The organism is Streptomyces sp. NPDC047315, assembly GCF_040643215.1.
Taxonomy (GTDB): domain Bacteria; phylum Actinomycetota; class Actinomycetes; order Streptomycetales; family Streptomycetaceae; genus Streptomyces.
The window spans coordinates 1-57,671 of the sequence record NZ_JBEYTZ010000027.1; the positions used below are offsets into that span (position 1 = coordinate 1).

The 57,671-nt window shown below is 72.2% G+C and carries 50 protein-coding genes and 1 riboswitch (1 of these 51 running past the window's edge); of the genes, 17 read left to right on the forward strand and 33 right to left on the reverse strand.

Going from position 1 to position 57,671, the window contains the following annotated elements:
- Positions 1–104: PHP domain-containing protein (locus ABZ842_RS27770; RefSeq protein WP_361542608.1), on the reverse strand; the 104-nt coding region annotated here is incomplete at its 3' end.
- A 318-nt stretch (positions 105–422) separates the two neighbouring features.
- On the opposite strand from ABZ842_RS27770, the gene ABZ842_RS27775 reads away from it, so the two are divergent.
- The 4 genes from ABZ842_RS27775 to ABZ842_RS27790 all read left to right on the forward strand — a co-directional run bounded on the left by ABZ842_RS27775 (position 423) and on the right by ABZ842_RS27790 (position 5,347).
- Entirely contained in the window at positions 423–1,781 is a 1,359-nt protein-coding gene (locus tag ABZ842_RS27775; RefSeq protein ID WP_361542303.1) for a DUF2252 domain-containing protein, read from the forward strand.
- Between the two features lie 93 nt (positions 1,782–1,874).
- On the forward strand, positions 1,875–2,567 hold the full coding sequence (locus tag ABZ842_RS27780; protein WP_361542305.1) for a hypothetical protein: 693 nt from the start codon (positions 1,875–1,877) through the stop codon (positions 2,565–2,567).
- A gap of 151 nt (positions 2,568–2,718) precedes the next feature.
- The gene (locus ABZ842_RS27785) at positions 2,719–3,531 is read left to right on the forward strand and encodes a DsbA family protein (protein WP_361542308.1); all 813 of its coding nucleotides are present in this window, start codon (positions 2,719–2,721) and stop codon (positions 3,529–3,531) included.
- Positions 3,532–3,703: 172 nt separating this feature from the next.
- The gene (locus tag ABZ842_RS27790; protein WP_361542311.1) at positions 3,704–5,347 is read left to right on the forward strand and encodes an alkaline phosphatase D family protein; all 1,644 of its coding nucleotides are present in this window, start codon (positions 3,704–3,706) and stop codon (positions 5,345–5,347) included.
- A 45-nt stretch (positions 5,348–5,392) separates the two neighbouring features.
- On the opposite strand, the gene ABZ842_RS27795 is transcribed toward ABZ842_RS27790, so the two are convergent.
- Positions 5,393–5,962, reverse strand: coding sequence for a dienelactone hydrolase family protein (locus ABZ842_RS27795; protein WP_361542314.1), 570 nt, complete (start codon positions 5,960–5,962; stop codon positions 5,393–5,395).
- 23 nt (positions 5,963–5,985) lie between these two features.
- Between ABZ842_RS27795 and ABZ842_RS27800 the strand changes: the two genes are divergently transcribed.
- The gene (locus ABZ842_RS27800) at positions 5,986–7,119 is read left to right on the forward strand and encodes a mechanosensitive ion channel domain-containing protein (protein WP_361542317.1); all 1,134 of its coding nucleotides are present in this window, start codon (positions 5,986–5,988) and stop codon (positions 7,117–7,119) included.
- 49 nt (positions 7,120–7,168) lie between these two features.
- Here ABZ842_RS27800 and ABZ842_RS27805 read toward each other — a convergent pair whose 3' ends face one another.
- The 5 genes from ABZ842_RS27805 to ABZ842_RS27825 all read right to left on the reverse strand — a co-directional run bounded on the left by ABZ842_RS27805 (position 7,169) and on the right by ABZ842_RS27825 (position 12,430).
- Entirely contained in the window at positions 7,169–7,912 is a 744-nt protein-coding gene (locus tag ABZ842_RS27805; RefSeq protein WP_361542320.1) for an SDR family oxidoreductase, read from the reverse strand.
- 37 nt (positions 7,913–7,949) lie between these two features.
- Positions 7,950–9,536 carry a Na+/H+ antiporter gene (locus ABZ842_RS27810; RefSeq protein ID WP_361542323.1) on the reverse strand — a complete coding sequence of 529 codons (1,587 nt, stop codon included), beginning with the start codon at positions 9,534–9,536 and terminating at the stop codon, positions 7,950–7,952.
- A 292-nt stretch (positions 9,537–9,828) separates the two neighbouring features.
- Entirely contained in the window at positions 9,829–10,770 is a 942-nt protein-coding gene (locus ABZ842_RS27815; protein ID WP_361542326.1) for an RluA family pseudouridine synthase, read from the reverse strand.
- A gap of 67 nt (positions 10,771–10,837) precedes the next feature.
- The gene (gene lspA / locus ABZ842_RS27820) at positions 10,838–11,491 is read right to left on the reverse strand and encodes a signal peptidase II (protein ID WP_361542329.1); all 654 of its coding nucleotides are present in this window, start codon (positions 11,489–11,491) and stop codon (positions 10,838–10,840) included.
- Between the two features lie 57 nt (positions 11,492–11,548).
- Complete coding sequence (locus ABZ842_RS27825) at positions 11,549–12,430, reverse strand: TraR/DksA C4-type zinc finger protein (protein ID WP_361542332.1); 882 nt, start codon at positions 12,428–12,430, stop codon at positions 11,549–11,551.
- A gap of 628 nt (positions 12,431–13,058) precedes the next feature.
- On the opposite strand from ABZ842_RS27825, the gene ileS reads away from it, so the two are divergent.
- Complete coding sequence (gene ileS / locus ABZ842_RS27830) at positions 13,059–16,196, forward strand: isoleucine--tRNA ligase (RefSeq protein WP_361542335.1); 3,138 nt, start codon at positions 13,059–13,061, stop codon at positions 16,194–16,196.
- Between the two features lie 209 nt (positions 16,197–16,405).
- Here the strand turns inward: ileS and ABZ842_RS27835 are convergent, their stop codons facing one another.
- The 16 genes from ABZ842_RS27835 to rsmH form a co-directional block, all read right to left on the reverse strand.
- On the reverse strand, positions 16,406–17,488 hold the full coding sequence (locus ABZ842_RS27835) for a DivIVA domain-containing protein (RefSeq protein WP_361542338.1): 1,083 nt from the start codon (positions 17,486–17,488) through the stop codon (positions 16,406–16,408).
- 64 nt (positions 17,489–17,552) lie between these two features.
- Positions 17,553–17,843 carry a YggT family protein gene (locus ABZ842_RS27840; protein ID WP_361542341.1) on the reverse strand — a complete coding sequence of 97 codons (291 nt, stop codon included), beginning with the start codon at positions 17,841–17,843 and terminating at the stop codon, positions 17,553–17,555.
- 70 nt (positions 17,844–17,913) lie between these two features.
- Positions 17,914–18,531, reverse strand: a complete 618-nt coding sequence (sepF, locus tag ABZ842_RS27845; protein WP_361542344.1) for a cell division protein SepF — start codon at positions 18,529–18,531, stop codon at positions 17,914–17,916.
- A gap of 140 nt (positions 18,532–18,671) precedes the next feature.
- The gene (locus tag ABZ842_RS27850) at positions 18,672–19,394 is read right to left on the reverse strand and encodes a YggS family pyridoxal phosphate-dependent enzyme (protein WP_361542347.1); all 723 of its coding nucleotides are present in this window, start codon (positions 19,392–19,394) and stop codon (positions 18,672–18,674) included.
- Positions 19,391–20,155: a peptidoglycan editing factor PgeF gene (gene pgeF, locus ABZ842_RS27855; RefSeq protein WP_361542350.1), complete on the reverse strand. Its 765-nt coding sequence runs from the start codon at positions 20,153–20,155 to the stop codon at positions 19,391–19,393. The genes ABZ842_RS27850 and pgeF overlap by 4 nt, the downstream gene beginning before the upstream one ends.
- A complete protein-coding gene (gene ftsZ / locus ABZ842_RS27860) occupies positions 20,152–21,351 on the reverse strand; it encodes a cell division protein FtsZ (protein ID WP_361542353.1) in 1,200 nt (399 codons plus the stop codon). The genes pgeF and ftsZ overlap by 4 nt, the downstream gene beginning before the upstream one ends.
- A gap of 277 nt (positions 21,352–21,628) precedes the next feature.
- A complete protein-coding gene (locus ABZ842_RS27865; RefSeq protein ID WP_361542356.1) occupies positions 21,629–22,435 on the reverse strand; it encodes an FtsQ-type POTRA domain-containing protein in 807 nt (268 codons plus the stop codon).
- Between the two features lie 59 nt (positions 22,436–22,494).
- Complete coding sequence (gene murG, locus ABZ842_RS27870) at positions 22,495–23,583, reverse strand: undecaprenyldiphospho-muramoylpentapeptide beta-N-acetylglucosaminyltransferase (RefSeq protein ID WP_361542359.1); 1,089 nt, start codon at positions 23,581–23,583, stop codon at positions 22,495–22,497.
- A gap of 6 nt (positions 23,584–23,589) precedes the next feature.
- The gene (ftsW, locus tag ABZ842_RS27875; protein WP_361542610.1) at positions 23,590–25,008 is read right to left on the reverse strand and encodes a putative lipid II flippase FtsW; all 1,419 of its coding nucleotides are present in this window, start codon (positions 25,006–25,008) and stop codon (positions 23,590–23,592) included.
- Between the two features lie 97 nt (positions 25,009–25,105).
- Positions 25,106–26,590 carry a UDP-N-acetylmuramoyl-L-alanine--D-glutamate ligase gene (gene murD / locus ABZ842_RS27880; protein ID WP_361542362.1) on the reverse strand — a complete coding sequence of 495 codons (1,485 nt, stop codon included), beginning with the start codon at positions 26,588–26,590 and terminating at the stop codon, positions 25,106–25,108.
- Entirely contained in the window at positions 26,587–27,657 is a 1,071-nt protein-coding gene (gene mraY, locus ABZ842_RS27885) for a phospho-N-acetylmuramoyl-pentapeptide-transferase (RefSeq protein WP_361542365.1), read from the reverse strand. Before mraY ends, murD begins: the two co-directional genes overlap by 4 nt.
- Positions 27,654–29,084 (reverse strand): UDP-N-acetylmuramoyl-tripeptide--D-alanyl-D-alanine ligase, encoded by a 1,431-nt coding sequence (gene murF / locus ABZ842_RS27890; protein ID WP_361542368.1) that lies wholly within the window; start codon positions 29,082–29,084, stop codon positions 27,654–27,656. The genes mraY and murF overlap by 4 nt, the downstream gene beginning before the upstream one ends.
- Positions 29,085–29,088: 4 nt before the next feature.
- On the reverse strand, positions 29,089–30,831 hold the full coding sequence (locus ABZ842_RS27895; RefSeq protein WP_361542371.1) for a UDP-N-acetylmuramoyl-L-alanyl-D-glutamate--2,6-diaminopimelate ligase: 1,743 nt from the start codon (positions 30,829–30,831) through the stop codon (positions 29,089–29,091).
- 135 nt (positions 30,832–30,966) lie between these two features.
- The gene (locus tag ABZ842_RS27900; protein ID WP_361542374.1) at positions 30,967–32,961 is read right to left on the reverse strand and encodes a penicillin-binding protein 2; all 1,995 of its coding nucleotides are present in this window, start codon (positions 32,959–32,961) and stop codon (positions 30,967–30,969) included.
- Between the two features lie 4 nt (positions 32,962–32,965).
- Complete coding sequence (locus tag ABZ842_RS27905; protein WP_361542376.1) at positions 32,966–33,670, reverse strand: septum formation initiator family protein; 705 nt, start codon at positions 33,668–33,670, stop codon at positions 32,966–32,968.
- Between the two features lie 49 nt (positions 33,671–33,719).
- Positions 33,720–34,676 carry a 16S rRNA (cytosine(1402)-N(4))-methyltransferase RsmH gene (rsmH, locus tag ABZ842_RS27910; protein ID WP_361542379.1) on the reverse strand — a complete coding sequence of 319 codons (957 nt, stop codon included), beginning with the start codon at positions 34,674–34,676 and terminating at the stop codon, positions 33,720–33,722.
- Positions 34,677–35,097: 421 nt separating this feature from the next.
- Between rsmH and ABZ842_RS27915 the strand changes: the two genes are divergently transcribed.
- From ABZ842_RS27915 to ABZ842_RS27930, 4 genes are all read left to right on the forward strand, one after another.
- Entirely contained in the window at positions 35,098–35,640 is a 543-nt protein-coding gene (locus tag ABZ842_RS27915) for a carbonic anhydrase (RefSeq protein ID WP_361542381.1), read from the forward strand.
- Positions 35,641–35,893: 253 nt separating this feature from the next.
- The gene (locus tag ABZ842_RS27920; protein ID WP_361542384.1) at positions 35,894–36,937 is read left to right on the forward strand and encodes a MoxR family ATPase; all 1,044 of its coding nucleotides are present in this window, start codon (positions 35,894–35,896) and stop codon (positions 36,935–36,937) included.
- Positions 36,937–38,316 (forward strand): DUF58 domain-containing protein, encoded by a 1,380-nt coding sequence (locus ABZ842_RS27925; RefSeq protein WP_361542387.1) that lies wholly within the window; start codon positions 36,937–36,939, stop codon positions 38,314–38,316. Before ABZ842_RS27920 ends, ABZ842_RS27925 begins: the two co-directional genes overlap by 1 nt.
- On the forward strand, positions 38,313–40,736 hold the full coding sequence (locus ABZ842_RS27930; RefSeq protein WP_361542390.1) for a DUF3488 and transglutaminase-like domain-containing protein: 2,424 nt from the start codon (positions 38,313–38,315) through the stop codon (positions 40,734–40,736). The genes ABZ842_RS27925 and ABZ842_RS27930 overlap by 4 nt, the downstream gene beginning before the upstream one ends.
- 302 nt (positions 40,737–41,038) lie before the next feature.
- On the opposite strand, the gene ABZ842_RS27935 is transcribed toward ABZ842_RS27930, so the two are convergent.
- The 4 genes from ABZ842_RS27935 to ABZ842_RS27950 form a co-directional block, all read right to left on the reverse strand.
- Positions 41,039–41,455 (reverse strand): DUF3040 domain-containing protein, encoded by a 417-nt coding sequence (locus ABZ842_RS27935; protein WP_361542393.1) that lies wholly within the window; start codon positions 41,453–41,455, stop codon positions 41,039–41,041.
- Between the two features lie 255 nt (positions 41,456–41,710).
- Positions 41,711–42,493 (reverse strand): methyltransferase, encoded by a 783-nt coding sequence (locus ABZ842_RS27940; RefSeq protein WP_361542396.1) that lies wholly within the window; start codon positions 42,491–42,493, stop codon positions 41,711–41,713.
- Between the two features lie 239 nt (positions 42,494–42,732).
- Entirely contained in the window at positions 42,733–43,356 is a 624-nt protein-coding gene (locus tag ABZ842_RS27945; RefSeq protein ID WP_361542399.1) for an SAV_6107 family HEPN domain-containing protein, read from the reverse strand.
- A 177-nt stretch (positions 43,357–43,533) separates the two neighbouring features.
- On the reverse strand, positions 43,534–44,235 hold the full coding sequence (locus ABZ842_RS27950; protein WP_361542402.1) for a methyltransferase domain-containing protein: 702 nt from the start codon (positions 44,233–44,235) through the stop codon (positions 43,534–43,536).
- Between the two features lie 353 nt (positions 44,236–44,588).
- On the opposite strand from ABZ842_RS27950, the gene ABZ842_RS27955 reads away from it, so the two are divergent.
- The 4 genes from ABZ842_RS27955 (at position 44,589) to ABZ842_RS27970 (ending at position 50,155) form a co-directional block, all read left to right on the forward strand.
- Positions 44,589–45,461, forward strand: a complete 873-nt coding sequence (locus tag ABZ842_RS27955; protein ID WP_361542405.1) for an ATP-binding cassette domain-containing protein — start codon at positions 44,589–44,591, stop codon at positions 45,459–45,461.
- A complete protein-coding gene (locus ABZ842_RS27960) occupies positions 45,433–47,520 on the forward strand; it encodes a YhgE/Pip domain-containing protein (RefSeq protein WP_361542408.1) in 2,088 nt (695 codons plus the stop codon). Before ABZ842_RS27955 ends, ABZ842_RS27960 begins: the two co-directional genes overlap by 29 nt.
- A 95-nt stretch (positions 47,521–47,615) precedes the next feature.
- Positions 47,616–48,224: a TetR/AcrR family transcriptional regulator gene (locus tag ABZ842_RS27965; RefSeq protein ID WP_361542613.1), complete on the forward strand. Its 609-nt coding sequence runs from the start codon at positions 47,616–47,618 to the stop codon at positions 48,222–48,224.
- A gap of 413 nt (positions 48,225–48,637) precedes the next feature.
- Positions 48,638–50,155 carry an NAD(P)/FAD-dependent oxidoreductase gene (locus ABZ842_RS27970; RefSeq protein ID WP_361542411.1) on the forward strand — a complete coding sequence of 506 codons (1,518 nt, stop codon included), beginning with the start codon at positions 48,638–48,640 and terminating at the stop codon, positions 50,153–50,155.
- A 96-nt stretch (positions 50,156–50,251) separates the two neighbouring features.
- Here the strand turns inward: ABZ842_RS27970 and ABZ842_RS27975 are convergent, their stop codons facing one another.
- The 6 genes from ABZ842_RS27975 to ABZ842_RS28000 form a co-directional block, all read right to left on the reverse strand.
- Positions 50,252–51,295, reverse strand: a complete 1,044-nt coding sequence (locus ABZ842_RS27975) for a hypothetical protein (protein WP_361542414.1) — start codon at positions 51,293–51,295, stop codon at positions 50,252–50,254.
- Between the two features lie 39 nt (positions 51,296–51,334).
- Positions 51,335–52,252, reverse strand: coding sequence for a methylenetetrahydrofolate reductase [NAD(P)H] (metF, locus tag ABZ842_RS27980; RefSeq protein ID WP_361542417.1), 918 nt, complete (start codon positions 52,250–52,252; stop codon positions 51,335–51,337).
- Between the two features lie 27 nt (positions 52,253–52,279).
- On the reverse strand, positions 52,280–52,978 hold the full coding sequence (thiE, locus tag ABZ842_RS27985) for a thiamine phosphate synthase (protein ID WP_361542419.1): 699 nt from the start codon (positions 52,976–52,978) through the stop codon (positions 52,280–52,282).
- A gap of 214 nt (positions 52,979–53,192) precedes the next feature.
- Positions 53,193–53,558, reverse strand: a complete 366-nt coding sequence (locus tag ABZ842_RS27990; RefSeq protein ID WP_361542422.1) for an Rv2175c family DNA-binding protein — start codon at positions 53,556–53,558, stop codon at positions 53,193–53,195.
- A gap of 123 nt (positions 53,559–53,681) precedes the next feature.
- On the reverse strand, positions 53,682–54,950 hold the full coding sequence (locus ABZ842_RS27995) for an FAD-dependent oxidoreductase (RefSeq protein ID WP_361542425.1): 1,269 nt from the start codon (positions 54,948–54,950) through the stop codon (positions 53,682–53,684).
- Positions 54,951–55,342: 392 nt separating this feature from the next.
- On the reverse strand, positions 55,343–55,681 hold the full coding sequence (locus ABZ842_RS28000; RefSeq protein ID WP_361542428.1) for a hypothetical protein: 339 nt from the start codon (positions 55,679–55,681) through the stop codon (positions 55,343–55,345).
- Positions 55,682–55,792: 111 nt separating this feature from the next.
- A riboswitch (TPP riboswitch) is annotated at positions 55,793–55,905 on the forward strand.
- Here ABZ842_RS28000 and thiO point away from each other — a divergent pair.
- The 3 genes from thiO to ABZ842_RS28015 form a co-directional block, all read left to right on the forward strand.
- On the forward strand, positions 55,903–57,129 hold the full coding sequence (gene thiO / locus ABZ842_RS28005; protein ID WP_361542431.1) for a glycine oxidase ThiO: 1,227 nt from the start codon (positions 55,903–55,905) through the stop codon (positions 57,127–57,129). (Overlaps the previous riboswitch by 3 nt.)
- A complete protein-coding gene (gene thiS / locus ABZ842_RS28010) occupies positions 57,126–57,341 on the forward strand; it encodes a sulfur carrier protein ThiS (protein ID WP_361542434.1) in 216 nt (71 codons plus the stop codon). The genes thiO and thiS overlap by 4 nt, the downstream gene beginning before the upstream one ends.
- A gap of 5 nt (positions 57,342–57,346) precedes the next feature.
- Positions 57,347–57,671 carry the start of a thiazole synthase gene (locus tag ABZ842_RS28015; protein WP_361542437.1) on the forward strand. 470 nt of this gene lie beyond the right edge of the window, so 325 of the gene's 795 nt are visible here — the first part of the coding sequence; the start codon lies at positions 57,347–57,349; its stop codon lies beyond the right edge, outside the window.

Below are 57,671 nucleotides of genomic sequence, written 5' to 3' on the forward strand. Positions count from 1 at the left end.
CCCATCTCATTGCACGCGGCGAACATGTCCTTCAACCGCGCCGCACCATCCAGCAGCGAATACTGCGTGTGCACGTGCAGATGCGTGAAGGGCGGCTTTGTCACGGCTGGGGCCTCCAGAGGGGCGCGGGACGTCTGGGGTGACAGCGTCGAAGTCTACGACTTGCGACCGACAGTCGCGGGCCGCCCGCGCCCCTCGCGGAACCTCCGCCTCGCGCCCTCCCGGGACCTCGGCCCGTCCCCGCCCGGGACCTCGGCCCGCGCTCCTCGCGGGACCTCCGTCGGCCGCCCGAAGCCTTCGTCGAACGGGCACTCGGGCGCCGCCCCGGACGTTGGGGAGAGCGAGGCCCGTACGGCGGGCCCCCGCCCGGCCGCGGTGGCCGGGTCCTTTCGTTCCACCCTTGCAGCAGGAGGCACACAGCGATGCCGGTACCGCACCCCGCCGAGGTCACGGCCGACGAGCGCGGCGAGGAGATCCTCGCCGTCTTCGGGACCGCCTTCGGCGAGCTCCTGGCCGCCGATCCGGCCGCCTTCCGGGTCAAGTTCCGGAAGATGGCGGCCTCGGCGTTCGCCTTCTACCGGGGCACGGCCTGCCTGTTCTACGGAGACCTGGAGCGGGAGCACACCGACCGCGGCGACCGCGCCATCGGCACCGGGCCCTACCTGGACGAGCGGACCAGCCGCGTGTGGATCCACGGCGACCTCCACGCGGAGAACTTCGGCACGTACATGGACTCCAACGGCCGCCTGGTCTTCAACGTCAACGACTTCGACGAGGCGTACGTCGGCCCGTTCACCTGGGACCTGAAGCGGCTCGCCGCCTCGCTGGCCCTGATCGGCTACACCAAGGCCCTCAGCGACGAGCAGATCAGCGAGCTGGTGCGGATCTACGCCGCGGCCTACCGCGAGCGGATCCACGCCCTGGCGACCGGCGCCGCGGACGACGACGTGCCGCCCTTCACCCTGGACACCGCCCAGGGCCCGCTGCTCGACGCCCTGCGCGACGCCCGCTCGCTGACCCGCTTCTCGCTGCTCGACTCGATGACCGAGATCCGGGACTTCGAGCGGCGTTTCGCCGCCGGCGGCGGCTCGATCGAGCTGGACGCCGCCACCCGCTACAAGGTCCTCGCCGCCTTCGACGGCTATCTGGAGACCCTGCCGGAGTCCAGCCTCGCCCGCCCCGACTCGTACCGGGTCAAAGACGTCGTCGGTCGGCGCGGCATCGGCATCGGCTCGGCCGGCCTCCCGTCGTACAACATCCTCCTGGAGGGCAACAGCGACGCCCTGGAGAACGACGTCGTGATCTACATGAAGCAGGCGCAGACCCCGGCCGTCTCCCGCCACATCGAGGACGAGGCCGTACGGAAGTACTTCCAGCACGAGGGCCACCGCACCGTGATCTCCCAGCGCGCCCTCCAGGACCACGCCGACCCGTGGCTGGGCTGGACCGAGCTGGACGGCGCCGGCCAGCTCGTCGCGGAGGTCTCGCCCTACGCCGTGGACCTGGACTGGTCCGACATCGACGACCCGCAGGAGATCGCGGCCGTCGTCGCCGACCTCGGCCGCGCCACGGCCACGATGCACGGCGCCGCGGACGACGAGAGCGGCCACTCCCTGGTGCCGTTCTCCACCGAGCGGGCCATCGACGCGGCGATCGCCGCCGACGAGGACGGCTTCCCGGAGCTGCTGGTGGACTTCGCCCACGCCTACGGCAACCGCGCCCGGCGGGACCACCAGATCTTCGTGGACCTCTTCCGCAACGGACGCATACCGGGCCTCTGACGGCCCCGCCCTTCCGCCCCCGGGGCCCGCAGCCAGCGGCCCCCGGGCACCTCTCAGACTCCTCTCAGCAAGACATGGCACACTCGGCAGACGATGGACGTATCGGGAATGCAGCTCAGAGCGCTACGGGCAGCGATCTTCACGGCACTGGTCGTGACGCTGTCCACGGCGTCCCACGTGCTGCTCTCCCGGGCGCCGCTGCCCTGGTCCACCGTGGCCGCGCTGACCGCCGGCGTCTTCCTCCTCTCGTACGCCCTCTCGGGGCGCGAGCGCGGCTTCTGGCGGATCGCGGGGCTGCTGGTCCCGCTGCAGCTCGCCGCCGACACCGTCTTCAACGGCAGTCAGGACGTCTGTTACGGCCCCTCCGGCGGACCGATCACCGGATCGCTGCGGGCCCTCGGGTTCGACGTGCTGTGCGGGGGCGGTGTGGGCGCCCAGCTCCCCGGCGTCTCCGCCGCGGGCGACGGCGCCACGGCCCTGCTGCCGGCCACCGACCCCGCGCTGCCCTGGCTGCTGCTCGCCGCCCACGTCTCGGTGGGGCTCTTCGCCTCGCTCTGGCTGTGGCGCGGCGAGGAGGCGCTGGCCCGCCTGGTGCGGTCGGTGGGCGCGCTCGCCTTCCGTCCGCTGCTGCTGGCGGTGGCCGCCGCGGTGGCGGTGCACCGCCCGGTGCGGCGCCCGACGCGCCCCACCGCGCAGCACACCTCCTTCCGCACCCTCCTGCTGGTGCACGCGCTCGGCCGCCGGGGCCCGCCGCAGCCGGCGGCGTCCCTCGCCCTGGCCGCGTAGCACCCTCCGCCGCAGCACCCCCCTGTCAACTTCGGCCCGTCCGGGCCGCGGTCAGGGACGGCCGGTGCGCGGCGCCCGGGTGCCCGGCCTGACGTCGGCACGCCCCCGCCAGCCCCCCTTACCTCGTACGTCCCTTATGGAGTGATCCCGCATGAGTGCACGCAACAACAAGGCCAACAAGGCAGCGGCCCGCGAGCGGCTGCGGCTGGAGCGCGAGCGACAGGTCAAGAAGGACCGCGTCCGTCGTCAGCTGATCGTCGCCGGTTCGACGGTCGGTGTGCTCGCGCTCGCCGCCGGCGTCGGCTTCGCCGTGATGGAGGCCAACAAGCCGGACCACTGGGAGGCCGCGAAGGACGAGAAGAACGTCACCGCGCCCAAGAACACCAGCGGTGCGAACGGCACCACGGTCGTCATCGGGAAGCCGGAGGCGAAGAAGACGCTGGAGGTCTACGAGGACCCCCGGTGCCCCTCCTGCGCCGCGTTCGAGCAGAGCGTCGGCGAGACGATGAAGAAGGACGTCGCCGAGGGCAAGTACAAGGTGCAGTTCGTCGGCGCCACCTTCCTCGACAACTCGGACCAGGGCGAGGGCTCGAAGAACGCCATGAGCGCGCTGGGCGCGGCGCTGGACGTCAGCCCCGAGGCGTTCTCCGACTACAAGGCCGCGCTGTACTCGAAGGAGTTCCACCCCCAGGGCAGCGACAAGTTCGCCAAGGACTCCTACCTCCTTGAGGTCGCGGACACCGTGCCGGCCCTCAAGGGCAACGCCGCGTTCAAGAAGAACGTCGAGGACGGGACCTTCGACGCCTGGGCGATGAAGATGTCCGCGAAGTTCGACAAGAGCGGGATGGGCGGCACCCCGGCGCTGAAGATGGACGACAAGAAGGTCACCACCGAGGGCACGGACGACCCGCCGATGACGGCGGAGCAGTACCGTGCGGCGGTCGACAAGGCGCTGGCCGGCTGACGCCACCGCGCGCCGTCACCGCGCATAGCGCGCCGTCAGCGACACCGGCCCCGGGGCTTCCGAGCCCCGGGGCCTTCGCCCGCCCGCGCAGCGCCCCCGGTCGCGCCACGCCCCCGACGACGCTCGCCGATCTCGTTCCCATTCGCCTTACCGGCGAGTAGTGTGCTCGGCCGTGACCAGTCGATTCCCGTCAACTCCCAGCCGCCGCACGGTCGTCAAGGCCGCTGCCGTCACCGCCGTCGTCACCGCGCCGACCGTCGCGGCGGCCCCGGCCGCCGCCCGGGTCCACTTCTTCCAGCACGGCGTCGCCTCCGGCGATCCGCTCCCCGACGGCGTCCTGCTGTGGACCCGCGTCACGCCGACCGCCGACGCTCTGCCCGGCTCGGGCCTCGGCCCTGACACCCCGGTGGGGTGGGAGGTCGCCGAGGACCGGGAGTTCGTCCGGGTCACCGCCCGCGGCGAGACCACGGCCACGGCCGCCACCGACCACACCGTCAAAGTCGACGTCCGCGGGCTGCACCCGGGCACCGACTACCACTTCCGCTTCACCACCGGCGGCACCGCCTCACCGGTGGGCCGCACCCGCACCGCCCCGGCAGCGGACGCGGACGCCGCCGGCGCACGGCTCCGCTTCGGTGTGGTGTCGTGCGCCAACTGGGAGGCCGGTTACTTCTCCGCGTACCGCCACCTCGCCGCCCGCGGCGACCTGGACGCCGTGCTCCACCTCGGCGACTACATCTACGAGTACGCCACCGGGACGTACCCGAAGCCGGACGAGGTGGTGCGCAAGCACGCGCCGGAGCACGAGATCGTCACCCTGGCCGACTACCGGCTGCGCCACGCCACGTACAAGACGGACCCGGACCTGCGGGCGCTGCACGCCGCCCACCCCGTGATAGCGATCTGGGACGACCACGAGATCGCCAACGACGCCTGGGCGGGCGGGGCGGAGAACCACACTCCGGGCGTCGAGGGGGACTTCGGCGCCCGGGCCGCCGCCGCGCGTCGCGCGTACTTCGAGTGGATGCCGGTACGGGCGTCCACCGAGGGCACGGTCTACCGTCGGCTGCGCTTCGGCAAGCTGGCCGATCTGCACCTGCTGGACCTACGGACCTTCCGCTCCGAGCAGACGAAGGTCGGCAGCGGCGCGGTGGACGACCCGGACCGCACGATCACCGGCCGGGCGCAGCTCGACTGGCTCAAGGCGGGGTTGGCCGCGTCCGACGCGACGTGGAAGCTGGTCGGAACGTCGGTGATGATCTCCCCGGTCGCCTTCGGCGCGCTGCCGACGCATCTGATGGCCCCCGTCGCCAAGCTGTTGGGCCTGCCCGAAGGCGGCCTGGCGATCAGCGTGGACCAGTGGGACGGGTACACGGACGACCGCAAGGAGCTGCTGGAACACCTCGCGACGCGGTCCGTCAGGAACACCGTCTTCCTCACCGGCGACATCCACATGGCCTGGGCCAACGACGTCCCGAGGAAGGCCGCGACCTATCCGCTGTCGGGTTCGGTGGCCACGGAGTTCGTGGTGACGTCGGTGTCGTCCGACAACCTGAACGACCTGCTGAACGTGGCGCCGCACACGTTGTCCCTGGTCGCCGGCGCGGCCATCAAGGGCGCCAACCGCCATGTGAAGTGGCTGGACATGGACAGCCACGGCTTCGGCGTCCTCGACGTCACCGCGGAGCGCTCCCAGATGGACTACTACGTCCTGTCGGACCGTACGGCGCCGGACGCGACGGCCTCCTGGGCGCGCTCGTACCGCACGCTCAGCGGCACGCAGAAGGTCGAACGCGTCCGCGAACCGGCGCGGTAGCGCCGTGACGGCGGCGCGGTGACGGCGTCTGCGGCCCGCCTGTGGCTAGACGCTGTCGAGGAAGGCGAGGGCGACGCGCCAGGTCTGTTCCGCGGACTCCTCGTCGTAGTCCGGCAGGTCCGGGTCGGTGTAGACGTGGCCGGCGCCGGGGTAGCGGTACACCTCGACGTCCGCGCCCGCCCGCCCCATCCGCAAGTACCACGCGGTCAGCCAGTCGTGCGGCTCGAAGGGGTCGGGGTCGGCGATGTGGAGCTGTACGGGGAGCTCGTCGACGCTCGCGTCGTCGGCGATGTCGGACGTGCCGTGCAGGAGCAGCAGCCCGCGGGCCCGCTCGTCGCCGAGCGCCAGGTTCTGCGCCACGGACGCGCCGAGCGAGAACCCGGCGTACACCAGCCCGGAGTCGGAGTGCGGCGCGGACGCGGCGATGCCCCGGCGCAGTAGCTCCTCCTGGCCGAGCTCCTCCTTGAAGGCCATGCCCTCCTCGACCGTCTCGAAGGTCCTGCCTTCGAAGAGGTCCGGCGTCCACACCCGGTGACCTGCGGCTTCGAGGCGCTCTGCGGCCGAGTGCACGGCCGGTCGCAGACCGTATGTGGAATGAAAGAGCATGATGTTCATGCCGCCAGGTTACGTTCCCCTGCATGGAGAACACGCTGCGTCCCTTGCTCGTCTTCGGCGGCACGCTCCTGCTCACGCTGCTCGTGGGCTGGCTGGTCGACCGATTGCTGCGACGTGCCGACTCCCGGCACGCCGAGACCCCGCTGTGGGGCCTGTTGCGCCGCTGCCGTCCGCCGTTGCAGGTGGTGCTGGCGGCCGGGCTGCTCAGAGGCGCCTACCGGCAGACCGGAATCGGAGTGGTCGACGACCACGAGGAGGGGTTCGGTCAGCTGCTGACGCTGGTGCTGATCGGGGCGTCGGCCTGGCTGGTGGTGCGCATCGCACAGGCGGTGGTGGAGTCCACGTACAGCCGTTACGCCGCGGCGACCCGCGATCCTGCGCGGGTGCGCCGGGTGCGCACCCAGGTCACGCTGATCCAACGGGTGGTGATCGCCGTGGTGGGCGTGGTCGCGGTCGCGGCGATGCTGTTGACCTTCCCCGCGATGCGGACGGTCGGCACGTCCATGCTGGCCTCCGCCGGCGTCCTCGGCATCGTCGCGGGCGTCGCCGCACAGTCGACCCTCGGCAACCTCTTCGCCGGGCTCCAGATCGCCTTCGGCGACATGGTCCGGATCGGGGACACGGTGGTCGTGGAGGGCGAGTGGGGCACGGTCGAGGAGATCACCCTCACCTCGCTGACCGTGCGCACCTGGGACGAGCGGCGGATCACGATGCCGGTCTCGTACTTCACCGGCAAACCGTTCGAGAACTGGTCGCGCGGCGGCGCCCAGATGACCGGCTCGGTCTTCTTCCACCTGGACCACTCGGCGCCGGTGGAGCTGATGCGGCAGAAGCTGCGCGAGGTCGTCGAGGCGCATCCGGCGTGGGACCGGCGCGACTGGTCGCTGGCCGTCACCGACACCACGCCGTCGACGATCCAGGTCCGGGCGGTGGTCACGGCGAAGGACGCGGACGACATCTGGACGGTGCGGTGCGCGGTGCGGGAGCAGATGGTGACGTGGCTGCACGAGCACCATCCGTACTCGCTGCCGCGGATCGCGACGGCGCCCGCGGCGGCCCGCAAGGAGGGGCCCGACGAGATGCCCACCGAGGTGCCCGCCGAGGTGTCCGAGGTGCGGATTCCGGGCGCGAGCCGACCGAGCACGGGACGGGGCTGAGCGAGCACGGGACGGGGCTGAGCGAGCACGGGACGGGGCTGAGCCCTGCTCAGTGGCCGTGCTCCGCGCCCCCGTTGACCTGGATGACCTGGGCGGTGACGTGGCCCGCCGCGGAGGAGGCCAGCCAGTACAGCGTCTGGGCGATGTCCCCCGGGTGCCCGATGCGCCCCGTGGCCGTCTCCTCGATCAGGGCCGCCAGGTGGTCCGCGGGGAAGTCGCCGCCGAAGAAGTCGGTCTCCTCGACGTAGCCGGGCGACACCACGTTCACGGTGATCCCGCGCGGCCCGAGGACCCTGGCGAGCTGGAAGGCGTACGGGTGGAGCGCGGCCTTCGCCGCGGCGTACGCCGGTCGGCCCGAGCCGCGCGCGGCGGCGATGGAGCTGAGGAAGAGCACCCGGCCGCCGGGCGTGGCCAGCCGGTCCTGGAGCGCCTCGGTCAGCAGTACGGCGGTGAGGGTGTTGAGCCGGTAGTTGACCGTCCACTCCTCGTGCAGGTCGTCCAGGGGGTCCTCGTGCCCGTCGGGCACGGCCCCGCCGGTGCCGCCGGCGCTGTGGACGAGGACGTCGACGGTGCCGTACTCCCGCTCCACGAAGTCGGCGACGCGGCGCACGTCGGCGGGTTCGCCGAGGTCGCCCGCGCAGTGCGCGGCGCCGGGCAGTGAGGCCGCGGCCCGCTCCAGTACGTCCGCGCGCCGACCGAGCAGCACCACCCGGTCCCCGCCATCGGCGAACGTCTCCGCCGCCGCCAGCCCGATGCCCGTTCCTCCGCCACTGATCACCACGGTGCGCGCCATGGTGCGGATCCTACGAGCCCTCGGGGCCGGCCGGGGCTCAGCGCAGGCTGCGCACGTCCAGGTGTCGCAGCACGCGGTCGACGACCTCCGGGTCGGCGCCCGGCTCGCTGCGGGCGGCGAGCACTTCGTGGCGGGCGGCCGACAGCATCTCGCGCTGGATGCGCTGGACGGTCCGCGCCCGCTCGGTGCGCCGGGCGAACCACTCGCGCCGGTCCTCGTCGACGATGTCGGGGCTGATCCGGGCGCCCACCTCGTACGCGCCCCGGTGCAGTCGCTCGCTGACCTCCTCCGGCAACTCCTCGACCTCCTCGATCTCCTTCAGCCGGTGCCGGGCGGCGCGGGCGGCGCGCAGCGCCAACTCGTGCTCCAGGTCCCGCTCGGCGTCCACGTCGGCGCGCACGCCGAGCCGTTTCACCAGCCAGGGCAGGGTCAGGCCCTGGAGCAGCAGGGTGGCGAGGATCACCACGAAGGCGATGAAGACGATCTCGCTCCGGCCGGGGAAGGGGGAGCCGTCGTCGGTGGTCAGGGGGATGGCGAGGGCGAGCGCCACGGAGGCGACGCCGCGCATGCCGGACCACCACATGACGACGGTCTCGCGCCAGCTCATCGGGATGTCCTCGTCGTAGTCCCGTTTGCCGTGCAGCCGTTTGGCGAGCCAGGTGGCCGGGAGCAGCCACAGCAGCCGTACGCCGATCACCACGGCGGTGATCAGCGCGCCCCAGCCGAGCATCCGCAGCACCTGGCCGTCGGCGGTGCCGAAGACGTTGCGCAGCTCCAGCCCGATGAGTCCGAAGGCGACGCCGGTGACCAGGGTGTCCACGATGCCCCAGAAGGTGTTCCCGGCGAGCCGGCCGAGCACGTCGTCCGCGTCGGTGGCGTGCTCGGCGAGGAAGAGCGCGGTGATGAGGACCGCGAGCACGCCGGAGCCGTGCAGCTCCTCGGCGACGACGTAGCTCACGAACGGCACCATCAGGGAGAGCCCGACCTGGAGGGTGGGGTCCCCCAGGAACCCCATCAGCCTGTTCGACAGCCATCCGATCACCAGCCCCACGACCACCGCCACGACGGCGGAGAGCAGCAGTTGCAGGGCGGCTGCGGACCAGGAGAAGGTGCCGCTCACGGCCGCGGCGATGGCCACGTGGTAGAGCACGATGGCGGTGACGTCGTTGAAGAGCCCCTCGCCCTCCAGGATGGACACCAGCCGGCGCGGCAGCCCGAGCCGCCCGGCGACGGCGGTGGCCGCGACCGGGTCCGGGGGTGCGACGAGCGCCCCGAGCGCGACGGCCGCGGCGATCGGCAGACCGGGTACGACGGCGTTGACGACGAACGCGACGGCCGCGGTGGTGACGAAGACCAGCGCGACCGCGAGCAGGAGGATGGGGCGCACGTTGGCGGTGAACTGGCGCCAGGAGGTGCGCTGCACGGCGGCGTACAGCAGCGGCGGGAGCACCAGGGGCAGGATGAACTCCGGCGGGATCGCCACGTCCGGTACGACGGGCAGGAACGCGACGCCCGCGCCGGCGAGCGTCATCAACACCGGCGCGGGCAGATCGAGCCGCTCCCCCAACGGCACGCTCACCACGGCGCCGAGCACCAGCCCCAACAAAAGCGCGACTTGATCCACGCGCCCCTTATACCCCGTACGCCCACTTTTGCGACGACGCAGGCGCATGGACGCGGCGGTGCCGTGACCACCTGAGCAACCGTGACGCCCACGGCCCGGAACTGAGCGACAAACAGGCCGCAGCTGACCGACGGGGGAAGCGAATCAGGGGCGCTGGGGGTCCCCCCGTGCCCGCAGGGAACAGGGGGCGGAGCTGCGCGAACAAGCCCCACCGGCCCGCAGAGGCCGACGTACCTTCAGCGCAACGGCGAAGAAGCCACCCGCACCGCCAGCCCGCAGGGCACCCGCTTCGCTACACGCTCTCCGCCGCGATGCGGTCCAGCGCCACCTGCAAGTCCGCCGGATATCCGCTCTCGAACTCGACCCACCGGCCGTCCGACGGATGCTCGAACCCCAACCGCACCGCGTGCAACCACTGCCGCGTCAGCCCCAGCCGCTTCGCCAGCGTCGGGTCCGCCCCGTACGTCAGGTCCCCCACGCACGGGTGCCGGTGCGCCGACATGTGCACCCGGATCTGGTGGGTGCGGCCCGTCTCCAGCTTGATGTCCAGCAGGGACGCCGCCCGGAACGCCTCCAGCAGGTCGTAGTGGGTGACCGACGGTTTGCCCTCCGCCGTCACGGCCCACTTGTAGTCGTGGTTCGGGTGCCGCCCGATCGGCGCGTCGATCGTCCCGCTCAGCGGGTCGGGGTGCCCCTGCACCAGCGCGTGGTAGCGCTTGTCGACCGTACGCTCCCGGAACTGCTGCTTCAGTAGCGTGTACGCGCGCTCGGACTTCGCGACGACCATCAGCCCGCTGGTCCCGACGTCCAGCCGGTGGACGACGCCCTGCCGCTCGGCCGCTCCGGACGTGGAGATCCGGTAGCCCGCCGCGGCGAGGCCGCCGATCACGGTCGTGCCGGTCCACCCGGGGCTGGGGTGCGCGGCCACGCCGACCGGCTTCACGATCACCACGATGTCGTCGTCGTCGTGGATGATCTCCATGCCCTCGACGGGCTCGGCGACGATCTGGACCGGTGCGGGCGCCTGCGGCATCTCCACTTCCAGCCACGCACCGCCGTGCACCCGCTCGGACTTTCCGACGACCGCGCCGTCGACCTGCACCTTCCCCAGCGCGGCCAGCTCCGCCGCCTTCGTGCGGGAGAAGCCGAACATGCGGGAGATGGCGGCGTCGACGCGCTCGCCCTCCAGGCCGTCGGGTACGGGCAGGGTGCGGATCTCGGGAAGCGTACTCACCCGTTGAGTATGCCTTGCTTGCGTGCACGCACGTCGTGCAGGCGGGCAAGCAAGGCCGGACCGGGCCTCAGTCCTTGTGGACGGTCCCGTCCGGGTCGAGCCCCCGGAAGGAGAGGATCACGATCAGGAAGCCGCCGCAGACGATCGCGGTGTCGGCGAGGTTGAAGACCGCGAAGTGCGCCGGCGCGATGAAGTCGACGACCGCCCCTTCGAAGACCCCCGGGGAGCGGAAGATCCGGTCCGTGAGGTTGCCGAGCGCCCCGCCCAGCAGCAGACCCAGCGCGATGGCCCACGGCAGGCTGTAGAGCTTGCGGGCCAGCCGGACGATCACGATGATCACCGTCGCCGCGATGGCGGTGAAGATCACGGTGAACGCCTCGCCGATCCCGAAGGCCGCGCCGGGGTTGCGCACCGCGGTGAACTTGAGCAGGTCCCCGACGACCTCGATCGACGGCTGGTGCTCCAGCTTGGCCACCACGATCATCTTGCTGACCAGGTCGATCAGGTACGCGACCACGGCGACGCTGACGAGCACGGCGATCTTCCGCTTGCCCCGGGGCCGCTCCGCAGGGGTCTCGGCCCCGCCGCCGTCGGCACCGCTGTCAGCACCGGTTCCGGCACCGGCCTCGGCACCGCTATCAGCACCGCTGTCGGCCCCGCTCCGGGCTCCGTCCTCGGCCCCGTCCTCCGGCGTACCGATGATGCGCTCCGCCTCTGCCACGTGAGTCCCTCAACCTAGGTGCCTGACTGAGCACGAGGGTACGTCACACGTCCGGACTCAGCCCCGGCGCTCCTGCTTCTGCTTGCACTCCACGCACAGGGTGGCGCGCGGGAACGCCTGCATCCTGGCCTTGCCGATCGGCTTCCCGCAGTTCTCGCAGATGCCGTACGTGCCGGCGTCCAGCCGCAGCAGGGCGCGCTCGGTCTGCTCCAGCATCTCCCGGGCGTTCGCCGCCAGCGCCAGCTCGTGCTCGCGGGTGATGTTCTTCGTGCCCGTGTCGGCGTCGTCGTCACCGGCGCCGTCGCCGGAGTCGCGCATCAGCCCCGCGAGGGCCGCCTCGGAGGCGGTCAGCTCGGCGGTGAGCCGGGCGACGTCGTCGGTCAGCTCGGCACGGGCCGCCGCGACCTCCTCCGGAGTCCAGGGCTCCTCGCCCGGACGTACGGCGAGCTCCTCCGCGGGGGCCGCCGCATCGCGCGCGGTGGGCACCGCCGTGGGGCCCCCGTCGAGGGCCACGGTCTTCTTCGCTCCCACTTTCCCGGCTCCTGTCTGCCTCGGAGACTTCTCGGCTGCCTTCTTGGCCGCCTTCTTCGCGGTCTTCTTCGCCGGCGCTTCCTCGACCGCAGCCTTCTTGACCGCAGCCTTCTTGACCGCAGCCGTTTTGGCCGGTGCAGTCTTTGCGGCGGCCTTCTTGGGCGCTGCCTTCTTGGACGCTGCCTTCTTCACTGCCGACTTTGTCGCAGCAGCCTTCTTCGCAGCGACCTTCTTCGCCGGCGCCTTCTTGGTGGCCTTCGCCGCCGCCTTTCGGGCGACGGGCTCCTGCCCCGCGGACCCCTCCGCGCCGGCCCCGTCCGCCGCGCCCTCCCGCGGCGCGTCAGCCGCCGCCCCGGCCACGGCCTCCTGCGCAGCGCTCTTCTTCGCAGCGGTCTTCTTCGCCACCATGGCCGCGGCCCCTTCACATATTGTGATCTTGCTCGCGAATCGTGCTGGGACGATAAATCGACCCCAGCTCCGCGGCAAACGGGGCACGCCGCCACATATCGACCACCTCGGTCTCGCACCTAGGTCTCGGTGAAACGGGCCTTCATCCGTTGTGCCCGGTCCCCCGCCCCGTAATCCGCCCCTTGACGGCACCCGCACGCCTCCCGTACGGCACCCGCGCCGCCCGCCGTCGCGGACCCGATGCGCCCCTGGCCCGTTCGGGTCACGTCCGCACCGACCCCGCGCACCGGCGCCGGCCCCCGTCCCGGCCGCCCCGATATCCGGTCGGCCGGGGCCCTCCGAGGCGCTTACACTGGGCTGAGCGAAAGGCGACGATGGGGCCGAGTAGCGTCGTACGCAGCCATGAGCGACCCGGGGACGGTGCGAGCCCGGGGGACGAGCGCGACGTGAAGCATCACCCCGGAGCCGCCGGAAGAAAGCCGCGGACCCGTCCGCGGCGACTAGACCCGGCTTCGCGCCCCAATGAGGGGACGGCGCGCCGCGCGCCGTCAAGGAGGGTGGTACCGCGGGAGCCGACCGCTCTCGTCCCTCCGACGGAAGAGAGTCTGTCCGCCGGAGGAGTTCGCCCATGACACCCCCCCAGTACCGCCAGGTCCCCGCCCAGGTGGACCTGCCCGCGCTGGAGCACGCCGTGCTCGACTTCTGGCGCGAGAACAAGGTCTTCGCCAAGAGCCTCGCCCAGTCCGAGGGCCGCCCCGAGTGGGTCTTCTACGAGGGCCCGCCCACCGCCAACGGCATGCCCGGCGCCCACCACATCGAGGCCCGCGTCTTCAAGGACGTCTTCCCCCGCTTCCGCACCATGCGCGGCTACCACGTCGCCCGCAAGGCCGGCTGGGACTGCCACGGACTGCCGGTCGAGCTCGCCGTCGAGAAGGAGCTGGGCTTCTCCGGCAAGCAGGACATCGAGGCGTACGGCATCGCCGAGTTCAACGAGAAGTGCCGCGAGTCGGTGACCCGGCACACCGACGCCTTCGCCGAGCTGACCGACCGCATGGGCTACTGGGTCGACCTCGACGAGGCGTACTGGACCATGAAGCCGGAGTACATCGACTCCGTCTGGTGGTCGCTGAAGGAGATCTTCGGCAAGGGGCTGCTGGTCCAGGACCACCGCGTCGCCCCCTGGTGCCCCCGCTGCGGCACCGGCCTGTCGGACCACGAGCTGGCTCAGGGCTACGAGACGGTCGTCGACCCGTCCGTGTACGTGCGCTTCCCGCTCACCTCCGGCCCCCTCGCGGGCGAGGCGTCGCTGCTGGTGTGGACGACGACCCCGTGGACCCTGGTGTCCAACACCGCCGTCGCCGCCCACCCCGACGTCACCTACGTGGTCGCCACCGACGGCACGGAGCGGATCGTCGTCGCCGAGCCGCTGCTGGAGAAGGCCCTCGGCGAGGGCTGGGAGGCCACCGGCCGGTCGTTCACCGGCGCCGAGATGGAGCGCTGGACGTACGAGCGCCCCTTCGACCTGGTCGAGTTCCCCGCCCCCGCGCACTACGTCGTCAACGCCGACTACGTCACCACCGAGGACGGCACGGGTCTGGTCCACCAGTCCCCCGCCTTCGGCGAGGACGACCTCAAGGTCTGCCGCGCCTACGGCCTGCCGGTGGTCAACCCGATCCGCCCCGACGGCACCTTCGAGGAGGACGTGCCGCTGGTCGGCGGCGTCTTCTTCAAGAAGGCCGACGAGGCGCTGACCGCCGACCTCGACGCCCGCGGCAAGCTCTTCCGCCACATCCCCTACGAGCACAGCTATCCGCACTGCTGGCGCTGCCACACCGCGCTGCTGTACTACGCACAGCCGTCCTGGTACATCCGCACGACCGCGGTCAAGGACCGGCTGATCGAGGAGAACGAGCGGACGAACTGGTTCCCGGACTCCGTCAAGCACGGCCGGTTCGGCGACTGGCTCAACAACAACGTCGACTGGGCCCTGTCCCGCAACCGCTACTGGGGCACCCCGCTGCCCATCTGGCGCTGCGCCGACGACCACCTCACCTGCGTCGGCTCGCGCGCCGAGCTGACCGAGCTGACCGGCACGGACCAGACCGCGCTCGACCCGCACCGCCCCTTCATCGACGACGTCACCTTCGACTGCCCCGAGTGCGGCGGCACGGCGACCCGCGTCCCCGAGGTCATCGACGCCTGGTACGACGCCGGCTCGATGCCCTTCGCGCAGTGGGGCTACCCGTACAAGAACAAGGAGCTGTTCGAGAAGCGCTACCCGGCGCAGTTCATCTCGGAGGCCATCGACCAGACCCGCGGCTGGTTCTACACGCTGATGGCCGTCGGCACGCTGGTCTTCGACAAGTCGTCGTACGAGAACGTGGTCTGCCTCGGCCACATCCTCGCCGAGGACGGCCGCAAGATGTCCAAGCACCTGGGGAACATCCTCCAGCCGATCCCGCTGATGGACCAGCACGGCGCGGACGCGGTCCGCTGGTTCATGGCAGCCGGCGGCTCCCCGTGGTCGGCCCGCCGGGTCGGACACGGCGCGATCCAGGAGGTCGTCCGCAAGACGCTGCTGACGTACTGGAACACCGTCGCCTTCCAGTCGCTGTACGCCCGCACCTCGAACTGGGCCCCCTCCGCCGCCGACCCGGCGCCGGTCGACCGCCCGGTCCAGGACCGCTGGCTGCTCGGCGAGTTGAACGCACTGGTGGACCAGGTCACCGAGGCGATGGAGGCGTACGACACCCAGCGCGCCGGCAAGCTGCTGTCCGCGTTCGTCGACGACCTGTCCAACTGGTACGTACGACGCTCCCGACGCCGCTTCTGGCAGGGCGACGCGGCTGCGCTGCGCACCCTGCACGAGGTGGTCGAGACGGTCACCCGGCTGATGGCCCCGCTGACCCCGTTCATCACCGAGCGGGTCTGGCAGGACCTGGTGGTCCCGGTCACCGCGGACGCCCCGGAGTCGGTCCACCTGAGCGAGTGGCCGAAGGCCGATGCGGCGCTGGTCGACGAGGCGCTGTCGCGGCAGATGGCGCTGGTGCGCCGGCTGGTCGAGCTGGGCCGGGCGACGCGGGCGGAGTCCGGGGTCAAGACCCGGCAGCCGCTGTCCCGTGCGCTGGTGGCGGCGACCGGCTTCGACGCCCTCTCCCCCGAGCTGCACGCCCAGATCACCGAAGAGCTGAACGTCTCCTCGCTGGCGTCCCTGTCCGAGGTCGGCGGCTCGCTGGTGGACACCACTGCGAAGGCCAACTTCCGGGCGCTGGGCAAGCGGTTCGGCAAGGGCGTCCAGGCGGTGGCGAAGGCGATCGCCGAGACGGACGCCGCCGCGCTGGCGCTGGCGCTGCGTGACGGGGAGGCGAGCCTGGTGGTCGACGGCGAGACGGTGACGCTCGCCCCGGACGAGGTCATCATCACGGAGACCCCGCGCGAGGGCTGGTCCGTGGCGTCCGACTCCGGTGCGACGGTCGCCCTCGACCTGGAGATCACCCCCGAGCTGCGGCTCGCGGGACTGGCCCGGGACGCGATCCGGCTCATCCAGGAAGCGCGCAAGAACAGCGGCCTGGACGTGGCCGACCGCATCGCCGTCGTCTGGGCCGCCGACGACCCGTCGACCGCGCAGGCCCTCACGGAGCACAGCACGTTGATCGCGGACGAGGTGCTGGCCGCCGACTTCACCCGGTCGGCCGCGGACGACTCGTACGGCCCGGCCTTCACGGACGAGCCGCTGTCCCTCACCTTCCACCTGCGCAAGGTCTGACCCCGCTCGACGCGACGAACGCCCCGCCCCCTCTTCGAAGGTGGGCGGGGCGTTCGTCGTCGCGAGCGTTCGTCGTCGCGGGCATTCGTCGTCCCGGCGTCAACGCGCGTCCGTACGGCACGCCAAAGGGCCGGGCCCGGACAGAGAGTGTCCGGGCCCGGCCCTTGGGACTGACTGCCGACGACTACGGAGTCGTCATCGCGCGGCTGTCAGTTGTCGTCCTCGTCGATCAGGAAACCGCGCATCGGCGACGGCGCCTGCTGCATCGGCTGCGGCGCCTGCGGGCGGACCGGGGCCATCGGCTGGGTCATCGCGGGAGCCATCTGCTGCTGTCCGCCGTACGACGGGCTGCCGCCCATCGGCGAACCCATGGACGGGGCGCCGCCCATGGAGTGGCCCATGGAGGGGGCGCCGGCCGAAGCCATCGACGGCGACGGCGGCAGCGATGCCGCAGCAGGCGTCCGCGGCGGGGCCAGCGAGTCGTCCGCCTGGGTCTCCAACTGACGCAGTTGGCTCTCCAGGTAGGACTTCAGCCGGGTGCGGTACTCGCGCTCGAAGCCCCGCAGGTCCTCGACCTTGCGCTCCAGCGTGGCGCGGGCCGACTCCAGCGAACCCATCGCGACGCGGTGCTTCTCCTGCGCGTCCCGCTCCAGGGCGTCGGCCTTGGCACGGGCGTCCCGCTCCAAGCCCTCGGCGCGCGAACGCGCCTCGCCGACGATCTTGTTGGCCTCGGAACGGGCCTCGGCGATCGCCTGGTCGGCGGTCTGCTGCGCCAGCGAGAGGACCCGGGCGGCGCTGTCGCCACCGGGGCCGCCCTGACCGGGCATCTGCTGCGGGTGGCCGCCCATGGGACCGCCCTGCATCTGACCACCCTGCATCTGACCCATCGGACCGCCCATGGGGCCGCCCTGCATGGGACCGGGGCCGCCCATCGGGCCGCCGTGGCTGGGACCGGCCGGCAGCTGCGGTGCACCACCGGGCAGCTGGGGCGGGCCCATCTGCTGCGGCGGCTGCTGCTGGACCGGGGGGCCCGATATGGCAGCGGGCACCGGGGCCCCGGGCCGTTGGTCCTGCGGCTCCGGCCCCTTGCGCATGCCCTGCTGCTGGTTCTGCGCCGCCGCTCGGGTCGCCGCGGCCAACTTGGCGCGCAGGTCCTCGTTCTCGCGAAGCAGGCGGGTCAGTTCGGACTCCACCTCGTCGAGAAAGGCATCGACCTCGTCCTCGTCATAGCCTTCTCGGAGGCGGACGGTCGTGAACTGCTTGTTCCGCACGTCCTCGGGGGTCAGCGGCATCTCTTCTTCACCTCTACGTAGTCGTCGGCAGTCGGCAAGACCGTATCGTCCACAGTTACCCCGCTCACCCCGCGTACTTTCCCACGATGGAGATCAGGATGTAGACGATGATCATCAGAACGAAGAAGGACAGGTCGAGTGCCACGCCCCCGAGACGCAACGGCGGGATGAACCGCCGAAGAAGCTTGAGCGGTGGATCGGTGACAGTGTAGGTGGCCTCAAGGATGACCACCATCACCTTCCCGGGTTGCCATGAACGTGCGAACTGGAAGACATAGTCCATGACTAGCCGGAAGACCAGCACGACCAGGAAGCACACCAGCGCGATGTAGACCACCTCTAGTGCGACACCCATTCCGCGCTTCCCTCTCCCCTGTGCTCACGTGCCCCCGACCTGCAAGGCCGGGTTCGTCCGATGTCGTGTCTCAGCTCTGGTTGAAGAATCCGCCCTCTGCGATACGGGCCTTGTCCTCCGCCGTGACATCGACGTTAGCAGGCGAGAGGAGGAAGACCTTCTGAGTCACCCGTTCAATACTCCCGTGGAGACCGAAGACCAACCCCGCGGCAAAGTCGACAAGTCGCTTCGCGTCGGTGTCGTCCATCTCGGTCAGATTCATGATCACCGGGGTGCCCTCACGGAAGTGTTCCCCGATGGTACGGGCCTCGTTGTAGGTCCGCGGGTGCAACGTGGTGATGCGGTACGGCTCCCGCTCGGACACGACCTTGGGCATGATCACCGGTGCGTTCTTCTCCAGGCTCGGACGTTCTGGTGTGATGGACGCCACGGGGGCGATGCGGGCCGGACGCCCGGATTCCGCGGGAAGCGAAGCGGCGTGCGCCACCGGCTCGCGCTGCGCCGGGGGTTGCGTCGCGCGCACCGGTTCTTCCCGCTCCATCTGGTGCGGCGGCTGGTGCCGCCGGTGGTCCCGCTCGGGCTCCGGCTCGGGTTCGAAGTCGTCGTCGGGGTCGAAGCCCCGGCCGTCGTAGCCATCGTCCTCCACGAGGCCGAGGTAGACCGCCATCTTGCGCATCGCGCCGGCCATGCTCTGAGTCCTCCGCTCTGAGGTGGATCGCCGTCTCGCCGTTGTTGCAGTGTCACCAAGTGTCCGCGATCCACGTGGCATGCCCGCTTCTTGGCGGGAATGACCATATTTTCTGCTGTGGTCCGACCTGCTTCGCGACGTTACCCGAGCCGGGGACGGACTCCGAGTACCGCAGTGCCGACGCGCACATGTGTCGCCCCCGCCGCCACGGCATCTTCGAGGTCTCCACTCATCCCCGCGGACACCATCGTTGCAGCAGGATGCCCCGCGCGCAGGCGTGATGAGAATTCCACCAGCCGCTCGAAGGCCGCCCGCGGCCGGCCCTCGTAGGGTCCGACCAGCGGCGCTACGGTCATCAGTCCGCCGAGGCGCAGCCCCGGCGCGGCCTCGACCGCGTCCGCCAACTCCCCGATCCCGTCCGGCGCGACGCCGCCGCGCTCACCGCGGACGGCGCCCTCCTCTGCGTCCAGGGCGACCTGGATCAGACAGCCGACCTCACGGCCGGCCTTCTCCGCCGCGGCGGAGAGCGCTGTGACAAGTCTTACTCGATCGATCGACTGCACCAGATCGGCGTAGCGCACCACGGAACGGACCTTGTTGGTCTGCAACTGTCCGACGAAGTGCCAGGTGAGGTCGAGGTCGGCGCATTCGGCGGCCTTGGGCGCCGCGTCCTGGTCGCGGTTCTCGGCCACATGGCGTACACCGAGTTCGTGGAGGATGCGCACATCGCTCGCGGGATAGGTCTTGGTGACGACGATCAGCGTCACTTCCTCCCGCTTCCGCCCGGCCGAAGCGCAGGCGGCGGCGATGCGTTCCTCCACCGATGCCAGGTTTGCGGCGAGTTCGCCGCGACGGTCCGTCATGCCTCTCCTGCCCCAGGGGCGTCCGACTCCGCGAGCCAGACGTATCCGGCCAGCCGCCCGGTGACGCGGTCTCGGCGGTACGAGTAGTGGTCCCGGGACTCCAGGGTGCAGACGTCGGACTGCTGACGGTCCGTGACCCCGAGCGCGGCGAGCTGGGCGTGCACCGCGGCGGTGACGTCCACGGCCGGAGTGCCCCAGCTCGTCTCGGACCAGGCGGCCGGTTCGACCTCGGCCACCTGCGCCCGCATCGGGGCCGGCACCTCGTAGCAACGGCCGCAGACCGCGGGGCCGGTGCGGGCCGCGATCCGCTCGGGCCGCGCCCCCAGGGACACCATGGCCTCGACGGCGGCGGGCACCACTCCGGCGACCATGCCGGGGCGGCCCGCGTGGGCGGCGCCGACGACTCCGGCGACGGGGTCGGCGAGCAGGACGGGGGTGCAGTCCGCGGTCAACACGGCGAGGGCGAGCCCGCGTCGGGCGGTGACCAGCGCGTCGACGGCGGGGATCGGGCCTTCGCCCCACGGGCCGTCGACCACCGCGACGTCCCGGCCGTGGACCTGGTTCATCCAGACGACGCCCTCGGGGTCGAGCCCCAGTTCCTTCGCGGCGATCGTCCGGTTGGTGACGACGGCCGCGGGGTCGTCGCCCACCGCGCCGCCGAGGTTCAGCTCTTCGTACGGAACGGCGCTCACCCCGCCCCACCGGTCGGTGAAGGCGAAGTGCGCGCCGCTCTCGTGTATCGCGTCGTGCTGCACGGTCACTTCAAGAAGTCCGGTACGTCCAGCTCTTCGGCCGAGGTGTCGCTGTAGGTGCGGGTCGGCGGGACCTGGGGCGCCTGCGTGCTGGCCTCGGGCACCGGGGCGGGCTCGACCGGGGGCTCCTCGCGGACCGGCACCGCGCCCAGGGAAGAGGAGGGGCGGGGGGTCTCGACCGGGCGCGAGGGCGCCGGCGCCGGCTCCTCGCGCTTGGCGGAGGACGAGCCGAGGACGTTGTCCCGGCGGGCGGGCGGCTGACCGCCGTCGAAGCCGGCGGCGATGACCGTGACCCGCACCTCGTCGCCGAGCGCGTCGTCGATGACCGCGCCGAAGATGATGTTGGCCTCGGGGTGGGCGGCCTCGCTCACCAGCTGGGCGGCCTCGTTGATCTCGAAGAGACCGAGGTCGGAGCCGCCGGAGATGGAGAGCAGCACCCCGCGGGCGCCGTCGATGGACGCCTCCAGCAGCGGCGAGGAGATGGCCATCTCGGCGGCGGCCACCGCGCGGTCGTCGCCGCGGGCCGAGCCGATGCCCATCAGGGCCGAGCCGGCTTCCGACATCACGGACTTGACGTCGGCGAAGTCGAGGTTGATCAGACCGGGGGTGGTGATGAGGTCGGTGATGCCCTGGACGCCGGAGAGCAGGACCTGGTCCGCGGACTTGAACGCGTCCAACACGCTGACCTGGCGGTCCGAGATGGACAGCAGTCGGTCGTTGGGGATGACGATGAGGGTGTCGACCTCTTCGCGCAGCTCGGCGATGCCGTCCTCGGCCTGGTTGGCGCGGCGCCGGCCCTCGAAGGTGAAGGGGCGGGTGACCACACCGATCGTCAGGGCGCCCAGCGAGCGGGCGATGTTGGCCACGACGGGGGCGCCGCCGGTGCCGGTGCCGCCGCCCTCGCCCGCGGTGACGAAGACCATGTCGGCCCCCTTGAGGACCTCCTCGATCTCCTCGCGGTGGTCCTCGGCGGCCTTGCGGCCGACGGCGGGGTTGGCTCCGGCGCCGAGGCCGCGGGTGAGTTCGCGGCCGACGTCGAGTTTGACGTCGGCGTCGCTCATCAACAGGGCCTGCGCATCGGTGTTGATCGCGATGAACTCAACGCCCTTGAGGCCGACCTCGATCATTCGGTTGATGGCATTGACACCACCGCCGCCGACACCGATGACCTTGATGACTGCGAGGTAGTTCTGCGGTGCTGCCACGTCGAAGGCCTCTCGCCTCGAAATACGTGTCGTCATGGTGCGCTCTGCGCGCCGCGACGACGGATGCCGATGGGACGGTCCGTAACGCCGACCCGAACCCTAACGTTGAAGTTTAGGGTTACCAGAGTGTCTGTCCGCTGGACTCTTCCGAACAGGACACTAAGTCGGCGAGCGGCGCACGTTCAATGAACACGCCGAACCTCCCGTTTTTCTTTTCACCCTATGTGATCAGCCGTTGCGCGCACCACCCAGGGGGCCGGGCCGGGGCAGGTGTGCGTCAACTCCCGGCCACCGCGGGCGCGGTGGGGGCGCTGACGTCGAAGTCGCGGGCCTTCGGCGCGGCCTTCATGAGGGCGGTCAGGGCTCGGGCCTTGAGCTCGCCCTCTTCGGGGCTGCCCCACACGACGGTCCGTCCCCCCGTCAACTCCAGGGTGATGTAGTCGTATGAACGGACTGCGACTTTACGGATGTCCGCGGCGACCACCTTCGGCAGGTCGCCCTTGACGCGCACCGCCGCGGAGATCAGCCGGTCCCGCCCGAACCTGTTCAGGCTGGGCGCGGCGGCGATGTCCATGGTGAGCCTCGGCACGCCCTTCGGGGCCACGGTCACGGTCGCGAACCGGACGCCCTCCGCGTCGACTTCGACGAACTTCGCGCCCTGTTCGAGCAGGAGCACCGGCCGTCGCTCGGTGACGTCCAGCGCGACGCCGTCCGGCCACGAGCGGGACACCTCCACCGAGTCGATCCGCGGCAGCCGCCGCTTCAGCCGGGCCTCGACGGCGTCCGTGTCGACGGAGACCAGGGGCGAGCCCAGCGGCACCCGCGCGGCCTCGCTGACCTGCTCGGGGGTGAGCACGTCCACGCCGGAGACCTCCACCCGCTCCGCGCGCAGCCAGGACGAGCCGTACAACGCCCAGACGATCCCCCCGCCGAGGGCGAGGGCGGCGACGAGCAGCAGGACCGTCCGGGGGCTCAGCCGTCCGCGCAGGCGTCCGATGCCGGCGAAGCGGCGCCGGGGCGGCGGACCGGACGAGCCCGCTGACGGTTTGCTCACACCGCGGTCGGCGGTGGTGGGTCCGGCCACGCTCCGGGTCTCCTTCCGACCCGGGCCCGGGTCGCCCCCGGGCCCGATCCACGAGCGAGCTAGCGGCGGGCCGCGATCGCCTCGTACACCATGCCGACGAGGAGTTCGTCGGCGTCCCTGCGGCCGAACTCGGCGGCTGCACGGGACATCTCGTACAGCCGGTGCGGGTCGGCCAGCACCGGCAGGACGTTGCCCTGGACCCACTCGGGGGTCAGCTCGGCGTCGTCGACCAGCACTCCGCCGCCCGCCTTGACCACCGGCTGGGCGTTCAGTCGCTGCTCGCCGTTGCCGATCGGCAGCGGGACGTACGCGGCGGGGAGCCCGACGGCGGAGAGTTCGGCGACGGTCATCGCGCCCGCGCGGCAGAGCATCATGTCGGCAGCGGCGTACGCGAGGTCCATCCGGTCCACGTACGGTACCGGGATGTACGGCGGCATTCCGGGCATGTTGTCGGCGCGCGGCAGTTCGTTCTTCGGGCCGACGGCGTGCAGGATCTGGATCCCGGAGCGCTGGAGCACCGGTGCGACCTGCTGGACGACCTCGTTGAGGCGGCGGGCGCCCTGGGAGCCGCCGGAGACCAGCAGCGTGGGCAGGTTGGGGTCGAGGCCGAAGGCGGCGCGCGCCTCGGGCCGCACCCGGGCGCGGTCCAGCGTGGCGATGGAGTGCCGCAGCGGGATGCCGATGTAGCGGGAGCCGCGCAGCTTGCTGTCCGGGGTGGCGACGGCGACCGCGGCGGCGTAGCGCGAGCCGATCTTGTTGGCGAGGCCGGGGCGGGCGTTGGCCTCGTGGATGACGATCGGCACCCCGCGGCGCTTGGCGGCGAGGTAGCCGGGCAGGGCGACGTATCCGCCGAAGCCGACGACGCAGTCGGCCTTGGTGCGCTCCAGGACCTGCTCGGCGGCCTTGATGGTGCCGCGCAGCCGGCCCGGGACGGTGATCAGCTCCGGGGTGGGCTTCCGGGGCAGCGGCACGGCCGGGATCAGGGCCAGCTCGTAACCGCGCTCGGGCACCAGTCTGGTCTCCAGGCCGCGTTCCGTGCCCAGGGCCGTGATGCCCACGGTCGGGTCCTGCCTGCGCAGGGCGTCAGCGAGCGCGAGCGCGGGCTCGATGTGGCCGGCGGTCCCCCCGCCGGCGAGTACGACATGCACCGAATTTCACCGCTCTCCGGACGGACGCTTGGTGACGCGCCGTCTCATCGTCTTCCATCTCACGCCTGGCGTACGCACCGCCAGGGCGGCCTTCGCGGCGGGCTCGTCGCGCGCGAAGGCGATCAGCAACCCGATCGCGAACATGGTCGGCAGCAGGGCGGACCCTCCGTAGGAGAACAGCGGGAGCGGGACCCCGGCGATCGGCAGCAGACCGAGCACCGCACCGATGTTGACCACGGCCTGGGCCGTGATCCAGGTGGTCACACCTCCCGCGGCGTACCTCACGAAGGGGTCCTCCGTGCGTCCGGCCACGCGGATACCCGCATAGCCTAGAGCCGCGAAGAGGGCGAGCACCGACAGCGTCCCCGCCAGGCCCAGTTCCTCGCCGGCGATGGCGAAGATGAAGTCGGTGTGCGGTTCCGGGAGTTGTCCCCATTTTTCCACACTCGCACCGAGACCGGAACCGAACCATCCGCCGGAGGCGAGTGCGTAGATCCCGTGCACCGCCTGCCAGCACTCCCCCTTGGGCCCCAGGTCGATCGCGCCGATGCACTCCAGCCGGGACATCCGGTTCTCGCTGGTCTTGATCAGGAAGAAGCCGACGAGGAGCGCGGCGCCGAGGACGCCCGCGAAGAGTCGGGTGGGCGCCCCGGCGAGCCAGAGCAGGCCGAAGAGGACCGCGGAGACGATGATCGCGGTGCCCATGTCACCGCCGAGCATGATCAGCCCGAGCAGCAGGAACGCGACCGGCACCAGCGGCACCAGCAGGTGCTTCCACTGCGACAGCAGCCGCTTGTCCTGCTTGCGCGCCAGCAGGTCGGCGCCCCACAGGATCAGCGCCAACTTGGCGAACTCGCTGGGCTGGAGTTGGAACGAGCCGCCGAGCGACAGCCAGTTCTGGTTGCCGCCGACCGAAACCCCTATCCCCGGGATCTGCACCAGCACCATCAGGAACACGGTGACCATCAGCAGCGGGTACGCCAGGGCCCGGTGCAGCTTGATCGGCATCCGGGAGGCGAGCAGCAGCAGTCCGGTGCCGATGAGCGCGGCGAGGAACTGCTTGCGGAAGAAGTACGAGCCCGGGAGCGACAGCTCCAGCGCCTTGATCATCGACGCGGAGTACACCATCACCAGCCCGAGGACGGTGATCAGCAGGCTGCTCCCGAGGATCAGGTAGTACGCGGTGAGCGGCCGGTCCCACGCCCGGCGCGCCCGCTCGTACAGCCGTCGGGGGCCCCGCCAGCGCGGGGGCCGGGGCGTCCCGGTCGACCGGCCGGTCCGCCCGGGCCCGCCGGTGCCGCCGGCCCGGGGGCCGCGGACGGCCCCGCTCGTACGGCTCCGCAGGGCCGTGCCCGCGGCCCGGCCCGCGGGCGCTCCCGCGGCGGCGGGCACGGGCCCGCGGTACCACCGCGTCAGGTCCGGCATTCGCATCGGCGCAGTCCCCTCCAGTCGGGCCCGGCGCGCCGCCCCAGCGCCCCGGAGGTGGTCCGGGGCGCACGGCACGGCGCGGAGGTCGGGCCGGTCAGGCGCGCTCGGCGGCGAGGGTACGGACCGCAGCCGCGAACGCCTCGCCCCGCTTGTTGTAATTGGCGAACATGTCCATCGAGGCGCAGGCCGGGGCCAACAGGACGGTGTCTCCCGGCTCCGCGAGGCGCGCCGCTTCGCGGACCGCCGCCATCATCGCCCCAGTGTCCGTCCGGTCGAGGTCCACGACCGGCACATCGGGTGCGTGTCGCGCCAGGGCCGCCGCGATCAGGGCGCGGTCGGCGCCCATGAGGACGACCGCGCGCAACCGGTCCGCGGCGCGCGCCGCCAACTCGTCGAAGGCCGCGCCCTTGGCGAGGCCGCCGGCGATCCACACGATCGGGTCATACGCCGCCAGCGACGCCTCGGCCGCATGGGTGTTGGTGGCCTTGGAGTCGTCGACGTAGGCGACCTCGGCCACGTCCGCGACCTTCTCGATGCGGTGCGGATCGGGTCGGAAGGCGCGCAGCCCGTCCCGTACCGCGGACGCCGGTACGCCGTAGGCGCGGGCCAGCGCCGCCGCGGCCAGCGCGTTGGCGACGTTGTGCGGGGCGGGCGGGGAGACGTCGGAGACCTCGGCGAGCTCCTGCGCCTGCTGATGGCGGTCCTCGACGAAGGCCCGGTCGACGAGGATGCCGTCGACCACGCCGAGCTGCGAGGGCCCGGGGGTGCCGAGGGTGAAGCCGATGGCGCGGCAGCCCTCCACCACGTCCGCCCCGCGCACCAGGTCCTCGGTCGCCGGGTCGGCGACGTTGTAGACGCAGGCGATCTCGTTGCCCTCGTAGATGCGGCCCTTGTCCGTGGCGTACGCCGCCATGGAGCCGTGCCAGTCGAGGTGGTCGGGGGCGAGGTTGAGCACGGCGGCCGAGTGGGCGCGCAGCGAGGGCGCCCAGTGGAGCTGGTAGCTGGAGAGCTCCACGGCGAGGACGTCGTACTCCTCGTCCCCGAGCACGGCGTCGAGGAGCGAGACGCCGATGTTGCCGACGGCGGCCGTCCGCAGGCCCGCGGCTTCGAGGATGGCGGCGAGCATGCGCACCGTGGTGGTCTTGCCGTTGGTGCCGGTGACCGCGAGCCAGGGGGCCGGGGCCCGTCCCGAACCGGTCTCCCTCAGCCGCCACGCCAGTTCGACGTCGCCCCAGACCTCCACGCCCGCCTTCTCGGCCGCGGCGAACAGCGGCTTGTCGGGCCGCCAGCCGGGGGCCGTGACGATCAGCTCGGTGCCGTCGGGCAGGGTGTCCCCGTCGCCGAGGCGGACGGAGATCCCTCCCGCCCGTCGCCCACCACCACCCTCGCCGGAGGCGCTGCGCGCCGCAGCCCAGTCCGCCAGCTCCGCGGCCTGGGCCCGGGCGCGCTCGTCGTCGCCGTCGTTGACGACCGTGACGTGCGCGCCGAGGCCGTGCAGGACCTTCGCCGCGGGGATCCCGGAGACCCCCAGGCCGGCGACGGTGACCCGCTTGCCCGACAGCTCCTCGCGCGTGCTCACTTGTCCGCCGCCCAGCCCGCGTAGAAGAGTCCGAGTCCGACGATCACGCACATGCCCTGGATGATCCAGAACCGGACCACCACAAGGACTTCCGACCACCCCTTTAGTTCGAAGTGGTGTTGCAGTGGCGCCATGCGGAAGACCCGCTTGCCGGTCATCTTGAACGAGCCGACCTGGATGACCACCGACATGGTGATCAGGACGAAGAGGCCGCCGAGGATGGCGAGCAGCAGTTCGGTGCGGGAGCAGATCGCCAGGCCGGCCAGGGCGCCGCCCAGGGCCAGCGAGCCGGTGTCACCCATGAAGATCTTGGCGGGTGAGGTGTTCCACCACAGGAAGCCGAAGCAGGAGCCCATCAGTGCGGAGGCCACCACGGCGAGGTCGAGCGGATCTCGCACCTCGAAACAGGCTTCGGGGTTGGTCAGCGACAGCGCGTTGGCGCAGGACTCCTGGAACTGCCAGAGCCCGATGAAGGTGTACGCGCCGAAGACCATCACGGACGCGCCGGTGGCCAGGCCGTCCAGGCCGTCGGTGAGGTTCACGCCGTTCGACATCGCCAGGATCATGAACAGCGCCCAGACGACGAACAGCACCGGTCCGATCGCCCAGCCGAAGTCCGTGATGAACGACAGCTTGGTGGAGGCCGGGGTGTTGCCGCGCTGGTCGGCGAATTGCAGCGAGAGCACCGCGAAGGCGATGCCGACGATCAGCTGTCCCGCCATCTTCGCCTTGGCCCGCAGGCCCAGCGAACGCTGCTTGACGATCTTGATGTAGTCGTCCAGGAAGCCCACCAGGCCCATGCCGGCCATCAGGAAGAGGACGAGCAGACCGGAGAAGGTGACCGGCTCTCCGGTGATCACCTTGGCGAGCGCGTAGGCGATCAGGGTCGCCAGGATGAAGGAGATGCCGCCCATGGTGGGCGTGCCCTTCTTGCTGCCGTGGGTGCGCGGGCCGTCGTCCCGGATGAACTGCCCGTACCCCTTGCGCGCCAGCAGCTTGATCAGCAGTGGCGTGCCGATGAGCGTGAGGAAGAGCCCGATGGCCCCCGCGAAGAGGATCTGCCTCATCGAGCGGCACCCTGCCCATCCGAAGGAGCTGCCCCGTCATCGACCAGCGTCTGGGCAAGCCGCTCAAGCCCGACCGACCTGGATGCCTTCACCAGCACGACGTCTCCCGGGCGCAACTCTCTGCGCAACAGGTCGACCGCCGCCTCAGCGTCGGACACGTGCACCGACTCCTCACCCCACGAACCCTCGTTATATGCGCCCAGTTGCAGCCAGGACGCTTCCCTGCCCCCGACTGCGACGAGCTTGCTGACGTTGAGTCGGACGGCGAGCCGTCCCACCGCGTCGTGCTCGGCGAGTGCCTCGTCCCCGAGCTCGGCCATCAGGCCGAGCACCGCCCACGTGCGTCCCCCCCGGCTCGTTGCGTCCTTGCCCATGGCGGCAAGCGCGCGCAGCGCCGCCCTCATGGATTCGGGGTTCGCGTTGTAGGCGTCGTTGACGATCGTCACGCCGTCCGGACGCTCGGTGACCTCCATGCGCCAGCGGGAGAGGTTACCTGCCTCGGAGAGCGCGCTGGCGATCTCGTCGACGGGCAGGCCCAACTCGTGGGCGACGGCGGTCGCGGCGAGCGCGTTCGACACGTGGTGCTCACCGTACAGCCGCATCGTCACATCGCTGCACCCGGTGGGGGTGTGAAGCGTGAACGCGGGCTGCCCCTGCGGGGTGAGACGCACGTTCTCGGCACGGATGTCGGCGTTGTCCGACTCTCCGAAGGTCACCACGCGGGCCTTCGTGCGGTCGGCCATGGCCCGTACGAGGGGGTCGTCCGCGTTGAGCACGGCCACGCCGTCCGCGGGCAGCGCCTCCACGATCTCGCCCTTGGCCTCGGCGATCCTCTCCCGGCCGCCGAACTCGCCGATGTGGGCGGTGCCGACGTTCAGGACGAGGGAGATCCGCGGCGGTACGAGCCCGGTGAGGTAGCGGATGTCGCCGACGTAGCGGGCACCCATCTCCAACACCAGGTGCTCGGTGGCGGAGTCGGCGCGCAGCGCGGTCAGCGGCAGCCCGATCTCGTTGTTGAGGTTGCCCTCCGGGTAGACCGTCGGGCCCTTGCGCGCCAGGAGTTGGGCGATGAGGTCCTTGGTGCCGGTCTTGCCCACCGAGCCGGTGAGCGCGACGGTGGTGGCGCCCAGGCGCTCCACGACGTGGCGCGCGAGGGCGCCCAGCGCCGCGGTGACGTCGGGCACCACGATCGCGGGCACGCCGACGGGACGGGTGGCGAGGACGCCGACGGCGCCGTCGGCCACGGCCCGTGCGGCGTAGTCGTGGCCGTCGACCTTCGCTCCGGCGAAGGCGACGAAGAGGGCGCCGGGGGCGACGGCCCGGGAGTCGGTGACGACGGGGCCGGTGACCTCGGCGGTCGGATCCGGTATGTCGTACGACTGCCCGCCGACGATTTCGGCGACCTCGGCGAGGGAGAGGGTGATCACAGGGTCATCCCCGGGGCTTCTCGTGCGATGGGTGCGGTGGGACGGGGGCGGCTGCCGCCGTGCTGGTGGCGCGGGAGGCGCGGATGGCTTCGCGCAGGACCTGGCGGTCGTCGAAGGAGCGGACGACTCCGGCGACGTCCTGGCCCTGCTCGTGGCCCTTGCCGGCGATCAGGACGGTGTCGCCGGGCTCGGCGCGGGCCACCGCGGCGGCAATGGCCGCGGCCCGGTCCGCCTCGACGAGCACGTGTCCGCGCTCGTGGGCGGGCACCTGGGCGGCGCCGGCGAGCATGGTGGCGAGGATCGCGAGGGGGTCCTCGGAGCGGGGGTTGTCGGAGGTCAGCACGGCGGTGTCGGCGAGCCGGGCGGCTGCCGCGCCCATCGGGCCGCGCTTGGTGGTGTCGCGGTCGCCGCCGCAGCCGAGCACGACGTGCAGCCGGCCCTCGGTGACCTTGCGCAGCGAGCGCAGCACGGACTCGACGGCGTCGGTCTTGTGCGCGTAGTCGACGACGGCGAGGTAGGGCTGGCCCTCGTCCACGCGCTCCAGCCGGCCGGGGACGCCCGGTACGGAGGCGACGCCGTCGGCGGCCGTCTGCGGGTCGATCCCGGCGACGGCGAGGGTCACCACGGCGGCGAGGGTGTTCGCGACGTTGAAGGCGCCCGGGAGCGGGGCCTCGGCCCGTACGCGCTGCCCGCCGGGCCCGACGACGGTGAAGGTCGAGCGGACGGCGCCCAGTTCGACGTCCTCGGCGCGCCAGTCGGCGTCCGGGTCGCCCTCGGCGGAGAAGGTGGTGACCGGTACGGACGCCTCCTTGGCGAGCCGGCGGCCCCACTCGTCGTCCAGGTTGACCACCCCGCTGCGGCTGCGGGCGGGGGTGAACAGCCGCGCCTTCGCCCGGAAGTAGTCCTCCATGTCGGAGTGGAACTCCATGTGCTCCGGGCTGAGGTTGTTGAACACGGCGACGTCGAAGACGCAGCCGTCGACCCGGCCGAGCACCAGGGCGTGGCTGGAGACCTCCATGGCGACCGCCTCGACGCCCCGTTCGCGCATCACGGCGAACAGCGCCTGGAGGTCGGTGGCCTCCGGGGTCGTGCGCTCCGACTTGACGCTCTCGCCGCCGATCCGGGTCTCCACGGTGCCGATCAGACCGGCGGCGCGGCCGGCGGCCCGCAGGCCGCCCTCGACGAGGTAGACGGAGGTCGTCTTGCCCGAGGTGCCGGTGATGCCGAGTTGGAGCAGGGACTCGCCAGGGTGTCCGTAGATCGCGGCGGCGAGTTCGCCCATGTGACCGCGGGGGTCTTCGGCGACCAGGACGGGCAGTCCGGTGGCGGCGGCCCGCTCGGCGCCCGTGGGGTCGGTGAGGACGGCCACCGCGCCGAGGTCGGCGGCCTGGGCGGCGAAGTCGGCGCCGTGCAGCCGCGCGCCCGGCAGGGCCGCGTACAGGTCGCCGGGGCGCACCGCGCGGGAGTCGTGGGTGATGCCGGTGACCTGGACCTGATCCGGCGCCGCTCCCCCCTCGGGGGTCGGCAGCCCCGCTCGGACCGCCAGGTCCCCGAGCGGTGTCGGGTGGAGGTGGTGAGGTCGGGGGGCTCCCGGCTGCCGCGCCGTCTCGGCCGCGCCTTCCGGGGAGGTCGTTCCGTACTGATCAGGGTGGGGCACGGCGGTGAGCGTACCGGGCGTGGTGCGGGCGGAGCCAAAAGAGGTCCGCCCGGGTCCGTGGTTCCCGGAATCGGGGGTGATCGTCGTCACTGGTGGTTCCTTGGATCAGGGGATGTGCGTCGGGCGGCCGGGGCGGTTCCGGGGCCGTGCCCGGGTGGGTCCTGGCCGCGGCCGGGCCGGCGGCGGGCGGCTTCCGAAGGGGGCGGGTGCCCCGGTGGACACCGCTCAACCGCCCGGTTTGAAGGTGACGGGCAGTCCGGCGGGCTCCGCGCCCGTCGGCGGGACCTGGAGGGTCTTCAGAGCGAAGGCCATCACCTTCTGGTAGATCGGGCCGCAGATCTGGCCGCCGAAGTAGCTGCCCTTGGTCGGGTTCTGGATGGCGCAGTAGACGGTGACCCGGGGTTTGTCGGCGGGGGCGAATCCGGCGAAGGAGGCGGTGTAGCCGCGGTAGCGGCCCAGTTCGGGGTCGACGCGGTTGGCCGTGCCCGTCTTGCCGGCCACCCGGTAGCCGTCGATGCGGGCCTTGGTGCCGGTGCCCTCCTCGTCGCCGACGACGGACTCCAGCATGGCCGCCAGGGTGGTCGCGGTCTTCTCGCTGACGACCCGGGTCTTCTGGGGTGCGGGCGCCGCGGCGAACCGCCCGTCCGGGCCCTTGGAGCCGCGCACGAGGGTGGGTTCGATCCGTACGCCGCCGTTGGCGATGGTCGAGTAGACGGACGCCGCCTGCATGGCGTTGATGGACATGCCCTGGCCGAAGGGGATCGTGTACTGCTGCGAGGTCGACCACTTCGACGGCGGGGCGAGGATGCCGGGGGTCTCGCCCGGGTAGTCCAGCCCGGTGGGGCTGCCGAGGCCGAACTTCTTCAGGTACGAGTGGAGCACCTGGTTGGCCTGGGCCTGGGTCTTGCCGAGCTGGCCGGTCGCCAGGATGGTGCCGATGTTGCTCGACTTGGCCAGCACGCCGTTGAGGGTGAGGTACCAGGTCGGGTGGTCGACGTCGTCTTTGAAGAGGCGGTCGCCGCGGTGCAGCCGGTTGGGGACCACCACGTGGGTGTCGGGGGTCGCCGCGCCCTCCTCCAGGACGGCGGCCATGGACACCACCTTGGCGGTGGAGCCGGGCTCGTACGCGTCCTGGAGGGCCGCGTTGCCCAGCTCTGCGGCGTTCGCCCGGTTGAGGTCGTTGGGGTCGAAGCCGGGCGAGTTCGCCATGGCGAGGACCTCGCCGGTGCGGGTGTCCTGCACGATCACGTATCCGCGGTCGGCCTTGGACTTCTCCACCTGCTCGGAGATCGCCTGCTGGGCCGCCCACTGGATGTCCCGGTCGATGGTGAGTTCGATGTCGGAGCCGGGGACGGCCGGGGTCTCGCGGGTGCCGCCGGCGGTGGGCACCCGGCGCCCGCCGGACTGGGCGTAGGTGACCTCGCCGTCCTCGCCGGCGAGGTCCTTGTCGAGCATGGACTCGACGCCCCCGCCGCCGCGGCCCTCGGCGTTCACGTAGCCCAGTATCCCGGCGGCGAGCTCGCCGTTGGGGTACACCCGCTTGCTGCTGGGCTCCTGGAAGACGCCGCCGAGCACGTTGGCGCCGGGGCCGCCGTCGGCCTTGTCCTCGCGGGCCTTCTCGGCGAAGACGCCCTTGAGGTCCTTGATCTGGTTCCACACCTGGGGGGTCTGGCGGCGGGCCAGGACGGTATAGCGGGACTTGGGCTGCTTGAGCTTCTTGACCACGTCCTCGGCGGGCACGTTCAAGATGGGCGCGAGCAGCGCCGCGGCCTGCTCGGGCGCGTCGGGGGCCTTGCTCTCCTCGGGGGTGAACAGCTTCGGGTCGGCGGTGATGTCGTACGCGTCGACGCTGGTCGCCAGCGCGATGCCGGAGCGGTCGGTGATCTCCCCGCGCTCGGCGGCGAGCTTGACGCTCAGATAGCGGCTCTTGTCGGCCTTGGCCGCGTACGCCTCGGCGTCCACCGCCTGGACCTGGAGGAGGCGGACCACGAAGGCGAGCATCACGAGGGTGAGTCCGAAGCCGACGAGGCGCAGTCGGGGGCGCGGGCTGCCGAGCCGCAGGGGGCCGGTGCCGCGGGGGCCGCGGGGCCCGCCGGGGCCGCCGGAGGGGCGGCGGGCGGGGCGGGCGGACGGCCGTGGGGACGGTCCCGGGACCCGGCCGCGCGATGGGGCTCCCCGGTCCCGGGGAGCGGGGCGCCGGCGTGGTTCCTGAGGGGGCACTGCGTCACCTGCCGGGGGGCGTCTGGGGCGGTTGCGCGGGCGTGTGGGACCGGAGGTTCGGTGGCGTGTTCTGCGTGCTCTGCGTGTCCTGCGCGCTCTGGGTGCTCTGCGCGTTCGGCGCGCTCTGGGTGCCGAGCCGCTGCGGGCTGGTCTGCGGCTCGGGCAGCGCGCCCTGGTCCGGGCCCTGGCCCTGAGTCTGGCCCTGGCTTTGGGACTCGCGGCCGGTGGTCACGGGCGGCGTCGACGGCCCCAGAGTGGGCTGTCCGGTGGAGTCGGCCGGGGGCGGCGTGGTCGGCGGCTCCTGCTGCCCGGAGCCCGGCGGCGACGGATCGGCGTCGGCCTTGTCGGCCTTCTCGGGCTCGCCCTTGACGGTCCCGTCGGTGTCGATGAAGGCGGGGCCGCCGCCGGGGACCATGCCGAGCTCCCGGGCCCGCCGCTCCAGGGCGTCGGGCGCCGAGCGGTCGTCGACGTCCCGCTGCAGGGCCTGCTGCTCGTCGGTGAGCTCGGTGGTCTTGCGCTTCAGTTCGCTCAGCTCGAAGGAGCCCTCGTTGAGCGAGGAGTTCAGCATCAGCAGGGTGATGAGGCCGCCGCCGAGGAGGACCACGATCAGGAAGACGAAGGGGGTGCGGGCCGCGTTGCTGGGGCCCGCGGGCATCAGCCGGGCGAGTCTCGCAGCGCGTCCCTTCAGCTGTTTGCCCGCTGTGCTCACCGCGTCCTCCCGCTCGCTCCGACGTGCGCGTGTCCACTGCCCGTACGACTCACGGCGCGTCCTCACGGATGCGCTGTGCTCCCCTCAGACGCGCCGGGGCGGCGCGGCGGTTCTCGGTGACCTCTTCCTCGGTCGGCAGCTCGGCGCCCCGGGTCAGCAGCTTCAGCCGGGGCTGGAACTCCTCGGGGACGACGGGCAGCCCGGGCGGCGCCGTGTTGGCGGCGCCCGCCGCGAAGACCTGCTTCACCAGTCGGTCCTCCAGCGAGTGGTACGACAGCACGGCGATCCGACCGCCGACGTCGAGGGCGCCCACCGCCGCCGGAATCGCCCGCTCCAGGACGCGCAGCTCCCCGTTCACCTCGATGCGCAGGGCCTGGAAGGTGCGCTTGGCGGGGTTGCCGCCGGTGCGCTTGGCGGCCTGCGGCAGGGCGTCCCGGATCAGTTGGACGAGCCGGGCGCTGTGGCTGAAGGGCTCCCGGTCCCGCTCCCGCACGACTGCGGAAACGATCCGTTTGGCCTGCTTCTCCTCGCCGTACGCCCGCAGGATCCGCACCAGTTCGCCGGGCGGGTAGGTGTTCAGCACCTCGGCCGCCGAGATGCCGGTCGTCTGGTCCATCCGCATGTCCAGCGGGGCGTCCTGGGCGTAGGCGAAGCCCCGCTCCGCCTCGTCGAGCTGCATGGACGAGACGCCGAGGTCGAACAGGACGCCCTGGACGCGCGGGAGCGAGAGCCGGTCGAGCACCTCGGGCAGTTCGTCGTACACCGCGTGGACGAGCGTGGCGCGCTCCCCGAAGGGCGCGAGGCGCTCGGCCGACAGCCGCAGGGCCTCCTTGTCCCGGTCGAGCGCCACCAGCCGGGCCTCGGGGAACCGGGTGAGCAGGGCCTCGCTGTGCCCGCCGAGCCCGAGGGTGCAGTCGACGACGACGGCTCCGGGGCGCTCCAGGGCGGGGGCCAACAGGTCCAGGCACCGCTGGAGCATCACCGGGACGTGTCGGGTATTGCTCACTGGGCCCTCTCAGGTCCGGCGCGGGGCTGGAGCGACCGGCGAGCTGAGGAGGAAGGCCGAGCCGTGCGTTTGCCGCACACGCGGGGAGACGATCTGGAAATCTACGGAACGTACTGGATGCACTGGACGTACTGGCTGAACGACTGACCGTACTGGACGCGACCGGACGTGCCGGTCCGCCCGGTCCTGCCTCGGCGGAGCACGGGCCGCGCCAGTGGACTGCGCGTCACTTTAGTCCACGGTCCTGCCCGGTCAATCAACCGGTTCGACGGCGTGGCGGGCGGGGGAACGGTTCCGCCGATTCACTCGAACGGATGTCGACACATCGCCTCTGTGGGTTACCTCACAACAAGCCTCGTTGATGTTCTTTGTCCGCTCTCACAGCAGGCCGGAGGGGTCCCTTCCCGTTACCGTCGTCGACATGACGACTTCCGCGCACCTCCCCGCCGACAGCGCGCGCACCGACGGCACGGTCACCGATCGCCTGGTCTCGGCGAACCGGAGCTACGCGGCCGACTTCCAGGACCCCGGGATGGACGCCCGCCCCGTGCTGCGGGTGGCGGTCGTCGCCTGCATGGACGCCCGGCTGGACCTGCACGCCGCCCTCGGCCTGGAACTGGGCGACTGCCACACCATCCGCAACGCGGGCGGCGTCGTGACGGACGACGTGATCCGCTCCCTCACCATCAGCCAGCGGGCCCTCGGCACCCGCAGCGTCATCCTGATCCACCACACCGGCTGCGGCCTGGAGTCGCTGACGGAGGACTTCCGGCACGAGTTGGAGGACGAGGTGGGGCAGCGTCCGCCGTGGGCGGTGGAGGCGTTCCGCGACGTCGACCAGGACGTGCGGCAGTCGATGCAGCGGGTGCGCACCTCCCCGTTCCTGCTCCACACCGACGACGTGCGGGGCTTCGTCTTCGACGTGAAGGAAGGGCTGCTGCGGGAGATCGACCCGGCCGCCTGACACCCGCTGACACCCGCGCCGACGCGGGCACGCGCCCCTCAACCGCCGGACAAGTCCGGCCCGCCACCGGATAAGTCCGGCCAACCCGCCCAAACCCGCCATGGTTATCCACAGGCGAGTGACACGAAGCGGTAACGGCAACAAGAATGCGGGGAGAGGCACGCCCCTCGAACCGATGGGGGGCGGTGCCCGTGTTTCGGGGTGGGCCGGGTCGTCGCAGTCCCGGCCCGCAGAACGGGCCGAGGAGGGCCGTGTGACGACCTATGACGATCGAGCGAGCCTCACAGATCTGACCGCCACAGCGGATCGTGTCCGCAGGTCGGTGGAGGGTGTGATCGAGGGCAAGCCCGAGGTCGTACGGCTCACGCTGACGGTGCTGCTCGCCGAAGGTCACCTCTTGATCGAGGATGTACCGGGCGTGGGCAAGACGATGCTGGCGAAGGCGCTGGCGCGGTCCGTGGACTGTTCCGTCAGACGCATCCAGTTCACGCCGGACCTGCTGCCGTCCGACATCACCGGCGTGTCGGTCTTCGACCAGCACGAGCGGGACTTCGAGTTCAAACCGGGCGCCATCTTCGCCCAGATCGTCATCGGTGACGAGATCAACCGCGCCTCGCCCAAGACCCAGTCGGCGCTGCTGGAGTCGATGGAAGAGCGCCAGGTCACCGTCGACGGGAGCACGTACGAGCTGCCCAGCCCCTTCATGGTGGTGGCCACCCAGAATCCGGTGGAGATGGAGGGCACCTATCCGCTGCCCGAGGCCCAGCGGGACCGCTTCATGGCCCGGGTGTCCATCGGCTATCCCAGCGCGGAGGCCGAGTTGCGGATGCTCGACGTGCACGGCGGGCCCTCTCCGCTGGACGACATCCAGCCGGTGGCCCATGCGCACGACATCGTGAAGCTGATCGAGGCGGTCCGCGGCGTGCACGTCGCCGAGTCCGTGCAGCGGTACGCGGTCGAGCTGGTCGCCGCCACCCGCCACCATCCGGACCTGCGGCTGGGCGCCTCGCCCCGGGCCACGCTGCACCTGCTGCGCGCCGCGAAGGCCACGGCCGCGCTGAGCGGCCGGGACTACGCCCTGCCGGACGACGTCCAGGCGCTGGTGGTGCAGGTGCTGGCGCACCGGCTGCTGCCCACCGCGCAGGCCCAGTTGAACCGTCGTACGGCCGAGCAGGTCGTGCTGGAGATCCTGCAGCGCACCCCGGTGCCCACGGCCGGCGGCAGCCAGGCGGCGTACGTCCCGGGCCACCAGCCCCCGCAGTACTACGGGCGGCAGCACGACGCACGGCGGTTGTGATGTCCGCCGCGGACACCACCGTCGATGACGCCGCCCCCGCTTCGGCGCTCGCCGAGCGGGGGCAGGGCGGCCTGCGGGTGGCGCTGAGCGGGCTGACCACCCGGGGGCGCTCGTTCGTGGCCGCCGGAGTGGCGGCCACCGCGTGTGCGTACGTCCTCGGCCAGGACGACCTGTTGCGGGTGGGGCTGCTGCTCACCGCGCTGCCGCTGGTGTGCACCGCCGTCCTGTACGGCACCCGCCACCGGGTCGCGGGCAGCCGCCGGCTCGCGCCGGCGCGGGTGGCGGCCGGCGCGGAAGCCCGGGTCCACCTGCGGATGGACAACGTCTCCCGGCTGCCCACCGGTCTGCTGATGCTCCAGGACCACGTGCCGTACGTGCTGGGGCCCCGTCCCCGGTTCGTCCTGGACCGGGTGGAGGCCGCCGGGCGGCGCGAGGTGTCGTACCGGGTCCGCTCGGACCTGCGGGGGCGCTATCCGCTCGGCCCGCTCCAGCTCCGCCTCACCGACCCCTTCGGCATGTGCGAACTGACGCGCTCCTTCAGCGCGTTCGACGTGCTCACCGTGATCCCGCACACCGAAGAGCTGCCGCCGGTGCATCTGGCGGGCGAGTCCGCGGGGTACGGCGAGGGGCACCGGCGCGCCCTGGCCCTCGCCGGCGACGACGACATCATCCCCCGCGCCTACCGCTACGGCGACGATCTGCGGCGGGTGCACTGGCGCTCCACCGCGCGCTTCGGCGAGCTGATGGTGCGCCGCGAGGAGCAGCCCCAGCGGGCCCGGTGCACCGTGCTGTTGGACACCCGGTCGGTGGCCTACGAGGGCGTGGGCCCGGACGCGGCTTTCGAGTGGGCGGTGTCGGGCGCGGCTTCGGTCCTGCTGCACATGATGGCCCAGGGGTACACGGTCCGGCTGCTGACGGACACGGGGAGCGCGGTCCCCGCGGAGGGCGCCGACGGCTTCTCCGGTTCGTCCCAGGAGTCCGCCGACGCCACGGGGCTGCTGATGGACGCCCTCGCCGTGGTCGACCACTCCGACGGCGTGGACTTCTCCCCCTCGTACGACACGGCGCGGGGCGCGAGCGAGGGGCTGCTGGTCGCCTTCCTCGGCGATCTCGACGAGGAGCAGGTGGCACGGGTGGCCCGGATGCGGCAGCGCGGCTCGGGCGCCGTGGCCTTCGTACTGGACAGTGAGGCGTGGGTGACGGGCGGGACGGCGGTAGGGCCGGTGGAAGAGCGGCTGAGGGTGTTGCGCGAGGCCGGTTGGACGGCGCTCGCGGTGTCGCCCGGTGCGACGCTGCCCGCCCTGTGGCAGCAGGCCGGCCGGCAGCGCTCCGATTCCCTCGGGCTCGGCGCGAGCGGCGTTCCGGGGGGTCGGTCGTGAGCGGACGCACCCGGATCACGCTCTGCGCCTACGCCGCGACGCTCATGGCGGCGAGCGCGTTGCTACCCCTGCTGGACTCGGCGCAGTGGCTGGCGCTGGCCGCGGTGCTGCTCGCGGTCCAGTTCGGGGCGGGCGCCGTAGCCCGGCGGGTGTCGCTGGCCCGGCCGCTGACCCTGGTCTTCCAGGCCCTGGTCGGCCTGATGCTGCTCACCTTGTCCTTCGCCCGGCAGGAAGCGCTGCTGGGCGTGGTGCCGGGCCCCGCCGTGCTGGCCCGGTTCGGTGAGCTGCTCTCCCAGGGCGGCCAGGACATCGAGCGGTACGCGATCCCGGCGCCCTCCTCCCCCGGCATAGAGCTGATGGTGATCGGCGGGGTGCTCACCGTCGGCCTCATGGTGGACGCGCTCGCGGTGACCTACCGCAGCGCCGCCCCGGCCGGTCTGCCGCTCCTCGCGCTCTACTCGGTCGCCGCCGGCCTCGCGGGCGACGCGGCGAGCGTGCTGTGGTTCGTACTCGCCGCGATCGGCTATCTGCTGCTCCTGCTGGCGGAGGGGCGTGACCGGCTCTCCCAGTGGGGCCGGGTCTTCGGCGGTTCGTCGGCGGGGGCGGCGCGCGGGGCGCGGGCCTTCGAGTCGTCGAGGGCGCCGCTGGCCCCGGTGCGCACCGGCCGGCGGATCGGCGTGCTGGCGCTGGGAGTCGCCCTCGCGGTCCCGGCGGCGCTGCCGGCGCTCGACGGCGGCCTGCTGTCGGACTCGCGCTCCGGGGGCGGCTCCGGCTCGGGCGGCAGCACGATCAACGCGGTCAATCCGCTGGTCTCGCTCCAGGACAGCCTGAACCAGCCCGAGGACGTCGAGGTGCTGCGCTACCGGACGAACTCCCCGGACAAGGACGGCATGTACCTGCGGTTCGTGGCGCTCGACCAGTTCGACGGCACGACGTGGAAGACCTCGGAGCGCGGCGTCAAGGACGTTCCGGACCGGCTGCCCCAGCCGACGGGCCTGAGTTCGTCGATCGCGACGCAGGAGGTCCAGACGAACATCACGGCCTCCGACGGCTACCGCCAGGACTGGCTGCCGATGCCCTACCCGGCGACCCGGGTGGACATCGACGGCCGCTGGCGCTTCGAGCCCGAGGGCCGCACCCTCGTCGGCGACCGCGGCCAGAACACCCGCGGCGTCGAGTACTCGGTGAACAGCCTCGTGGTGAAGCCGACGGCGCAGGACCTGGCGACGGCGCCGCGTCCTCCCGCGGACATCGTCGCGGAGTACACGAAGGTGCCATCGACCCTGCCTGACGTGGTCAAGGAGACCGCACGGAACATCACCGTCGGCTCCCGGAACGACTACGAGTCCGCGGTCCGCCTCCAGGACTGGTTCGCGGTGAACGGCGGCTTCACCTACGACACCGACGTCCGGTCCGGTACGGGCGTCTCGGCGATCAGCCGCTTCCTGGAGGACAAGCGGGGCTTCTGCGTCCACTTCTCCTTCTCGATGGCGGCGATGGCCCGCACCCTGGGCATACCGGCCCGGGTCGCGGTGGGCTTCACCCCGGGCACCGAGCGTGCCGACGAGACGATGTCGGTGAGCATCCGCAACGCCCACGCCTGGCCCGAGCTGTACTTCGAGGGCGTGGGGTGGACGCGCTTCGAGCCGACGCCCAGCATCGGCAGCGTGCCGGACTACGCCCTGCCGGAGTCGCCGTCCTCGGGCCCGTCGGACCCGGCCGAGCAGCAGCCGTCCGTGTCGCAGGAGCCCTCCGCGACGGCTTCCGCCCCGGACACCTGCCCGGCCGACCAGCGCCGGCGCGGGGAGTGCGAGAGTTCGGCCCCGGTCCAGGCGATCACGCCCACCGGGTCCGACGGCTCCTCGTGGCGCCTTCCGCTGATCGCGCTCGCCGCGCTGGCCGTGGTGGTGCTGCCGCTGCTGCCCCTGCTGTGGCGGATGCGGGTGACCGCGCGCCGGCTGGGCTCCCGGGGGCGCACGCCCGACGACGCGCGGGACCGGACGCTCCAGGCGTGGCAGGAGGTGTTGGACACGGCGTGGGACCACGGCATCGTGCCCGACGGCGCGCTCACGGCCCGCAAGTCGGCCGAGCGGATCGTGCGGCTGGGCCGTTTGGACGGCGAAGCGGCCGATGCGGTCCACCGGATAGCCGGCGCGGTGGAGCAGGTCCTGTACGCGCCGCAGCCGCAGTCGGCCGGCGGCCTGGTGGACGACGTCGGCCGGGTGCGCGCCGGATTGTCCGCGGCAGCGGGCCGGTGGGAGCGACTGCGGGCCCGACTGTTCCCGCGTTCCGCCGTTCGGGTGATCTGGGCCGCTTCGGCACGTTGGGGAGCGCTCGCGGAGCGCTGTCGCACCGCGGTGCGCTCGCGCGTGCCGCGCAGGCTGCCCGCCCTGCGTCGACCTTTCCGTCAGCGCGGCTGAGCGGGTGCGCCCGGGCCCACGGGTCCGGGCGTGCCTGCTTCGGCAGCGGGCGTACCGACCGCAGCCACTCGGGCACATGTCGTCATGTGGGCGTCCGTGTGGGACACGTGGTGGGGGCCGCCGGGCTGAAGACAGGCCGTAACGCCGCAAGGCCCGGTGTCCGCCGCGGAGGGCGGGCACCGGGCCTTGCGGCACTCGCTGCTTAAGAAATCTGCTGCCCGGAGAGACCTCGGGAGGTCGACGTGCCGGGGCGTCGGAGCCGGGCACGGCTACGGGCGCATCGCCCACCGGCCGTGGGTGACTCAGTGTCCTTGCTCGTCACGGCGGCGCTGCCACCGTTCCTCGATGCGGTTCATCATCGACTTGCGCTGACGTGATTGCCGGGGCTGACGACGGGCGCCTCCCGCCGCGTCCCCCATGGTCCGCTGCTCACCCGGCTTGGGCGCCTTGCGCCACCCGGTGACCGCCAGAACGGCGCAGCCCAGCATGACGAGGAAGCCCACCACGCTGATCCACCAGTTCTGCCCGCCCCCTGCGGCCACTCCGGCCACCAGGAGCGCGATACCCACCAGGAAGCCTGCAACCGCTTGGTAAACCCGTCGTCGGGTGTACGTACGCAGCCCGCTTCCCTCAAGCGCTGTCGCGAATTTGGGATCTTCGGCGTACAGCGCTCGCTCCATCTGCTCGAGCATTCGCTGCTCGTGCTCCGAGAGCGGCACGGAGTCCTCCTAGTCGTCGGCCGCGGGGGCGACCGGATGCGGCCCTTTCAGGATAGGCAGGGAATCGCCCCCGTGAAACCCGCCCTCTATGTCGTTACGTCAAATCGCTGGTCGGGCCGCCACGGCGGCTCGGCTGCTGAGGCGTAGATTCCCCAACCTCCGTTCCGTCATGCCGGGCGGTGTCCCTCGATCATACGGGGCGAACGACACGTTCGGGTGGTATGTGTCGTAGTCCATCTGCTGCTGCGCCGCTGATCAGCGATGCTTCTGGGCCAGCACGTGCAGCTGGGTGGCGACGGAGTGGAAGGCCGGCAGTTCGGCCGCAACGGCCTCCAGCTTCAGCAGGCCGTCCAGCGCACCGGGCTCGGTGTCCACCAGGACGCCCGGTACGAGGTCGGTGAAGACCCGTACGCCGTGCACCGCGCCGACCTCGGCGCCGGCCCCCGCCACGAGGGCGGTGAGCTGGTCGGCGGTGAAGCGGCGGGGCACCGGGTCGCCTTCGCCCCAGCGTCCCGCGGGGTCGCCCAGGGCGTGCCGCGCCTCGGCGAAGTGCCCGGCCAGGGCGCGGGCGAGGACCGCGCCACCCAGGCCGGCGGCGAGCAGGCTGAGGGAGCCTGCGGGCCGCAGCGCGTCGACCGCGTTCCGTACGCCCTCGGCGGGGTCGTCCACGTACTCCAGCACTCCGTGGCACAGGACCAGGTCGTGGCCCTCGCGCTCGACGACGTCGAAGAGGCCGTGCACATCGCCCTGCACGGCCTTCACCTGGTCGGCCACGCCGGCTTCGGCGGCCCGGCGCTCCAGCGCGAACAGCGCATTGGGGCTGGGGTCGACGACGGTGACGCGGTGCCCGAGCTGGGCGAGGGGCACGGCGAAGGAGCCGCTGCCGCCACCGGTGTCGAGCACGTCCAGGGCGTCCGCCCCGGTGTCCTTGACCCGCTGGTCGATGGCGTCCTTCAGGACCTCCCAGACCACGGAGGTACGCAGAGCGGCGCGGGGCGGGCGCGAAGTGGTCTCCCCACGGGGGGCCTGGTCCGGCACGGCAGTTGACTCCTCGGGCGGTACCGCCCCGACCGCGCGGACGCGGACCGGGCGGGCGGTTGGTGTGCGTACGACCACGGTCGGTGGACCTCGGTCGGCGTCGGCCGCGGACGCGGGATCTCGGGATCTCGTCGGGGGCGACGACACCGCCCACCCTATTGCCTCCGCCCGGATTGCCTCCGTTCGACGGGTCCGCGCCCGCTGCCGCCCACGGCGCAGCGCCCCGGCACGCCGCGGGCTCACCCCGCCTTCTCGTCGATCACCCGCCTCACCTCTCCCGCCTCCCCCGCCGGCGGCCCCTCCGCGGGCTGCGCCGGCTCCGTCCTCGGCTGCGGCAGGACGGGCTGGAGCACCAGCATCCGTTCCACCAGGCGGAGGAACATCCCGGCGTTCCTCAGCAGTTCGTCGGCGTCGCCGCTGCTGGCGGCGCCCCGGATGCCCGCTTCGGCGCGGGCCCGGCGGCTGGCGCCGGCGGCGAAGTGGGCGCTCCACTCGGACAGTTCGGGAGCGGTCTCGGGCAGCAGGTCCCAGGCGCTGCGTATGCCGGCGCGCCGACCGCGCCGGGGGGCGGCGCCCCGTCCACCGGCGGCGGGCTGCTGGGCGTCCGGATAGCCGCGGGCCGCGAGCACGGCCGCGGCGGTGCGCAGGGCGGCGAGGTGCGCCATCGCGTACCGCTCGTTCGGAGTCTCGAAGGCGGCGGCCTCGTCCAGCCCTGCGCGGGCCTGGGCGAGGAGGTCGAGGGCGGCGGGCGGTGCGGTGGCGCGCCGCAGGACGGGGTGCACATCGCTCGCGGGCCCGGTCAGTGAGGGGACAGGGCCGGTGGCACGGCGCCGGTGCGCGGCTGCCGCGTGGTGACTGGCCATGACGAACCTCCTGTCGTCGTGTGACGGCACGGTGGCCGTATGTGTCCATCGTGCAGGTCACCACTGACAATCGGCCCTGACCTGGGCTTTTGGTCAACATTCGGGTGAAGCGGGACGACCGCTCGCCGCCGGCCGGCGGCCCCCGGCAGCGGCTCGTGGCGGCTGGTCGGCGGCCTGTCAGCGGCTTCCCTCTCCGACGTCCTGCGGGGCCGTCCAGGCCATCGCCAGGGCGAAGCCGAGGTCGTCGAACCGGGCTCCGGGGAAGACGTTCCCGTACAGCTCGCGGAACTGCCCGCGCGACAGGTAGCGGTCGCTGAGCAGATGGGCCAGCCACGGCCGGCTGTGCCAGAAGCGCAGTTGGAACCAGGCGTCGCGCAGCCCCACGCGCCGCACTTCGCCGGGGAAGCCCAACCGCGCGGCCCAGGTGTACGCCCAGCGCGGCGGCGTCGGCCGCCGGTCGCTCACGTTGTCGACCAGTGCGACGGTGCCGCCGGGGCGCACGAGCCCCTTCAGATGCTCCAGGCCGGCCCGGTAGTCCTCCAGGTGGTGCAGCATCGTGTGGCTGTAGACGAGGTCGAAGCCGTCGTCGTCCGTCAGGTCGAACAGGTCCTGCACCACGTAGCGCACGTGGGGCCGCGCCCGTTCGGCCCGGGCGATCTCGATCAGCGGGGCGCTCAGGTCCAGGCCGACGACCTCGTCGAAGTCGTCCGCCAGCACCTCGACCGCGTGCCCCGACCCGCAGCCGGCGTCCAGCGCGCGTCCGCCCTTCAGGCCGAGCCCCGTGAGCCATGCGGTGTTCCGCCCGGGGAGCAGGCTCACGAAGCGGTCGTAGTCGCGGGCGAAGCGGTCGAAGGACTGAGGGTCGGTTGCTTGGGTCATGTGTCTGCCTTACACGGCGCGGGGGCGATCACGCGAAGGAAGGTCCTTAGGGGGCTTCTGATGGATCTTGCTGGGCTCGCGCGCCCTGGCACCATGCCTCTCCGCGTTGTCGTCGGTCGCCGACACTCCGCGTCGACTCCCTCCTCCGCCTTGAGATCCACGGCACCAGAACCCGCTCCCTGTTCCAGCCTGATCCATCAGAAGCCCCCTAACCCCCGTTCCTTCACACCCCACTTGACGTGCGACTTTGCTGCACCGGATTGCTTCGGGATAGTTTTTGCACTGACCAGTCAGTTCAAAGACTTGTGATCGACGTGCCCAGGGGCACGCGATCGTCGCGCCGGGGAGGACTCGTGGACAGCCCGTCAGGGGCGGCCGTATTCGCCGAGGGCTTCGGGGTGAAGGGCCCGCGCGGCTGGGCCTTTCGATCGGTGGACGTCGACGCCGCACCGGGTTCGCTCATCGGCGTCGAGGGCCCGTCGGGCTCCGGCCGGACCTGCCTTCTGCTCGCGCTCACCGGCCGGATGCGCCCCGCGGCGGGCCGCGCCGAGGTCGGCGGGCTGGCGCTGCCGCGCAAGATGGCCGCCGTGCGCCGGATCAGCGCGCTCGCCCACGTACCGGGGGTGAGCGACCTCGACCCGGCCCTCACCGTCGACGAACACCTCAGGGAACGGGCTCTGCTGCAGAGCCGCTACGACGGCTCGCTGCGCGATCTGCTGCGCCCGCGCGCCGAGCGCACCGGGGCCCTGCGGCAGCGGATCGACGCCGCCCTGGAGGCGGCCGGTCTGGACCGCGGCGGTCTGGCCAAGGAGGGGCGCACCTCGGTGCGCGACCTGGAACGGCTCGAAGCGCTGCGGCTGTCGATCGCCCTCGCGCTGATCGGCCGCCCGCGGCTGCTCGCCGTCGACGACTCCGATCTGAAGCTCTCGGACGCCGACCGCGCCACCGCGTGGGACCTGCTGCGGTCCGTGGCCGACGCGGGCACCACCGTCCTGGCCGTGTGCGGCCGGGCCCAGGAGTGCACCAGCGTCATCCGTACGGACACGGAGACCGCGCGGGACACCGAGGCTGCACCGGACACCGACGCGAAGACCGCGCAGGGCGCCGAAGCCTCGCACAACGCCGGCACGAAGACCGCGCAGGACGCCGGGACCGACGGCGCGCCCAGCGCCGAAACCGATGGGGAGGGAACCACCGATGCGCTCGCCGAAGCTGGCCGCGCTTGAGCTGAAGCGGTTCGGCCGGGGCAAGCTGCCCCGCGCCGCGATCGTCGCGATCGTGCTGCTGCCGCTGCTTTACGGGGCGCTGTACCTGTGGTCCTTCTGGGATCCGTACGGACAGCTCGACCGCGTCCCGGTCGCCCTCGTCAACGACGACCGGGGCGCCACCGCCGACGGCGAGGAGCTGAAGGCGGGCGACGACATCGTCAAGGGCCTGCACGACAGCGAGGTGTTCGCCTGGCACGAGGTCAGCGCCGCCGAGGCCCGCAAGGGCGTCGAGGACGGCACGTACTACCTGTCACTGACGATGCCGAAGGACTTCAGCGCCCGCATCGCGTCGAGTTCGGGCGACTCCCCCGAGACGGGCGCCCTGAAGGTGGAGACCAACGACGCGAACAACTACATCGTCGGCCAGGTCTCGCGGACCGTCTTCTCCGAGGTCCGCACCGCCGCGTCGACGAAGGCGTCCCGCTCCTTCCTGGACAAGATCTTCATCTCGTTCTCCGACATCCACGACCGCACCGCGGAGGCGGCGAAGGGCGCGGACGACCTCAAGGGCGGCATCGGGGACGCGAAGAAGGGCTCCGCCGACCTGGCGGACGGCCTCAAGAGCGCCAAGGACAACAGCAGCAAGCTGTCCGGGGGCCTCGCCAAGCTCAACAAGGGCGCCAGCGACCTGGAGTCGGGCACCCGCAGCATCTCCGAGGGCACCCAGGCGCTCGCCGACAAGGTCAACGGCATCGCCGGTGACGTACGCCCGTACCTCAAGGACAACGGCAAGACCGTCGGCAGCACGGCCCGGCTGGTCGCCGACAGCTCCGGCGCCCTGCGCACCCAACTGGACACCCTGGTCAAGGCGGCCCCGGGCAGCGCCTCGCTGGCGCAGACGTCCGCCGGCGAACTGAAGCGGATCCACACCGAGCAGTGCACCGGGGCCGCCGCGGCCGACCCGGCCCTGTGCCCGGCGCTGGAGCGCGCCGCGACCACGGCGTCCGACGTCGCCAAGGTCGCCGCGGACGTCAACGCGCTCGTCACGGACAACCGGGGCGACCTGAAGAAGTTGGACGGCCACCTCGCCGACCTCCAGAAGAAGGCCGCGGACCTCGCCGAGCGCGCACCGAACCTGGACGAGGACCTGGAGTCCGCCGTCGCCAGGATCAACACCCTCAACTCGGGCGCGAAGAAGGCCGCCGCGGGCGCCGACGCCCTGCACACCGGCCTGGCGAACGCCGCGACCGGCTCCGTCGACCTCGACACCGGCGTGGGCAAGCTGCGAACGGGCGCGAGCGACCTCGACGGCGGCATCTTCAAGCTCGTCGACGGCTCGGCGCAGTTGGCCGGCGGGCTCAACGAGGGCGTCGCCAAGATCCCCGACTACGACGAGCAGGACCGCGACGCCCGTACGGAGGTGATGGCCGACCCCGTGAAGCTGGCGTCCTCCTCGCTCCACCAGGCCCCCAACTACGGCACCGGCTTCGCCCCGTACTTCATCCCGCTCTCCCTCTGGGTGGGCGCGATGGTCGCGTACATGATCATCCAACCGCTCAACCGGCGCGCGCTCGCCGCGGGCGCCTCCGCCTGGCGGATCGCGCTGGCGGGCTGGCTGCCGGTGGTCGCCATCGGCCTGGTGCAGGTCGCCGCACTGATGTCCGTCCTCCACTTCGGCCTGGGGCTCAGGACCGCCGACGGGGCCGCCACCGTTGCGTTCCTCGCCCTGGTGATCGGCTGCTTCGCCGCGATCATCCAGTGGTTGAACGCCCGCTTCGGCGCGGCCGGCCGGATCTTGGTCCTCGCGGTGCTGATGCTCCAGTTGACCTCGGCGGGCGGCACGTATCCGGTGCAGACCAGCCCCGGGTTCTTCAACGCGATCCATCCGTTCCTGCCGATGAGCTACGTCGTGGAGGCCCTGCGCCGGCTGATCACCGGCGGTGGCCTCGGGCCGGTGTGGCAGGCGACCGCGGTGCTGGTGGCGTTCACCGCCGCCGCCCTCGCCCTCACGGCGCTCTCGGCGCGGCAGAAGCAGGTCTGGACGCTCGATCGACTGCACCCGGAGCTGAGCCTGTGACGCCCCGGCCGGTGGGATGAGGGCCGAGGATGAGAGCCGGCGGGACGGGGTCCGCGCCCCCGAGGAGACCTGTGAGAATCGACGCCATGGACGCCATGGACAGCACCAGCACGAGACGACGGGCGACCCGGGCGAAGCTCTACGAGGCCGCGGTGACGCTCATCGCCGAGCAGGGCTTCTCCGCCACCACCGTGGACGAGATCGCCGAACGCGCCGGAGTGGCGAAGGGCACCGTCTACTACAACTTCCGCAGCAAGACCGAGCTGTTCGAGGAGTTGTTGCGGTACGGCGTCGGACTGCTGACCTCCTCGCTCCAGACCGCCGCCGACGAGACCGCCGACCGGGGCGGCACCAAGGTCGAGGCCCTGGACGCGATGATCCGGGCCGGACTCGTCTTCATCGACCGCTATCCGGCCTTCACCCAGCTGTACGTCGCCGAGCTCTGGCGGACCAACCGCGCCTGGCAGCAGACGCTGCTGGTGGTGCGGCAGCAGGCGGTGGCCGTGGTGGAGACCGTGCTCAGAGAGGCCGTGGAGGGCGAGGAGCTCAGCGAGGAGATCGACATCCCGCTCACGGCCGCGGCCCTGGTGGGGATGGTGCTGGTGGCGGCGCTCGACTGGCAGTCGTTCCAGCGGGAACGTTCGCTGGACGACGTGCACGCGGCGCTCTCGCGGCTGCTGCACGGTCGGGTCAGCGGGCGCTGAGCGCACCCACCGCACGGTGGGGGTCTCCGTGTACCGGGGGCCGGATCACCGGTCCCTGCGGTGATCCGGACCTCCCGGTCACGGATGTTCCCCCGTGGTCTCGGAACGCCTTCGGCCAATCCCCCGATCCCGAAGGCCGTTCCGTCCTGCACCCCGTTCCTTCCGGGGCGCAGCATCTGTTCCGCCGCCCCGTGTCGGCGGTACCGGTGCTGCGTTCCCTTCCGTGCCCACCACTCTTCCGTCTCCGCAGGTGGGAACCCATCCGCGCGGCTACTCATCTCGGTGACTAGGTACGCGTACTCAGCAGCACGCGCTACCACCTAGGGATTCCGGTTCCACCCACGACGACCCCGCCCACAACGGCCCCGACCGCGGCCGTCGGCGTTGTCAGTGGCAGTCGATAAAGTCTTGGCATGGCACGGATTGCAGTGATCGGCGCCGGGATGGGCGCCATGGCGGCTGCCGCCCGGCTGGCCGTGGCGGGCCACCAGGTGGCGGTGTACGAGCGCGCGCAGACGTACGGAGGCGCGCTCGGCGCGGTCGAGCGCGCCGGTTTCCGCTTCGACACCGGCCCCGGGCTGCTGCACCTGCCCGCCGTCTGGCGCGACCTCTTCTTGAAGACGGGCCGGGAGCCCCTGGAGAAGTGCGTGGACCTCGCGCCGGTCTCCCCCGCGAGCCGGCACCTCTTCGCCGACAGCACCGACGTCTCGCTGCCCGACGCCTCGCGCGCGGGCATCGTCTCCGCCCTGGAGTCCGCCGTCGGCACCGGAGCCGGCGAGCGCTGGGGCGAGTTCCTGGGCCGCGCCCGGGACGCCTGGGACCGCTCCCGCCGCCCCCTCCTGGAAGAGCCCCTGTGGTCCGACTGGCGGGTGCTGGAGCGCGATCCCTACCCCGCCCCCCGGCGCCGCGTCTTCCTGCGGACGCGCCAGGCGACGACGGTCGCAGAGGTCGGCGCCTGGGAGCTGGCGGACCCCCGCCTGGCCGCCCTCTTCGAGTCGTACGCGCTGGCGTACGGGCTGGACCCGCGGCACGCACCCGCCGGCGCCGCCCTGCTGCCGTACATGGAGCAGACCTTCGGCACCTGGTACGTGTCCGGCGGGCTGCGCGAGCTGGCCCGCGCGGTGTACGAGCGGTGCCTGGCCCGCCGGGTGACGTTCACGTTCGGCGCCGAGGTGGCCTCGGTCGTCGAGAAGGACGGCAGGGCCGCGGGCATCGAGCTGGCCGACGGCACCGTCGTCGAGGCCGATCAGGTCGTGGCGGGCGGCTCCGCCGGGGCCGCGGCGCGGCTGGTCGGACGCGACCTCCAGCAGGAGGGCGACGTACGGCCCCAGGACGACGGCCGGGTGCTGCCCGGCCGGTTCACCGTCCTGCTGGCGCTGCGCGGCGCCCGGGGCGAGGGCGTGGCGCACCGCACCGTGGTGCACTCCCCCGACGCGTCCGCGGAGGCAGCCGCCGTCTTCGGCGGGCAGGCCGCAGAGCGGCCCACGGTCACGGTGCTGCGCCCGGGCGACCCGCGCACGGTCCCCGACGACGCCCACGAAGCCGTCACGGTCACCGCCACCGTCCCCGGACACGGCGTCGACCGCGACCGATCCGGTGGCGTCGACTGGACGGACGCGGCGCTGCGCGAGCGGTACGCGAAGGTGCTGCTCGACGCGGCGGGCGCGGCCTTCGACCGCCCCGCCGAGATACGTGAGCGGCTGCTGTGGCAGGAGGTGCTGACGCCCGCGGAGACGGGTTCGCTGACGGCGCCGGCGCTCGCCGGTCCGGGCGGTCGCTGGCTGCACCCGGCGAACACCACCCGGCTCCCGGGGCTCCACCTCGTCGGTGGCCACGCCCATCCGGGTGGCGGACTCGCCCACGGCGGCATGTCGGGCGCGCTGGTCGCCGGGCTGATCGTGGAGGGCCCGGGCTTCAGCGGCTCCCAGTGAGCCGCATCCCGTACGAGCAAGGGATCACCGGTCAGCAGCAGGGCGCCCGGTGCGCGTGTGCGACCGGACGCCCTTGATCCGCTTCGTGACGCTCGGTCAGTAGCGGTACTGCTGCGGCTCGTTGCCGTAGCCCTGGTCGTACGGGAGGCCGTCGGGCCCGGGCTGCTGGCCGGGCGTCTCGGGGTCGCGCGGCTGGGGCACCCACACCCCGCCGGGGGGCGTGTCGGTGTAGGGCTGCTGCTGGCCGTAGTACGGGTCCCCGGCGTACTGGCGGGGGTTGCCGAAGCTGTCGTAGCCGTCGAGTTCGCCCTCGTAGCCGGCGGCGTACTGCTGACCGCCCACGTAGGGATCGGAGTACGCGGGGTACTGCTGCGGGGCCTGGCCGTAGTCGTACCCGGCGTCCGGGGCGGCGGCGGGCTGCTGGGCGTAGAGGGGGTCGTAACCGCCGTCGAACGGCGCGTAGTCCTGGCCTGCGCCCGGTCGGTCGGCGTACTCCTGCCGGGCCCCCGCCCCGGCCGGGGCGAAGGACGGGTCGTCGTACACGCCGTACTGGCCGGTGTCGTCGGGCATCGGCTGCGGTTCGTAGACGCCCGACGGGTCGCCCGGCACGCCTTCCGGGAACATGGCCGTGGGCTCGGCGGCGGAGACGTCGTGGACGGCCGGGGCGTCGGAGCCCGGGACGGCCGCCATGACGGCCGTGCCGTCGTGCGCGAAGTCGTCGTCCAGGCGCCGCTCGCCCGCGGCTCCCGCGAATCCCCCGATTCCTGAGGCTCCCTCGGCCCCTGCCGCTCCTGCGGCTCCTGTGTCGAACGGAGGCTCTGCACCCTCCCCGGGGGCCGGCGGGTCGTCCTTGGCGCCGCCCCTGCGGCGCCGGCTGGCGCCGGGCTTGCCGCCCAGCGCCCAGCCGGTGGAGAAGCCGCGGCGGAACGAGAGCGTGACGTAGGTCTGGCCCACCGCGAAGGCCACCGCCCCCAGGGCGATCACCACCCTGGAGGCCACCAGCATCCCGAGGACGACCGTCAGGAAGCCGCCGAAGGCGAGGAGTCTCCAGCGCAGGCGCGCCTTGTACTGGAGCAGCACCTCACCCAAGAGCCACAGCGCGACGATGCTGAACGCGACATAGAGGACCGTAAGACCCATCCCCGCCCCTCTCCTTCGGCCGTCGACGAGTCCGGCCGATCACGACTGCTTGTGCAGTCCGAGACTTTCGTAGATCTCAAGCGTCGCGGTGGAGTTGTTGAGGGTGATGAAGTGCAGCCCCGGTACGCCTTCCGAGAGCAGCTCCGCGCAGAACTCCGTTGCGAACTCGATACCCATGGAGCGTACAGCGGCCGGATCGTCCTTGACGGAGAGGATCCTGTCTTTCAGCTCCGCGGGGAAGGCGGCGTTGCTGAGCTGGGCGAAACGTTCGAGCTGTTTGACGCTGGTGACCGGCATGATCTCCGGAATGATGGGGGTGTCGCAGCCGGCGGCGTCGACCCGGTCACGCAGTCGGAAGTAGTCCTCGGGGCGGAAGAACATCTGGGTGATGGCGTAGTCGGCGCCCGCGCGGCACTTGTCGACGAAGTGCCGGACGTCGGTGTCCCAGTCCGCGGAACGCGGGTGCATCTCCGGGAAGGCGGCGACTCCGACGCAGAAGTCACCCGAGTCCTTGATCAGGCTGACCAGCTCGGCGGCGTAGGTCACCCCCTCGGGGTGCTTGACCCACTCGCCCATGGGGTCGCCGGGCGGGTCGCCCCGGACGGCCAGGATGTTGCGGATCCCGGCGTCGGCGTACTGGCCGATCATGTTGCGCAGTTCCGCGATGGAGTGGTTGACCGCGGTCAGATGGGCGACGGGGGTGAGGGTGGTGTCGGCGGCGATCTGCTGGGTCGCCTTCACCGTGCCCGCCCTGGTGGAGCCGCCCGCACCGTACGTCACGGAGACGAAGCTGGGAGCCACTGCCTCCACCCGGCGCAGGGCGTTCCACAGGTTCCGCTCGCCCTTCTCCGTCTTGGGAGCCCAGAACTCGAAGGAGTAGGTGGTCTGGTCGGTCGCGAGCAACTCGCGCACCGTGCGTGCGCGATCCGTCCTGGTCGATGGTGTGCCAAGGGCCATACCCGCAGGCTATCGGGGGTGACAAGGTCACCCAACCGATGTCCACCCATCGGACTGTGCCGTATCACGTTTGCCCACGTCACAGCGGTTCCGTATCCGCTGGGCGAGATGGGAAGCCGCTTCGGCGGGGTCGTCGGCCTCGGTGACGGCGCGAACGACGACGACCCGGCGGGCGCCGGCGTCCAGGACCTCGTCGAGGTTTCCTGCGTCGATGCCTCCGATGGCGAACCAGGGGCGGTCGGTGCCCAGGGCGGCGGTGTGGCGCACCAGGTCGAGCCCGGGGGCGTGCCGGCCGGGCTTGGTGGGGGTGGGCCAGCAGGGGCCGGTGCAGAAGTAGTCGACGCCCGGCTGGACTGCGGCGGCCGACGCCTCGGCCGCGCTGTGGGTGGAGCGGCCGACGAGGACACCGTCGCCGAGGATCGCCCGGGCGGCGGGGACGGGCAGGTCGCCCTGGCCCAGGTGGAGCACGTCGGAGCCGATGGCGTGGGCGACGTCGGCCCGGTCGTTCACCGCGAGCAGGGCGCCGTGGCGGCGACAGGCGTCGGCGAAGACCTCCAGGTGCGCCAGTTCCTCGGCGGCTTCCATGCCCTTGTCGCGGAGCTGGACGACGTCGACTCCGGCGCCGAGGACGGCGTCGAGGAAGTCGGCGAGGTCGCCCTGGCGCTTGCGGGCGTCCGTGCAGAGGTAGAGCCGGGCGTCGGACAGCCGGGCGCGGACCGTGGACATGACTGATTCCCCCGGGTGGGTCGGCGGTGTGCGGTGTACGTCCACGTCGACGCACGCCGACGACGTGGACGTACGGCGGGTGCGCCTTCGGCAGCGCCCCGCACACCGCGTGCGAATGGGTACAAAGCTCTCTTCGGCACCCCGGCGCGCTGCGGGAGGCGGCGCGCGGGGCGCACGGGGCGGCGGCTACGGAGCAGCCGCCGGGCGGCGGACGTCAGACGGCGAGCGCCTGCGCCCTGCGCTTCACTTCCGTGCCGCGGTTCTCACCGAGGGCCTGTGCGGGGGTCCCGGGCAGGCTCGGGTCGGGGGTGAAGAGCCACTCCAACATCTCTTCGTCCGTGAAGCCGTCGTCCTTCAGGAGCGTCAGGGTGCCGCTGAGGCCCTTGACCACCTTCGAGCCGCTGATGAACGCGGCGGGGACCTGGAGCACGCGCCTCTCCCCGCGGCGCACGGCGATCAGCTGGCCCTCCTTCACCAGCTGGCGCACGCGCGTCACCTCGACGTCCAACCTTTCCGCGATGTCGGGCAGGGTGAGCCAGTCGGGGACGAGGGCATCGATCTTTGCGTCAATCTCGGTCACGGGACAAGCCTGCCATCTGGGACCGACAGTGGGTAGCGGGAGCCCCCCGGTCGACTGCCGCCATCCGAGCGCTCCTCGGTGCGGACCGCCTGGTCAGCGGTGCGGCGCCGGGCTCAGTGGGCCCTAGCTGGACGCGGCCTTCAGGGGGATCGCGGGGTCCGAGGCGCGTTGTGGATCCAGCCGTCCGCCGGCCTGTACGACGCGGCGGCCCTGGGCGAGGTCGCGCGGCCGGCCGACGGCGAGCAGCGCGACGAGCACGCCGTCGCGCAGCCACAGCACCGACCAGGCGGGGTCGGCGGGGCTGCCGCGCCACACGAGCGCGTCGGCGTCGGCGTGGTCTCCCGCGTACTGCACGAACCGGCCGAACTGCTCGGACCAGAAGTACGGCACGGGGTCGTAGACCTCCGGCGGCTCGGCCGCTGCCGCCGTGGCGCCGACCGGTCCGGCGCCGGCGGCCAACTCGGCGATGACGTTGGCTGCGACGGTCCGCGGCCCCTGGAGGGCGTTGTCCCAGTGGTGCACCAGCAGGCGCCGGGCGTAGCGGGCGGAGGGGAAGGAGGCGCAGTCCCCCACGGCGTACACGCCACTCAGCGAGGTGCGCAGATGTGCGTCGGCGGTGACGGCGCCGTTCGGGTCGGTGGCGATCCCGGAGCCGGCGAGCCAGCCGGTGGCCGGGCGGGCGCCGATGCCGACGACCACGGCGCCGGCGGGGATGCGCCGCCCGTCGGCCAGGACGACGGTCCCGGGCTCGACCGCGGCCACCCGGGCGCCGGTGACCAGGTCGACGCCGGCGTCGGCGTACCACTGGGCCATGGGGGCGGTGACCTCGGCGGGCAGGGCTTCGGCGAGCGGGCGGTCGGCGGCCTCGACGACGGTGACCGCGCAGCCGGCCTCCCGGGCGGCGGTGGCGAACTCGGCGCCGATCCAGCCGGCGCCCACCACGACGACGTCGTGCTGCCGGTCGAGGACGGGCTTGAGCCGCTCGGCGTCGTCGAGGGTGCGCAGCAGGTGGACGCCGGGGACGGCCGCCGCGCCGGGCAGGGTGACGGGCTCGGCGCCGCTGGCGATGACCAGGACGTCGTACGGGACGGGCCCGGCTTCGGTGTCCAGCTCGCGCACGGCGTGGCGCAGCCCGGTCACCTCGCAGCCGAGTCTCAGTTCGACGGCGAGGGCTTCGAAGTCGACGTCGAAGGCGGAGTCCTCGGCCTTGCCCAGCAGGACGGCCTTGGAGAGCGGAGGGCGGTCGTAGGGCTGGTGGGGTTCGGCGCCGATGAGGGTGACGGGGTCGGTGAAGCCGCCTTCCCGCAGGGCGACGGCGGTCTGCACACCGGCCATGCCCGCGCCGACGATGACCACGCCTCGCGTCTGCTGCTGTGTCTGCTGCTCGCTCACCCGATCAACCTTACGCATCTGACGCACCGTCAGACCAGCGGGGTGCCGCTGCCGCCCCGACGCCGGACCTAGTGCCTGTTAGACCAGAGGGCGCCCTCGCGCGCTGTCGTGGGTCACGCCCCTCTGTGCCTCAGGGACGTGGTCGCCGTAGCTCTGCGGGAGCGTTGCTCTCCACCGGCCCGTGGTGGGCTTGTCGCGCAGTTCCGCCCCTGTGCCCTGCGGGCACGGGGGCACCCCCAGCGCCCCTCTTTCGCTGCCCCCGTCACTCGCCTGCGGGCTGCGAACAGGGGATCAAGGGCGCTGGGGCCCACACCCTCCGGGCCGATGGGGAGGAGCTGCGTGAACAGCCCTCCACCGGGCCCCAGACGCCATCGCGGGACGCCGTCACGGCGCTACCGCAGCTGCTCCACCACGCTCGTGCCGCTGCCCTCCTGGGACTCCCACTCCCAACTCTCCTCCAGCCGAACGCGCCCGTCGGGGAGTTCCACCACGGTGGAGACGCAGTGGCCCGACGAGGTGCTGCCGTCCGTCCGCAACTGGACGTAGCGGAAGTCCAGCCGGTCGCCTTCGCGGGTGCCCACCAGATGGCCGCGGACCACGTCCCCGCCTTCGTAGTCGGCCCAGATCCGGCCGTCCTGCTCGTGGTACTCAAACCGGGTGCGCACCCCCACCTGACCCGGCGCCTGATCGGCGACGGGCGACAGCACGAGTCCGTCGAGCGAGCCTGCCACGGTGAACCGTCCTTTCGCGCTCCTGCACCCCAGACCGCCCCCGAGGACGGCGTCCCACCGGCTCCGACCGGTCTTACGGCACGTCACGGGCTGGGGTTAGGGTGGCCACCGTAAAGCACCCGCGGGAGCCCGGACGCACCGGGCTGAGAGGGAGGCTGGGCGGCCTCCGACCGTACGAACCTGATCCGGGTCATGCCGGCGAAGGGAGGAGCTGAAGACCCATGCCGCACGCTCCCGTGCCACCGGGCAACCCTGCACCCCCGCGGACGGCCGCACCGCCACCGTCCGCACCGCCCCCCGCCGCAGACGTGCTCGTCGTCGGCGGCGGCATCATCGGGCTCGTCACGGCCTGGCGCACCGCACAACGCGGCCTGAGCGTCACCGTGGTGGACCCAACGCCCGGCGGCGGCGCCGCACAGGTCGCGGCCGGCATGCTCGCAGCCGTCACCGAACTCCACTACGGGGAAGAGGCCCTGCTCGCCCTCAATCTGGAGTCCGCGCGCCGCTACCCCGACTTCGCGGCCGAACTCGACCAGGCCAGCGGCTCGGACATCGGCTACCGCGCCTGCGGCACGCTCGCCGTCGCACTCGACGCCGACGACCGCGCCCATCTGCGGGAGCTGCACGCGCTCCAGCAGCGCTCCGGGCTGGAGTCCGAGTGGCTGACCGGCCGTGAGTGCCGCCGGCTGGAGCCGATGCTGGCGCCGGGCGTACGCGGCGGGCTACGGGTCGACGGGGACCACCAGGTCGATCCACGGCGGCTCGCGTCCGCGCTGGTCACCGCCTGCGAACGGGCGCACGTCACCTTCCGCCGGGACCGGGCGGCCCGGCTGCTGGTGGCCCACGACCGGGCCCTGGGCGTCGCCCTGGCGGACGGCACCCGGCTGACCGCCGACCAGACCGTGCTCGCGGCGGGCAGCCTCAGCGGCCGGCTCGACGGGCTGCCCCCGTCCGTACGCCCACCGGTGCGGCCCGTGAAAGGGCAGGTCATCCGCCTGCAGGTGCCCGCGCCCTATGCGCCCTTCCTGTCCCGGACCGTGCGCGCGGTCGTCCGCGGCAGCCACGTCTATCTCGTGCCCCGCGAGAGCGGGGAGCTCGTCATCGGAGCGACCAGCGAGGAGCTGGGCTGGGACACCACCGTCACCGCCGGCGGGGTCTACGAACTGCTGCGGGACGCCCATGAGCTCGTCCCCGGCATCACGGAGCTCCCGCTCACCGAGACCCGCGCCGGACTGCGCCCCGGCTCTCCCGACAACGCCCCGCTGCTCGGCCCGACCGAGCTGCCGGGCCTGCTGCTGGCCACCGGCCACTACCGCAACGGCGTCCTCCTCACGCCGCTGACCGGCGATGTGCTCGCCGCGGCCCTGACCGACGGCGCCCTCCCCGAAGAAGCCCATCCCTTCACCCCCGCTCGCTTCACTCCCGTCCCTCAGGAGCAGCCCGTATGAACAGCTTTCCCCTGGTTGTCTCCGTCAACGGCGAACGGCGTGAACTCGCCACGCCCACCACGCTCGCCGCTCTGGTCGCCGAGCTGACCGCGGCCCCCGCGGGCGTCGCCGCCGCCGTCAACGAGACCGTCGTCCCGCGCAGCGCCTGGCCCGGCACGGTCCTGGACGACGGCGACCGCGTCGAAGTCCTCACCGCCGTGCAGGGCGGGTGACCGCGATGGCCGACGACCTGCTGACCATCGGCGGCACGACCTTCACCTCCCGGCTGATCATGGGCACGGGCGGCGCGCCCAGCCTGGACGTCCTCGAACGCTCCCTCGTCGCCAGCGGCACACAGCTCACCACCGTCGCGATGCGCCGCGTCAACCCCACCGTGCAGGGCTCGGTACTCTCCGTGCTGAACCGCCTCGGAATCCGGGTCCTGCCGAACACCGCGGGCTGCTTCACCGCCGGCGAAGCGGTGCTGACCGCCCGACTGGCCCGCGAGGCCCTGGGCACCGACTGGGTGAAGCTGGAGGTCGTCGCCGACGAGCGGACCCTGC

What these genes read in the sequence shown, in the direction of transcription:
- ABZ842_RS27775 (WP_361542303.1), top strand. Translation starts at nt 423, where the DNA reads ATGCCGGTACCGCACCCCGCCGAGGTCACGGCCGACGAGCGCGGCGAG.
- ABZ842_RS27780 (WP_361542305.1), top strand. Translation starts at nt 1,875, where the DNA reads ATGGACGTATCGGGAATGCAGCTCAGAGCGCTACGGGCAGCGATCTTC.
- ABZ842_RS27785 (WP_361542308.1), top strand. Translation starts at nt 2,719, where the DNA reads ATGAGTGCACGCAACAACAAGGCCAACAAGGCAGCGGCCCGCGAGCGG.
- ABZ842_RS27795 (WP_361542314.1), bottom strand. Translation starts at nt 5,962, where the DNA reads ATGAACATCATGCTCTTTCATTCCACATACGGTCTGCGACCGGCCGTG.
- ABZ842_RS27800 (WP_361542317.1), top strand. Translation starts at nt 5,986, where the DNA reads ATGGAGAACACGCTGCGTCCCTTGCTCGTCTTCGGCGGCACGCTCCTG.
- ABZ842_RS27805 (WP_361542320.1), bottom strand. Translation starts at nt 7,912, where the DNA reads ATGGCGCGCACCGTGGTGATCAGTGGCGGAGGAACGGGCATCGGGCTG.
- ABZ842_RS27825 (WP_361542332.1), bottom strand. Translation starts at nt 12,430, where the DNA reads ATGGTGGCGAAGAAGACCGCTGCGAAGAAGAGCGCTGCGCAGGAGGCC.
- ileS (WP_361542335.1), top strand. Translation starts at nt 13,059, where the DNA reads ATGACACCCCCCCAGTACCGCCAGGTCCCCGCCCAGGTGGACCTGCCC.
- ABZ842_RS27835 (WP_361542338.1), bottom strand. Translation starts at nt 17,488, where the DNA reads ATGCCGCTGACCCCCGAGGACGTGCGGAACAAGCAGTTCACGACCGTC.
- ABZ842_RS27840 (WP_361542341.1), bottom strand. Translation starts at nt 17,843, where the DNA reads ATGGGTGTCGCACTAGAGGTGGTCTACATCGCGCTGGTGTGCTTCCTG.
- sepF (WP_361542344.1), bottom strand. Translation starts at nt 18,531, where the DNA reads ATGGCCGGCGCGATGCGCAAGATGGCGGTCTACCTCGGCCTCGTGGAG.
- ABZ842_RS27850 (WP_361542347.1), bottom strand. Translation starts at nt 19,394, where the DNA reads ATGACGGACCGTCGCGGCGAACTCGCCGCAAACCTGGCATCGGTGGAG.
- ftsW (WP_361542610.1), bottom strand. Translation starts at nt 25,008, where the DNA reads ATGCCGGACCTGACGCGGTGGTACCGCGGGCCCGTGCCCGCCGCCGCG.
- mraY (WP_361542365.1), bottom strand. Translation starts at nt 27,657, where the DNA reads ATGAGGCAGATCCTCTTCGCGGGGGCCATCGGGCTCTTCCTCACGCTC.
- ABZ842_RS27915 (WP_361542381.1), top strand. Translation starts at nt 35,098, where the DNA reads ATGACGACTTCCGCGCACCTCCCCGCCGACAGCGCGCGCACCGACGGC.
- ABZ842_RS27925 (WP_361542387.1), top strand. Translation starts at nt 36,937, where the DNA reads ATGTCCGCCGCGGACACCACCGTCGATGACGCCGCCCCCGCTTCGGCG.
- ABZ842_RS27945 (WP_361542399.1), bottom strand. Translation starts at nt 43,356, where the DNA reads ATGGCCAGTCACCACGCGGCAGCCGCGCACCGGCGCCGTGCCACCGGC.
- ABZ842_RS27950 (WP_361542402.1), bottom strand. Translation starts at nt 44,235, where the DNA reads ATGACCCAAGCAACCGACCCTCAGTCCTTCGACCGCTTCGCCCGCGAC.
- ABZ842_RS27960 (WP_361542408.1), top strand. Translation starts at nt 45,433, where the DNA reads ATGCGCTCGCCGAAGCTGGCCGCGCTTGAGCTGAAGCGGTTCGGCCGG.
- ABZ842_RS27965 (WP_361542613.1), top strand. Translation starts at nt 47,616, where the DNA reads ATGGACAGCACCAGCACGAGACGACGGGCGACCCGGGCGAAGCTCTAC.
- ABZ842_RS27970 (WP_361542411.1), top strand. Translation starts at nt 48,638, where the DNA reads ATGGCACGGATTGCAGTGATCGGCGCCGGGATGGGCGCCATGGCGGCT.
- ABZ842_RS27975 (WP_361542414.1), bottom strand. Translation starts at nt 51,295, where the DNA reads ATGGGTCTTACGGTCCTCTATGTCGCGTTCAGCATCGTCGCGCTGTGG.
- metF (WP_361542417.1), bottom strand. Translation starts at nt 52,252, where the DNA reads ATGGCCCTTGGCACACCATCGACCAGGACGGATCGCGCACGCACGGTG.
- thiE (WP_361542419.1), bottom strand. Translation starts at nt 52,978, where the DNA reads ATGTCCACGGTCCGCGCCCGGCTGTCCGACGCCCGGCTCTACCTCTGC.
- thiO (WP_361542431.1), top strand. Translation starts at nt 55,903, where the DNA reads ATGCCGCACGCTCCCGTGCCACCGGGCAACCCTGCACCCCCGCGGACG.
- thiS (WP_361542434.1), top strand. Translation starts at nt 57,126, where the DNA reads ATGAACAGCTTTCCCCTGGTTGTCTCCGTCAACGGCGAACGGCGTGAA.